Here is a 57,038-nt window from a genome sequence, read left to right as displayed (position 1 = left end):
CTCGACCACTCGGAATCCACCGCGCTGCTGGCGGTCGATGAGCCATGCCGTCTGATGCACAGGGGTCAGGTGCGCGGTGCGCTTGCGCGGTTCGTCCGCCTTGCGCCGGATGTGATGGACGGGATTCGCCGTCAGCCGGAACGCCCACTGCTGGCCCTCGGCCAAGCGGTCGAGGAGTGGACCGTAGGGACGGGTCTGCCAGCCGGGCGTCTGCGGGTCCGCAGCAGCGGCGGGCCAGCCCGCCTGCTCCACCAGGTGGGTCAGATCGGGCTTGTCCGGGCTCACCACGTAGAGCAGCACCTCCGCCCGCGCGTTCTGGTCGAGACGCCACAGCACTCGCGGCCCATCGGGCGAGGCGGTGGCTGTGTCCGTGGGCAGGAGCGCCGGGAACGATGCCATGACGGCCGCGTGAAGCACCTGGGGCGACGAGAGCAGGCGGCGGGCGCCCGGGCGTGCTGTGTTCATACGGAATCGGGTCAGGAACATCAGGCGCTCGCCTCCAGGGCATCCATCGGATCGTGCCGGGGCAGCTCGGCCCGTCGGCGCGCGGTGTCCGGGTGGGGAATGTCCACCGTCCTGCTGACCACGGTGCGCAGAGCGTGCCGGCGGTGCTCAGCCGCGAAACTGAGGGGCTGGTCGTTCTGGAAGTCCGCGTCGTGCTCGTCCTCGTCGGCCTCGCGCAGGACGGTCAGCGACACCACGGCCTCGCGCCTGTGCCGGCGGCGGTACCAGGGCGCGGCCTGCCACGGCTCGTCCGCGAGGGCTTGGTGGAGGGAATCCCCGTCGTGGAGCGCGAGCTCCACCGGCTGCGCCGGCGGGCAGGAGCGCCGGCCGAGGAACGGCGGGTAGACAGGAGCCCGTAGTGCGGCGTGCAGACCGGCCAGGACGCCGGTCTCACCTGCGAGGGCGGCGACGAAGACCGCGTCGGCCAGGTAGAAGCGTTCGGAGAGCGGCATGGAAGCGCCGGTGACACCGTGGTGGGCGGTCTGGAAGTCCCTGATGCGGGTGCCGGGTTGGTCGATGCGGACGCCGAAGCGCAAGGCCCCGAGGACTGCCAGTGCCTCGTCGTCGCTCCGTTCGATGCCCGCAGCCGCCGCGAGCAGACCGATCACGCCACTCTTGGTCGGCGCGGAATCGGTCGTACGGCGGGTGAAGCGGGCAGAGGACCCCCAGGACTGCAGGGGGCCCGCCAGCCGAAGGGTCAGCACGCTCATGCGGGCTTCTCCAGGCGCTCGGCGACTGCCTGGCCCACCGAGGTGACGAGTTCGGTGATACTGACCGACTCCGTCCCGATGCCCGCAAGCTTCTGGGTGTTCGGGCCGACGCGGAGCACCCACGTGAGGGTGGAGCCCTCGTCTCCGTATGCCCGCTCGATGTCGGGAATGTACTCCGCCAGGCGCGCGGACGCCTCGGACACATGGCCGCCGAGATTGCCGCGGACCGGCTCTTCGAATGCGGCGACAAAGCTGATGGGACGAGTGGTCCGGAGCTTGACGACGACGGCGTCGGGGAGCGTGTGGTGGCCGAACGTGTTGATCTTTCCGGTGGGCAGGGACTCGACGAAGCCCTGAACGAACGCTTCGACAGCGCGGCGCACCGGCGTGGTGCTCGACTCGTCCTCGCGCAGCCCTTCCCCGAGGTTGGCCGCCAGCTGATGGACGCCGAGGGCTGCATAGCGGTAGAGCGTCGCAGAGTTGAAGTCGACGGTGCCGATCATTCCGGCCCCCGGCTCGGAGTCCTTGTTGTGGTCGTCGACGGCCGTGAAGTAGTCGGACTCGATGTCGACGCGGTGGACGCTGATGGCGTGGGCCACCTGGACAGCCGCGTCGACGTTGAAATCGGCATCGTCCGCGACCATACGGCCGAACAGAGCGATGTCCACCGAGTGACGCGTATCGGCGATCTGCTTGGCCTTGGACTTGTTGTCCTTGTCCTTCAGGAACGCCTTGATGTCGGGCGCTCCCGCGACAGCCAGACGGGCCAGTCCGTCGAGCTGGCGTGTACTGAGGAACACCAGATACTTGGCCTGCGCCACCGGCTCCTTCTTCTCCTCCTCGCTCGCGCTCCCGTCGGCCGCTGCCTTCGTCGCCTTCTTGGGCTTGGGTACCTCGATCTTGAGCCCTGTGGCGACGATGACTTCGGCCGCCAGATCCAGCGCGTCAGCCTCCGTCACGGAGGAGTCGTATGTGCGGATGCGCTCGGCCACCACCTCGACGACCTTCTTGGTACGCACACCCAGTTCGCTCGGATCGAGGAGGTTCTCAGTCCTGAAATAGTCCCGGGTGGCCTTCTTCCACGACTGACTTGAGACACGGGCCCTCGGCACTCCCCCGTACACCGATGACTTCGGTGAGCCGGTGTCGTCCCGGTTCAGGTTGCTCGGCGGAACGGTCTGCAGGGCGTGCACATCGAGATAGAAGCGGTTCACGAGGCGTCCTTGTCCTTCTGGCTGGTGTCGGCGGCGCCGGTGTCAGCAGCGCATGCGTCGGGATCGCCGGTGTCAGTGGCGCCAACGTCAGTTCGGTGGTTGTGTCTGTGCTCGCGGTCCGGGTGCAGAGCGGTCGTCCGTCGCCGGGCCGGGTGCCCCCGCCTACGGCTCGGGCTCGCGGTCCGGGTGCAGAGCGGTCGTCCGTCGCCGGGCCGGGTGCCCCCGCCTACGGCTCGCCGGGGGCTCAGCCCTCGGCGTTCGGGACCTCGCCGCTCTGCTCCTTCTCGTGCCAGGCGTGGAACGACCGTCCCCATTCACGGCGCATGCCGTCGGGGCCGCCCGGCCTCTGCCATTCGTAGAGCTGTCCGGCGAGCAGTGCGTAGTCGAGCGGGAACTGCTCGCGGCGCAGCAGTAGGACGATGTCCCGCAGACGCTGCGCGAGAGTCGGCAGGTCCGGTGCCGTCCCGACTCTGACCAGCCGCTTGCGCAACGGCTCGTCGATCTCTCCCGGCTTCAGCATGTTCATCATGCGGCGTACGGCGGCGCCTACCCCGCGAGGCTTCCCGCGGCTGTTCCGCTGGTGCATCCCTGCTTCACGTCGGGACTGCTGGTGCAGCGCCCACAGGGTGAGAGCCGTGTGAAGCGCGTCTTCCGCTCGGACGAGTTCCCTCTCAGTCAGATCACGGGCGCCCTCACACGGTTCGTGCAGCGGTGAGATGTCGACGAGGCTCCAGAGGTCGGGAAGGCTTCCCGCGTCCTGGCCGGCACCCCGGCGGAGTCTGGCGAGAGCCGCCACGGCGCTCGGCTCGCCGGCCAAGTAGCCCCGTTGGAATGCGGAGATGCGTTCACCGGCGAGCCTTTCGACGCGCAGGCGGGGCGTGGGCGGAGCGGTCGTTGTCGTCATGCGTGCCCCTTCGTGGCGGTCTCGGCGGCTGCCGGAGCGCTGCCCGCGTCCGACGACTGACCGGAAAGGCGAGGGTGGCCCAGGCACTTGTCCAGGCGGTAGCGGAACCACTTGTCGGCAAGGCTGGAGTTGAGCCACTCCGTGCCGTTCTTTTCCACGACGGTCCGGCCCTGCCAGGCGATGTCCCCGGCCTGGTCGATGAGCCGGTCGCCGAGGCGGCCCACGGTCCGGCGCACTCGTTGCTGCCATTCGGCCCGCAGTTCGTACGGGTCTCCGCTGCCGTCGAGGGAGGCGAGCCAGGCCCGGTAGTGGGTGCCGAGCACGGCAAATCCGGAATCGCGAGCCACGGCCCGGGGTCCTTCGCTCTCGGTTCCGGCGGCGCGGGCGATGTTCGTGGCAAGGTCACCGAGAACGTTGACGGCCTCGTCGGCGTCGGTGACAGCGCTGATCGCCTGCTGGGCGAACTCACGCTTTCCCTGGTGGAGCAGGACCACCGACATGGACACGTGGTCGTCGATGACCTCGTCGATGACCGACTGCTGTGTCCCGTACTGGGCGCCGATGATCCGGCCCCTGACCAGGAATCCCTGCTCCAGCTCATCGTCCGTCACCAGCCGGGAAATCCATTCGAAGATTCCGGGCGGCAGATGGGGCGCGGCTTCCGCACCCTGCACCGCTTCGCTCCGGTCGGCGATGAGGGAGGCGATCCCCCTCCATGCGGCGCGGGTGGGGTCGTGCTCGCGGGGCATGTAGACGATCGGCTCGCCGTGTTTCTTCTCCTGGGCCTTGCTGCGTCGCCAGGCGGTCATCGGCTCACAGCCGTGCTTGTTGCGGGCGGTGAGGGAATCTCCGTAGCCGAGAACCACGCCGTGCACGCCGTCGCCGTCCGCGTGCAGGAGAAGACGTCGGGACTGCCAGGTGTAGAGGTCGCGTACGCCCGTGGGCCGGCGCGTCGGCCCCGCGCCCGGCCCGCACGGCTCGCGCCGCCAGGCGGGGCGGTCGTCGCCGCCCTCCCACTCGCTCAGTCCTGGAGTGTCCGACGGCGCCACCAGGTTGAGCAGCAGCGTCTCCCGCAGGGTGTGCCCCTCCGCGAAGACACCTCCGAGGTTGCCGGCCCAGCCGACCCCGAGCGGGTAGACCCGACCGCCCTTGACTCGGTCGTCGCCCTCGACGCCGGTCTTGATGCCGGAGGTGTCGTACGCGTGCGCGTGGACGACCCAGCGCGCGGCCTCCGCGTACGTGAGCCGCTCGGCGGCCGGCATCCGTGAACTGAAGAATGGAGCCCCATTGGGGACATCGGCCACGATGCGGTTGAGGGAGAAGACCTCCCCCTTCGCCGTGCACAGCCCGGCGACCTGGAAGAACGGCGTACGGTCATCGAAGAGGCCGAACCGGTCGCGGTGTTCATCGAGGTAGGCCCCCACCGGCGCGAAGCAGTCGGCATCGGCCCACAGCTCCGCCCAGTGTTCGACGTCCCGCGGTCCGTCGAGGGCGTCGTGCGCCACAGCGAGCAGGAGCCGCACCAGTGCGAACTCCTGCGTGGGTAAGTCCCCGACAATCCGCCGCAGGCTGTCTGCCTGCTCGAATACCTGCCGCACGGACAGCTCGTCCTGACCGCCGTCCTGTCGCAGCACCGGGATCCAGGGCTGCGTGGTGAGGTCGAACGACAGCGCGCGTGCTGCCTTTTCATCTGCTTCAGACACGGGTCACCTCAAGACCGTCGCTCTCGCTGTAGCTCAGAGAAAAGCCTGCCAGGTGGGTCTGACAATGCTCGTCGAGAGCGAGAATCAGCTGGCCGGAGAGCCAGGGACTCTCCTTCACCTGCCAGGCCGGAACGTAGAACTCCTCCAGTTCGGCGATGGCACGGTCCATGACGTCGGCGTACGAGAACTGGATCGGCAGCCGAAGCCCACAACTCGCCGCCGCCCGCGCAGTCCGCCGGGGCGGCGGCTGATCCCTGGGAAGGTCCAGCCCAGCAAGCGGGTTGCCACGACGGTCGGGCGCCAGCCACGGAACCGTCGTCAGCGAACCATCCGCACGCTGCTGCACCACGACGACCTCCAGGCTCTCCCTGCTGTCGCGGACCTGAGCCCGCCCGGCACGGGTGTCATCCGCGTCGCCCGCCCCGGCCGCAACCCACCCGAACAGTGGCCTGCCCGCCGCTCCCGCCTCCCCCAGCCGGAACACCGCCGCGCGCTCCGCCTGGTCGGCGCGATGCCGCTCGTACCGTTCACGGGCCTCGGCCATGGCATCCGCCCAGCCCTCCGGCCCTGCCGAACCGTCCGCGTACGCGTCCTGGACGAGTGGGCTGATGTCGTCAGGCAGCCGTACGGGACGAGTTCCGCCTTGCTCGAAGTGGGGCCGGAGCGCGGCGGCCGACCGCAGGAGCGCGTACGCGCCGTACACGGCTACCGATCCCCGCACGGGGACGGGAACTTCGTCCTCCCAGTCGACGCCGGTGACCAGGCAGCGTGCGCGGCGCAGCCGCTCGGGGCGGTCCTGCTGGGCTTCACCGCGCTCATGCCTGTGGAGGCGCCCCATGCGCTGGAGCAGGAGGTCGACCGGACAGAGATCGGTGACGAGCAGATCGAAATCGACATCGAGGGACTGCTCGGCCACCTGGCTGGCCACGACGATATGCGGACCCGCCGGACGGCCTTGTGCCTTGCCGGGAGGACCGAAGCGCTTCAGGAGATCCGCGTCCTTCGCCGCCCGGTCGACATCGATGAAGCACGAGTGCGCGACCGTCACATGCTCGTCGCCGAACTTGTCCCTGAGTGCCTTCGCGGTCTCCAGCACCCGTTTGACGGTGTTGCGTACGACGAGTGCGCAGCCGCCGCCGGCCAGCTCCTGGGCGAGCCGTCCGACGAGAAGGCCGATGCTGTCGTCGATCCGTTCGAGGACGACGTCAGTGCCACGGCCGGATGCCTCGGGCTGCCGCATGACCGGTGGTTGGCCATGGCCTGCGGCGGTCAGCAGCGGGTAGGCGGTGGACTCGCCCACCGCCTCGACGGCCGCGACAGCGTCGGCGGCTCCTGCCCCCTTTCCGGCGTAGGCCTCGACCAGCTGACGTCTTCTGCCTGCGGGCAGGGTCGCCGACAGCACCACCACAGGCACCCGGTAGGCGCCGAGCCATGCCAGCACTCGGTCGAGATAGACGCTCATGTACGTGTCGTAGGCATGCGCCTCGTCGATGACGACGACCTTGCCCGCGACGGCGAGATGGCGCATCGCCAGGTGACGGCTCTTGAGGCCGGCGAAGAGCAGTTGGTCGATGGTTCCCGCGACGAACGACGAAAGCATCGCCTTCTTGCGTCCGCGCAGCCAGGCGTGCGCGACGAGCTCGGCGGGAGCGGCGTGCGTCGTGGCGCTGGGACGCCAGTGTGGTGCGTCCGATGCGTCGACGTCGACGTCGATGGCCACGATCCGCTGGCCGCTGTCGCGCATCAGCTCGGCGAAGTCCTCGTTCAGTGCGGACTTCGAGTGGGCGAGCAGCACGGAGTGCTCAGCGCCCTGGGTGGAAGGGAGCCGCCTGATCCAGTCCAGAAGACGGGGAAACATGGCGTTGCCGGTAGCCATGGTGGGCAGCGCGAAGAACACGCCGCCGGCTCCGGAGCGGGCGGCGAAGATCTCGGCAACCGCGAGAGCGGCCTCGGTCTTTCCCTCCCCCATCGGTGCCTCGATCACCATCAGCCCCGGCTCACCCATGGAGCGAGCCAGTCCGACGGCAGCCTCCTGCACAGGCCGCGCCTTCGCCCCCTCCGGGAGGCCGAAGCGAGAGGCGATGAGCTGCTGGGCGTCCTCCGCGGGCTCGTCCGGGGACCACGGTGCGGGAAGGTCCAGCCCGCGCCAGGCGGCAGCCACGCGCTCCTCGCTGCTGCGGGAGGCGTCCTGCGGAAAGTACGGGAAGAGGTCGGCGTTGCTGGCAATCCAGTCGGCGACGATCACGAGCGAGGTGAGCAGCACCTGCACGGTCTGCGGCAGCCGTAGCGGACCCCACGCGTCCAGCCGGTCCCGTACGCCGTACTCGTCAGCACACGCATCGAGGAGTTCGTCCTGCACCCGCCGCCAGACGGACCGGCTCGGCCCCGGTGTGCGGAGCAGGTGGCCATGCTTGTACAGCGCGGCGATCTGCCTGTGCTCAGGCGGCACCCCGTGGTGCCCGCCGACGACGACCGTGAACTGGCCGGCCTGCTTCGCCTTCCAGCCGTGCCGCTCCTGCAACCATTCCCCCAGCACGACCTGACCGGCCAGCCCGTGCGGCGCGAGCCTGCGGTCCGGCCCGATGGCTTTGGCCGAGCGCATGTCCAACCCCTGGTCACGCATGCGCTCCGCGAGCGGATCGACCTGGCAGGCAAAGGCAGGCGTAGCCTTCCCGATGTCGTGCACCCCCGCCAGCCACACGGCGACCCGCCGCCCGTCCAGCTGCCCTTCGGGCAGCGCCGAGCCGATCAACTCCCGTATGTTCGCGGGTAACCACATGTCCCAGAGCAGCCCGGCGACTGCGGCACTGTCCTCCATATGGCGCCACAACGGCAGCCACCCCTCGGAGTCCCTGTCGTGCTTCGCCCACACCGAGAGCGCCGGGCCGGCGAGTCCGGCCCTGAGGCCGGAAAGGCCGTTTCGCTCAGTCGTCATGCCAGATGGATACAGGTAACTCGTGGGAGTTTGAGGTGGGTTCTCGCGAATTCACCCACGGCCCTGAGACGATGATGTACGGTTTTTCGCTTTACAGTGCCGAGAATTGTTGTCCACTTTGGAGTACTTGACCGCTATGCCGGACTCTGTGAAAGTGGCAGAAAACTACGCCGCCGCCCCATAAACCCGCAGGTCGCGCAGCCTGCTCCCCGCACCCGCGGGGATGGTCCCGTGCCGGAGCGGGGCCCAGTCCGGGCCGGTCTCTGCTCCCCGCACCCGCGGGGATGGTCCCATTCCCAGCTGGACGAAAGAGGCGCTTGGGCGCTGCTCCCCGCACCCGCGGGGATGGTCCCGACTGGGACAGCACGCGCCCCTTCACGGAGGACTGCTCCCCGCACCCGCGGGGATGGTCCCCGGTGCCCCGACTGCAGGCGCGGGTACACCTGCTGCTCCCCGCACCCGCGGGGATGGTCCCCCCCCCGATCACGTCGTAGGCGTCGCTGGGGTACTGCTCCCCGCACCCGCGGGGATGGTCCCACGCCCCCGCACCGAGGAGAAGCGCCCGTGGACTGCTCCCCGCACCCGCGGGGATGGTCCCAAGTCGTCCGCGGTTCCTACTGGTACAGCGCACTGCTCCCCGCACCCGCGGGGATGGTCCCTGGACGGCGTCCTCGCGACGCCGACCACGGAGCTGCTCCCCGCACCCGCGGGGATGGTCCCGGGTTCGTGGGAGCCCCGAACGCGCTGGTCTTCTGCTCCCCGCACCCGCGGGGATGGTCCCAAGGCGGAGGCGCGCGGAGACCAACTGGCTGCCTGCTCCCCGCACCCGCGGGGATGGTCCCTCACCGGACTCACCACGGGAGCTGACCTGCAGCTGCTCCCCGCACCCGCGGGGATGGTCCCCACCCGAGAACGGTCGGCCCGGACAGCACGGTCTGCTCCCCGCACCCGCGGGGATGGTCCCCACCCGAGAACGGTCGGCCCGGACAGCACGGTCTGCTCCCCGCACCCGCGGGGATGGTCCCCCGTAGTAGGTGGCCTGCCTGGTGATGCCGTGCTGCTCCCCGCACCCGCGGGGATGGTCCCGGCTGGACCCCGGCCGACTTGTTCGCCGCCCACTGCTCCCCGCACCCGCGGGGATGGTCCCTGGGTGCCGCGGCCGGTGAACGGGTCCCACAGCTGCTCCCCGCACCCGCGGGGATGGTCCCAACGGCCACACCGCCAGGCCGTGGGCACCGCACTGCTCCCCGCACCCGCGGGGATGGTCCCACCTGTAGCTCAGTGAAGAGTTCCCCCAAGGACTGCTCCCCGCACCCGCGGGGATGGTCCCGGGTCGCCGCTGCGGCGGGCGAACACGGGCCGCTGCTCCCCGCACCCGCGGGGATGGTCCCCAACGGAGCGGCCCGGTCTGCCCGTTGTACTCCTGCTCCCCGCACCCGCGGGGATGGCCCCTTCCGGGCCGTCGTCGCCCAAATCTTCGGCGTCTGCTCCCCGCACCCGCGGGGATGGTCCCTGGGGGCGCATGCCGCCGGTCTCGGCCATTTCCTGCTCCCCGCACCCGCGGGGATGGTCCCTCCGACACGGACATGGGTTGGGACGGGAACGGCTGCTCCCCGCACCCGCGGGGATGGTCCCATCACGTGATGTTCCTCGGGCAACATCACGTGCTGCTCCCCGCACCCGTGGGGATGGTCCCAGCGGCACCATCAGCACGCCGTACGCGACGATCTGCTCCCTGCACCCGCGGGGATGGTCCCGCGGCGGCTGGTGTCATCCACGCCGCGCAGAACTGCTCCCCGCACCCGCGGGGATGGTCCCCGGTCGGGGTCCAGGTGGTGGGCAAGCGTCGTCTGCTCCCCGCACCCGCGGGGATGGTCCCGCGGCCGAGGTCATTCTCTGCGCCCTCGTCGAACTGCTCCCCGCACCCGCGGGGATGGTCCCTGGAGATGGGGATCGGCCGGGACCCGATCCGGCTGCTCCCCGCACCCGCGGGGATGGTCCCTCCACCTGGACGGTGGCCGACCTCGTGCACCACTGCTCCCCGCACCCGCGGGGCTGGTCCCCGCTCGCCGTGGCCTGAGCGTTGCGCGAGGCGCTGCACCCCGCACCCGCAGGGGTGGTCCTCTGCCGTGGCTTCAAAACCCGGTTTTGAACCGCTTCTCCCCCGCACCTGCGGGGACATCCACAAACGATGATCCGCCAGGACCCGTGACACACCCACATCCCCACTACTGGGCCAGACATGGGTGCGCAATGAGCGGGCACACGTGCCACTTGAGTGGCGCCCGCCTCTCACCGCGCGTCCGGCATCCCGCCCGCCTCCGCCTCTGCCCACACCGTCTTTCCGGGCCCCACCCGGTCGATCACGCCCCAGCGGGCGGCGATGGTCTCCACGATGAGGAGGCCTCGGCCTCCGTCGGCGTCCGTGTCGGGCTGCATCACCACCGAAGGGGCCGGGCGGGCCTGGTGGGTGTCGGATACCTCAACCCGTACAACAGCGCCTTCATACGGGAAGATCAGCCGCAGCTCGAAGTCGCGCCCCGGTACACGCCCGTGCAGGACCGAGTTCGCCGCGAGCTCCGCGACCAGGAGGGCCACGGTGTCGGAAAGCGGGGTGCCGTACGGGATTCCCCACGTATCGAGCTTCCACACGGCCAGGCGTCGCGCCAGGGTCGCACCGCGGCGGGTGGCGGAGAACCTCTGGGCGAACACACGCACAGTGATGGACGGTTGTGCTTGTAGAGCTGTCATGCGCTCAGCGTTCCGTCTCAGTCACCGCTCCCAGTAGGCACGACACCCATACACATTCACTTGTATGGGTTGACCCTCTGGACTGGGTTGGTAACCCTCCGTGATTCTGGGTGGGTAATCGATGCGCGAAAGACAGGGCGGCGATGACGGCGGACCACGACAGCACCGCGCGCCATGGCGGATCCGAACTCTGCGACAGCCTCAAGACGTTCGGGGCGGTCATGAAAGCGCTCCGCGAAGCGGCCGGCCTCACCCAGGAAGAGTTCGCACCACAGGTGCGGTATTCGTCGGCCTACATCGCCAAGATCGAGCAGGGCAAGCGTTTCCCGCCCGAGAACCTCTCGGACCGGGCGGCGGAAGCCCTCGGGCCGGTCGCAGGCAGGGTCCTCGATGCCGCGGCGCGGAGCCTTCGGAGGAAGGCGGGTCTGGCGTCCTGGTTTCTGCAGTGGGCGGGGATCGAGGAGGAGGCGATCACGCTGTACGCATACGAATGCCGGGGCATTCCGGGGTTGTTGCAGACCGAGGGCTACATCCGGGCCGTCTTCGACCGGCGCCTCCCTCCACTCGCGGAGGAGCAGTTCGAGCAACAGGTCGCCGCACGCCTGGGACGACAAGAACTCCTGCCCGGCCGCCCCAACACCTCGTTCTCGTTCCTCATCGAACAAGCCGTCCTTGAGCGGCAATTGGGAGGAACCGAGGTCACTTCCGCGCTCATCGACAACCTGCTGACGCAGGGTGCTCGCCGGAATGTGGAGATCCTCGTCATGCCCCTGAAGCAGCCGGATCACTCAGGCATCGACGGGCAGATGTACCTCGCGGAGAGCCCGTCGAACCGCTGGTTCGGCTACGTCGAAGGCCACGACAGCAGCACCCTCCTCACCGACCCGAAAGTAGTCAGTGCCATGCTCCAGCGCTATGGCAAGATGCGCTCACAGGCGCTGAGCCACGAGGCCACCGTGGGCCTGCTGAAGCAGATGCTAGGAGCGCTATGAGTACCGAACTGGCCTGGTTCAAGAGCAGTTACAGCGGGAGCGGCGGCGACAACTGCATCGAGGTCGCCCTGCACGCGGAAGCCGTCCACGTCCGCGACTCCAAGGACACCGCCCGCCGCCCGTTCACCGTCTCAACCGCCGCCTGGTCTGACTTCACGGCGTACACCTCCTCCCCCATCCCCGCTTCCTGACCCGCCTCAATCCGGCAGCAGGTTCCCCCGTCGCGACAGCAGGAACTTCTTGAACGCCGCCACCGGTGGGGTGTCCGGGTGGCCGTCCAGCCAGGCCACGCCGATCTCCCGAGCGGCCCGCGGTGCCGTCACCGTCAGTTCCACCACCCCGGGGCGGGCCACCGCCGGGGGCGGGAGCAGCGCGACGCCCAGGCCGGCCGCGACCAGGCCGCGCAGGGTTTCGGCCTCCTCGCCCTCGAAGGCGACGCGCGGGACGAAGCCCGCCTCCGTGCAGAGGTCGTCCGTGATGCGGCGCAGACCGTAGCCGGGTTCCAGGGTGACGAAGGTTTCGTCGGCGGCCTCCGCCAGGCGGATGCGGCGGCGGGTGGCCAGGCGGTGGTCCTCGGGGACGACCAGGCGCAGCAGCTGTTCGTCCAGGCGCCGGGCGACCAGGTCGGGGGCGTCCGGGACGGGTGAGGTGAGGCAGAGGTCGAGGCCGCCGGCGCGGAGGCGTTCGATCATGGCCTCGCCGTAGTTCTGGACGAGCTGGAAGCGGACCCGGGGGTGGTCGACGCGGAAGGCGCGGATCAGGGCGGGGACGGTCTCCGAGCCCATGGTGTGCAGGAAGCCGAAGGCGACCTTGCCGGAGGTGGCGTCCGCGTCGGCGCGTACCGAGTCGGCGGCCTTCTCCACCTCCGCCAGTGCCCGTTCCGCGGAGCCGAGGAAGGTGCGGCCGGCGGGGGTGAGGGAGACGGTGCGGCCCTTGCGGGCGAACAGGGCGACGCCCAGGTCCTGTTCCAGTCTGACCATGGCGCGCGAGAGCGTGGACTGGGGGACGCCGAGCTCGTGCGCGGCTCGGGTGACGTGCTCGTGGCGGGCGACCGCCTCGAAGTAGGCGAGGCGCGGCGCGAGCACCGCGCGGATGTCTTCTTCGTAACTGCTTGGTGACAGCCGAGGCTGTGAGCTGCGTTGATGCGCCATGGGATTGATTATCGCGTGTTTGTGCATTGGACGCATGAAAGGTGACGGGCCTACGTTCGTGGCATGCCTCCTGCCAGTACCGGGGCGTCCACCCTTGCCGTGGCCGCCTCGACCCAGTCGTCCCCCGTCGCCGCAACCGTTCCCGCCGGAGCCGCCACCGCAGACCGGCTCGAGCCCGGACGTCCCGGCTATCGCCGGATGAGCTTCGCGCTCTTCGCCGCCGGTGTCGCGACCTTCGCACTCCTCTACTCCACCCAGGCCCTGCTGCCCGCCGTCTCCGCGTCCTTCGGCGCCACGGCCGGGCAGGCGAGCTGGACGGTGTCCGCCGCGACGGGTGCGCTGGCGCTGTGTGTGCTGCCGATGAGTGCGCTGTCGGAGCGGTTCGGGCGGCGGCAGATGATGACCGCCTCACTGGCGGTGGCCGTGGTCGTCGGGCTGTTCGTGCCGTTCGCGCCCTCGCTCGGCTGGCTGATCGCGCTGCGCGCCGTCCAGGGCGCCGCGCTCGCCGGTCTGCCCGCCTCCGCGATGGCGTACCTGGCGGAGGAGGTCCGGCCGAAGGCGCTCGTCGCGGCGATCGGGCTGTTCGTGGCGGGCAACAGCATCGGCGGGATGAGCGGCCGTATCCTCACCGGCTGGGTCGCCCAGGCGTGGGGCTGGCGGGCGGCGCTCGGCGCGGTCGGGCTGCTCGCCGTGGCCTGCGCGGTCGTCTTCCACTTCATGATCCCCCGGGCCCGGCACTTCACCCCCGGTTCGCTGAACCCCAAGGCCCTTGCGAAGACCGTCGGCGGTCACCTCGCCGATCCGCTGCTGCGCCGGCTGTACGCGATCGGCGCGCTGTTCATGACCGTGTTCGGCGCGGTCTACACGGTGATCGGCTACCGGCTCGTCGAGGCGCCGTTCAACCTCCCCCAGGGTGTCGTCGGTTCCATCTTCCTGGTCTATCTGGTCGGTACGGTCTCCTCCGCGGCGGCCGGGAAGCTCGTCGCCCGGCTGGGACGCCGAGGGGCGCTCTACCTCGCCGTCTCCACCACGGCCGCCGGTCTGCTGCTGTCGCTGGCCGACCAGCTGGCCGCCGTACTCCTCGGCCTGGTCCTGATCACGGCCGGCTTCTTCGCCGGGCACGCGGTCGCCTCGTCCTCCGTGAGCCGTACGGCGACCAAGGGCCGCGCCCAGGCGTCGGCGCTCTACCAGTCGGCGTACTACCTGGGCTCCAGCGTGGGCGGCACGCTCGGCGCGGTGGCTTTCCACACCGGTGGCTGGGCGGGCACGGTGGCCCTGGGGCTGCTCGCGGTGCTCGGTGTCGTCTCGATCACGCTGTACGGATCGCGCGCGGCCCGCGCCGAGCGGCTGCGGCCGAGCACGGTGGTCTCCGTACAGAGCTGAGACGTTGCCCTGCGGAACCGGCCGTACAGAGCACAGCGACGGCGCACTCCAGAACCGGCCGTACGGCACAGCCACGGCGCCCTCCGGAACCGAGCCGTACAGAACTGAGACATTCGGCGCACAACCATCCACTCCCCGACGCGCGTCTAGCAGGCGGAAGCACCGCACTGTGCGCGAAGGGGAGTTGGGGTTCACATGAGAGTCACGGGGAACATGCGGAGCGTACGGAAGCGGCGCGGGCTCGCCCTGGCCGTCGCGGGCCTGACCGCGATACCGGCGTTCGTGCTCGGCACCGGCGGCACCGCCCAGGCGGCGTCCTGCACGGCGTCCAAGGGCCCGTACCAGAAGCAGGCCGAGAAGTACCTGCACCTGAAGGTGGACGGCAAGCAGTCGGCCGCCGACTGCAAGGCGATCCGCTCGTTCCAGAGCACCTACGGGGTCACGCCCACCCTCGGTTACGCGGGGCCGGTCACCTGGCGCACCATGCAGACGCTGACCGCGCAGAAGGCTGCGGGCAAGACCCCGAACAAGGCCAAGAAGTGCCCCACCAACAAGGGGCGCATCGCATGCGTCGACCTGACCCGGCAGATCACCTGGATCCAGGACGGCAGCAAGCTGAAGTTCGGGCCGGTGCCGGTGCGGACCGGGCGGGACGGGTACGAGACCCGGACCGGGGCCAAGAAGATCTACTGGAAGCACAAGAACCACGTCTCGTCGATCTACCACGTATCGATGCCGTACTCCCAGTTCTTCGACGGCGGGCAGGCCTTCCACGCGGTGGGCGTGAAGATGTGGAACCCGCCGGGGTCGCACGGTTGCGTCAACATGCGCACCGCCGACGCGAAGTCATACTGGAATCTGTTGAAGAACGGCGACGACGTGTACGTGTACGGGCGCAAGCTCGGAACGTGACCGCTTTCTGCTCTTCCCGCCCCCGTTGTCAGTGGCCTGCGGTAGCTTCCGAAGTGCTGAAGTGAGCGGTGTCACAACGCAACAGGGGTGAGCGAAAGCGATGAGTGATCTGACGGCGACGGCGACCGATATCGACAGCCGTCTGGAGGGACACCGGGTCGAGCTGACCGGCTACTGCTACCGGATGCTCGGCTCGGCCTTCGAGGCGGAGGACGCGGTCCAGGACACGCTGGTGCGGGCCTGGCGCAGCTTCGACAAGTTCGAGGGGCGTTCCTCGCTGCGGTCCTGGCTGTACCGCATCGCGACCAACGTCTGCCTCGACATGCTGAACGCGGGCAACAAGCGGGCCAGGCCGGTCGATCTGTCCGGTCCGACCCCGCTCGCGCAGGCCGCGCTCAATCCCCTGCCGGAGAACACCTGGCTGGAGCCGATGCCGGACGGGCGGATTCTTCCGTCGGTCGCGGACCCGGCCGAGGCGGCCGTCGCGCGCGAGTCGGTGCGGCTCGCGTTCGTCGCCGCGCTCCAGCATCTGCCGCCGAAGCAGCGGGCGGTGCTGATCCTGCGCGAGGTGCTGGCGTGGAAGGCGGCCGAGGTCGCCGAGCTGCTCGACACCTCGGTCGCCTCGGTCAACAGCGCCCTTCAGCGCGCACGGGCCACGCTCACCGACCACCAGGACTCTTCCGCTCCCGGCGACGCGGCCGACCCACTCGACGAGGAGCAGCGCAAGCTGCTGGAGCGGTATGTGGCGGCGTTCGAGGGCTACGACATGAAGGCGCTCACCGCGCTCCTCCATGAGGACGCCGTGATGACCATGCCGCCGTTCGACCTCTGGCTGCAGGGGCACGACGACATCGCGGGCTTCATGACGTCCATCGGCGCGTCCTGCGAGGGCTCCCGCCTGATCGCCACCTCGGCGAACGGCACCCCGGCGTTCGCGCATTACAAGCCGAATCCGGACGGGCCCGGGTTCGTGCCGTGGGCGGTGCAGGTCATCGACATCTCGGACGGTGCGATCACCGGCATGCACTGCTTCCTGGACACCCCGCGCTGGTTCCCCCTGTTCGGGCTGCCCGATCATCTGGACGCCGATGCCGCGTGAGACCGCGGCTGGTGCGTGGGCTGGTGGCGGGGTGGGTTGTCCTCGCCGTCGCGGGGTGGGGCGTCACGCGGTGGCTCGGTGAGCCGGCGGGGACGGCGGGGCCGGGCCCCGTCGCGCCGCCGGCCTCCGGGGCGGAGCCGGGGCCGCAGCCTGAGCCTGCCTACGACTGCGACGAGACGGGGCGGGTGGCGAAGCAGCCGTCCCGGATGCCTGATCCGTCGGCCACCGGCCGGCCGTCGGACCGTTCGGCCGTGGGCGACGACGGGCAGGCGCTTCTCTCCGTGATGGCCTGCGACTACGTGAGGTTCGACGACTGATCCCCGGCCGCCGGCGCCGCATCCGGTCCGGCGGCTCAGGAAGGCGTCTCCGCCAGGTCGATCACATCGTCCAGCCCGACCAGGTCGAGCAGCAGCTGGAGTTCGGGCGGTGTCCCGCGCAGTCGCAGCCGTCTGCCGCCCGCTCTGCGCGCGACCAGGGACAGGCGGGCGATCGCCTCCACCGAGGCCAGGTCCGGGTGGAGGATTCCGCCCACGTCGCAGTCCACCACGGCGGCTTCCGACGTGGCGAGTATCGCCTCCAGGTCCGCGCAGAGGCGTGGCGTAACGGCCCGGGTGACGCGTCCGGAGAGGACGAGTGCGGCCGGCGACAGGGGATCCATACCAGGGAGACCGGCGCCGCGGCGAAAACTCATCGCGGGGTGGGGGTGTGTCCCGGCCGGCGGGGAACGTTCCCGCCCGGCCCGGACCGGAGGGGTGCCGCCGCCTGTCCCCCGCAGCACGCCCCGACCGGACCCGAGGGGCGGCGCCAACGCGGCCCTGCCGGTGGCGCCTCCCGACCCCCCGCCGCATGCTGAACGGGACCGGTGGCAGTCCACCGGTCCCGTTCAGCCGTACAAGGAAACCGCAGGTCAGGCGATACGTTCCCGCACCACCGGGGTGGCCGTGAACGGCGTGCCGGACGGGGCGATGTCGTACGAGTCCGGCAGCGCCTTCAGGGCGTACTCGAACTTCTCCGGGGTGTCCGTGTGCAGCGTCAGCAGCGGCTGGCCGGCCGTCACCTCGTCGCCCGGCTTGGCGTGCAGTTCGATGCCCGCGCCCTCCTGGACCGGGTCCTCCTTGCGGGCGCGGCCCGCGCCGAGGCGCCAGGCGGCGACGCCGATGTCGTACGCGTCGAGGCGGGTCAGTACGCCGGAGGCCGGGGCCGTCACGATGTGCTGTTCGCGGGCGACCGGGAGCGTGGCGTCCGGGTCGCCGCCCTGGGCGGAGATCATCCGGCGCCAGACGTCCATCGCGGAGCCGTCCGCGAGGGCCTTCTCCGGGTCGGCGTCCTTGAGTCCGGCGGCGTCCAGCATTTCGCGGGCGAGGGCCAGGGTGAGGTCGATGACGTCCTTCGGGCCGCCGCCGGCCAGGACCTCGACCGACTCGCGGACCTCCAGGGCGTTGCCCGCAGTCAGGCCGAGAGGGGTGGACATGTCGGTGAGGAGGGCGACCGTGCGCACGCCGCTGTCGGTGCCCAGCGCGACCATGGTGGAGGCCAGTTCGCGGGCGTCCTCGATGGTCTTCATGAAGGCGCCGGAGCCGACCTTGACGTCCAGGACGAGTGCGCCGGTGCCCTCGGCGATCTTCTTGGACATGATCGAGCTGGCGATGAGCGGGATGGCCTCGACGGTGCCGGTGACGTCGCGGAGCGCGTACAGCTTCTTGTCGGCGGGGGCGAGCCCGTCGCCCGCCGCGCAGATGACGGCGCCGGTGGTCTCCAGGACGTTCAGCATCTCGGCGTTGGAGAGGCCGGCGCGCCAGCCGGGGATGGACTCCAGCTTGTCGAGCGTGCCGCCGGTGTGGCCGAGGCCGCGGCCGCTGAGCTGCGGCACGGCGGCGCCGCAGGCGGCGACCAGCGGGGCGAGCGGCAGGGTGATCTTGTCGCCGACGCCGCCCGTGGAGTGCTTGTCGGTGGTGGGGCGGGAGAGCGCGCCGAAGTTCATCCGCTCGCCGGAGGCGATCATGGCGGCGGTCCAGCGGGCGATCTCCGTACGGTTCATGCCGTTCAGCAGGATCGCCATGGCCAGCGCGGACATCTGCTCGTCGGCGACCTCACCGCGGGTGTACGCGTCGATGACCCAGTCGATCTGCTCGGGGGTCAGCTCGCCTCGGTCCCGCTTGGTGCGGATGACGGAGATGGCGTCCATGTCCTGGATTCCTTCCGGCCGGTACGTACGTACGCATGAGCACGCATGAGTTCCGTTGACTCTACGCGCATAGAGGGTGAGAGAACCGCCGGACGGCCCGCTGCTTGCGGGCCCGTCCGGCGGGTGGGGAAGAAAAGGTGCTCAGCCGAGGTGGCTCGGTCCGAACGCCTGCGGGAGCATCTCGTCGAGCGTGCGGAAGCCGTCCGGGGTCTCCAGGACGAGTTCCGGTCCGCCGAACTCGTACAGCAGCTGCCGGCACCTGCCGCACGGCACCAGGATCTCGCCCGCCCCGTCCACGCAGGTGAAGTGGGTCAGCCGGCCGCCGCCGGTGGCGTGGAGCTGGGAGACCAGCCCGCACTCGGCGCACAGGCCGATGCCGTACGAGGCGTTCTCGACGTTGCAGCCGACGATCGTGCGGCCGTCGTCCACGAGCGCGGCGACGCCGACCGGGTAGCCGGAGTAGGGCGCGTACGCCCGGGACATGGCGTCCCGGGCCGCGCCGCGCAGGGCGTCCCAGTCGGCCCCCTTCACGGCGGCGTCGTCCGCGCCGGCGGTGGGCGTCACTTGCCCTGGCCCTTGCGGTAGCGCATGCCGTCCGCCTTCGGCATCCGCAGCCGCTGCGCGGAGAGCGAGAGGACCAGGAGCGTGACGACGTACGGGGTGGCGCTGACGAACTCGGTGGGCACGGTGTCCGTACCGAGGTACCAGACCAGCACGACGGCGGCGATGACCGCGCTGACGGCGCCCTGCACGAAGCTCTTGCGGTAGAGCTTCCAGGCGGCGATGCCGGCCAGCACGACCACGAGCAGCAGGAGCAGCGCGTGGACGGACTCGCCGCCGTTGCGGAGCTGGAGCGCGTCGGCGAAGCCGAACAGGCCCGCGCCCATGGCGAGTCCGCCGGGCCGCCAGTTACCGAAGATCATCGCGGCGAGACCGATGTATCCGCGGCCGCCGGTCTGTCCCTCGTTGTAGATGTGCGAGGTGACCAGGGAGAGGAAGGCGCCGCCGAGTCCGGCCATGCCGCCGGAGACGATCACCGCGATGTACTTGTAAGTGTAGACGTTCACGCCGAGCGATTCGGCGGCCACCGGGTTCTCGCCGCAGGAGCGCAGCCGCAGGCCGAAGGCGGTCTTCCACAGGATGAAGAACGTGACGACGAACAGGACGGCGGCCACGATCGTCAGCAGGGACACGTTGGTGACCAGACCGCCGATGACACCGGCCAGGTCGGAGATGAAGAACCAGTGGTGCTTCTCGATGGTGTGCAGCCAGTCGGAGAGGCCCGGGATCGTGACGGAGGTGATCTCGTCGGCGGGTGGGGACTGCTTCGGGGAGCCGCCCTTGGCCGCCGCTTCGCCGGAGTTGAACCAGAGCTTGGCGAAGTAGGTGGTGAAGCCGAGCGCCAGGATGTTGATGGCGATGCCGGAGATGATGTGGTCGACGCCGAAGGTGACGGTCGCGACCGCGTGCAGCAGCCCGCCGAGCATGCCGCCCATGACACCGGCGAGGACGCCGAGCCAGGGGTTGGTCTGCCAGCCGGCCCAGGCGCCGAAGAAGGTGCCCAGGATCATCATGCCTTCGAGGCCGATGTTGACCACGCCGGCGCGTTCGGCCCAGAGGCCGCCGAGACCGGCGAGGCCGATCGGGACGGCCATCGCGAGGGCCGCGCTGATCTGGCCGGCCGAGGTGACGTCCTGCGCGCCGGTGATGGCGCGCACCGCGGACAGCGCGAGCAGGACGCCCGCGATGATCAGGAGGACGACGGGGAAGGAGAGGCGGGTGCGGCCGCCCTTGCCGCCGGAGACCTTGGGGGCCGCGGGGGGCGGGGTGGAAGTCGCCGTGACGGTCACGCCGACACCTCCTGCTGGTCGTTGTTACGGGCGGCCTGTGCGGCGAGTTCCGCGCCGACCTTGCTCTGCTGGCGCTTGAGTCCGTAGCGGCGGACGACTTCGTAGGCGATGACGACGCACAGGACGATGACGCCCTGGATCACGCCGACGATCTCCTTGTCGTACCCCTCGAACTCCAGCTTTCCGGTGCCGCGTTCCAGGAAGCCCCAGAGCAGCGCGCCGAGCGCGATGCCGATGGGGTGGTTGCGGCCGAGGAGGGCGATGGCGATACCGGTGAAGCCGATGCCGACCGGGAAGTCGCCGCTGTACTCGTAGCTGTCGTTGAGCAGGGTCGGCATGCCGATGAGGCCGGCGACGGCGCCGGAGATGAGCATCGAGGTGACGACCATCTTCTTGACGTTCACCCCGCTCGCCTCGGCCGCGGAGCCGGACTGCCCGACGGTGCGCAGGTCGAAGCCGAACCGGGTGCGCGAGAGCGTGAACCAGTAGGCGATGCCCGCGACGACCGCGACCACGATGAAGCCCCAGACGGGCGTCGGGGTGGTCGGGAACTCGAAGAAGTGCGAGGACTCCGGGATCGGCTTGGTGGAGATCTTCGTACCGGCCTCGTCGAGGTGACCGAGGCGGCCCTGCTGGAGCAGATAGCCGATGATCGCGGTCGCGATGGCGTTCAGCATGATCGTCGAGACGACCTCGCTGACGCCCCGGGTGACCTTGAGGACACCGGCGATACCGGCCCACATCGCGCCGACGATCATCGCGGTGAGGATGATCAGCGGGATCTGGAGGGCGCCGGGCAGGGTCAGCGCGCCGCCGACCGCCGCCGCGAAGAAGGCTGCGAGGCGGTACTGGCCGTCGACACCGATGTTGAAGAGGTTCATCCGGAAGCCGACGGCCACCGCGAGACCCGCGAGGTAGTACGTCGTCGCCTTGTTCAGGATGTAGACCTGGCTGTCCGACTTCACCCCGTAGTCGAACATGATGCCGAAGGCGTTGAACGGCTCCTTGCCGGTGGCGGCGAGCACGAGTGCCGTCACCAGGAAGGCGACCACGATCGCGAGTACGGGGGCCGCGATCCCCAGGAGCACCCGCTCCTTGTCGATCTTCTTCATCGGTCCTCTCCCCCGTCCTGGGGGTCGGTGTCGGTGCGGTCTGCGGCCGAGTCGTCCGGTGCGAGTGACTTCCCCGGGGCCGGGGGCTCCTCTGCCTCCACTGCCGGGGGCTCCGCTGCCGGGGGCTCCGCTGCCTCCGCTGCCGGGGGCTCCTCAGGTGCTTCGAGGTGGCCGCTGGCCGCGCCGGTCATCGCCGAGCCGAGCTCCTCGGGCGTGACGGACGCCGGGTCGGCGTCCGCGACCAGCCGGCCGCGGTACATGACGCGCAGGGTGTCGGAGAGCCCGATCAGCTCGTCCAGGTCGGCGGAGATCAGCAGCACCGCCAGCCCGTCGCGGCGTGCCTCGCGGATCTGGTCCCAGATCTGGGCCTGCGCGCCGACGTCCACGCCCCGGGTGGGGTGTGCGGCGATCAGGAGCTTGGGCGAGTGGCTCATCTCGCGGCCGACGATCAGCTTCTGCTGGTTGCCGCCGGAGAGGGAGGCCGCGGTGACCTCGATGCCGGGGGTGCGCACGTCGTACTCGCGCACGATCCGCTCGGTGTCGGCGCGGGCCGCCTTGAGGTCGAGGAAGGCGCCCTTGCTGTTGGGGCGTTCGGTGACGTGGCCCAGGATCCGGTTCTCCCAGAGCGGGGCCTCCAGCAGCAGTCCGTGCCGGTGGCGGTCCTCGGGGATGACGGCCATGCCGTCCTCACGGCGCTTGCGCGTCGGCGTGCCCGAGATGTCCGTGCCGTCCAGCGCGAGGGCGCCGGCGTCCAGGGTGCGCATGCCCATGATCGCGTCGACCAGTTCGGACTGCCCGTTGCCCTCGACGCCCGCGATGCCGAGGACCTCGCCCTTGTGGATGGTGAAGGTGATGCCGTCGAGCACGGCACGCACCACCCCGTCCGGGTCGGTGGCGGTCAGCCGCAGCCCGTCGACGGTCAGCATCGGCGTGTCGGTGACGGTCGACTCGCGGGTCTCCGGCGACGGCAGCTCACTGCCGACCATCAGTTCGGCGAGCTGCTTGGTCGTGGTGTGCTTCGGGTCGGCGGTGCCCACGGTCGTACCCCGCCTGATGACGGTGATCTCGTCGGCGACCGACAGCACCTCACCCAGTTTGTGCGAGATGAAGATGACGGTGAGGCCCTCCGCCTTGAGCTCGCGCAGGTTGTCGAAGAGCGCCTCGACCTCCTGCGGTACGAGGACGGCGGTGGGCTCGTCGAGGATCAGGGTCCGGGCGCCGCGGTAGAGGACCTTGAGGATCTCCACGCGCTGGCGGTCGGCGACACCGAGGTCCTCGACCATGGCGTCGGGCCGGACGCCGAGACCGTACGCCTCGGAGATCTCCCTGATCTTCGCGCGGGCCCGGTCGCCGATGCCGTACAGCTTCTCGGAGCCGAGGACGACGTTCTCGAGGACGGTGAGGTAGTCGGCGAGCATGAAGTGCTGGTGCACCATGCCGATGCCGCGGTCGATGGCGTCGCCCGGGTTGGAGAACGTGACCTGTTCGCCGTCCACCGCGATGGTGCCCTCGTCCGGCTTCTGCATGCCGTACAGGATCTTCATCAGAGTGGACTTGCCGGCGCCGTTCTCACCGACGAGAGCGTGGACGGTGCCGCGGCGCACGGTGATGTCGATGTCGTGGTTGGCCACGACCCCGGGGAACCGCTTGGTGATGCCGCGGAGCTCCACGGCATGAGGACTGCTGGACGCGTTGATGGCGCACTCTCCTTGACAGGAGCGGAGGGCGGAGGCGGAGGGCGAAGGCGGTGGCTGGAGACGGTGGGCGGAGACGGTGGGGGTGCCGATTGCGGGGGCGGAAAAAGGTACCGCGCCCGAGCGGACGCTACGCGCGTAGCGCCACCGAATCGTTGGCCACCTGTTCACAGGTGGCGTACCGGGGCCGGTGACCCCCTGAACGGGGGTACGTGAATCGGGGCCCGGACGAACGGCCGAAGCCGCTCATCCGGGCCCCGATCAACGGGCCGGATCAGGTCGTGGTCTTGACCTTGATGGTGCCGTCGACGATCTTCTTCTTCGCCTCGTCGAGCTGGGGCTGGATGTCCTTGAGGTGGTCACCCGTGGTGGTCAGGCTGACGCCGCCCTTGGCCAGGGAGTACGTCTGCACGCCGGTCAGCGGCTTGCCGTCCTTGACGGACTTGACCAGGTCGAAGACACCGGTGTCGACGTTCTTGACGACCGAGGTCAGGATCGACGCCTTGTACTTCGACAGCGCCGGGTCCAGGGCCTGGTCGGAGTCGACGCCGATGGCCCAGGCACCCTTCTCGCCCGCGACGGCCTCGATCGCACCGGCACCCGAGCCGCCCGCGGCGGCGAAGATGACGTCGATGCCCTTGTCGAGCATGCCCTTGGCGGCGGCCTTGCCCTTGTCGGGGCTGCCGAAGCCGGACAGGTCCGAGCCGGTGGACAGGTACTGGATCTGCACCGTGGCCTTGGAATTCGTGTCCGTGACACCCTGCTGGAAACCGGCCGCGAACTTCTTGATCAGCGGAAGGTCCACACCACCGATGAAGCCGACCTTGCCGTCCTTCGACTTCAGGGCGGCCGCGACACCGGCGAGGTACGAGCCCTGCTCCTCGGTGAAGACGATCGAGGCGACGTTCTTCGCGTCGGCGACGGAGTCGACCAGGCCGAAGTTGACCTTCGGGTACTTGGGGGCGATCTTGTCGACCGCGTCCTTGTAAGCGAAGCCGACGGCGATGACGGGGTTGTAGCCGCCCTCGGCCAGCGACTGCAGACGCTGCTCACGGTCGGCGGGGGTCTCACCGGTCTTGGCGGTGAGCTCCTTCGTCTGGGCGTCGAACTCGGCCTTGGCCTTGTCCAGGCCACGGGCCGCGGAGTCGTTGAACGAGTTGTCGCCACGGCCGCCGACGTCGTAGGCCATGCCGATCTTCATCTGACCCGAGTCGGAGCTGGTGTCCTCGTCGGACGAGCTGCCGCACGCGGTGGCGGTGAGGGCGAGCGCCGCGGTAATGGCACACGCAGCAGTGATCTTGGATACCCGGCGCAAGGGAAGGCTCCTTCAAACCTGACCGAAGCGCCTCTTCCGGCGCTGGTTTCGCGGCGATCGTAACGCGCGTAGATGTCAGATAAAGCCCTGTACGGAAGCCGTTATCGGATCGTCGCGAACCTGGGGCGACCTGTCCGGTTACGGATGGCTACGGTGGAGCAACGCCGAGGCGGTGAAGAGCTCCACCCCCACCGTGATCGCTTCCTCGTCCGCGTCGAAGTTGCCCCGGTGCAGGTCCAGCCCGCGCGTGTCCCCGGGGGTACGCACTCCGAGGCGCGCCATCGCGCCCGGCACGTGCTCCAGATACCAGGAGAAGTCCTCCCCGCCCAGACTCTGTTCCGTGTCCTCGATCGCATACGATCCCCGCCGGGCCGACATCGCGCCCGCCAGCAGATCGATCGCGGCCGCGTCGTTCACCACGGGCGGGACACCCCTGATGTAGTTGATCACCGTCTTGGCGCGGTGCATTCCGGCCACCTCGTCGATCGCGGCGTGCACCAGATCGGGGGCGTCGCGCCACGCCGACAGGTCCAGGCAGCGAACCGTGCCGGACAGCTCTGCGTGTTGCGGGATGACGTTGCAGGCGTGCCCGGTCTCCAGCCGCCCCCAGGTCACCGCGAGCCCGGCCCGCGCGTCGACCCGGCGGGCCAGCAGCGCGGGAACCTCGGTGACCACCTTGGCGGCGGCGGTGACGAGGTCCGTGGTCAGGTGCGGGCGGGCGGTGTGCCCGCCGGGCCCGTCCAGGGACAGCTCCAGCCGGTCGCAGGCGGAGGTGATCGCACCGGCCCGCAGCCCGATCCGGCCCACGTCGACCTTCGGGTCGCAGTGCACCCCGATGATCCGGCCGACGCCCTCCAGCACCCCGGACTCGATCGCGTCGGGCGCCCCGCCGGGCAGCACCTCCTCGGCCGGCTGGAAGATCAGCCGCACCGGGTTGGGCAGCAGCCCCTCCCGGTCGAGCTCGGCGAGCACGAGGCCGGCACCGAGGACGATGGCGGTGTGGATGTCGTGCCCGCAGGCGTGCGCCCGGTCCGGCACGGTGGAGCGGTACGGGACGCCCGTCTTGCTGTCCGGGATCGGCAGCGCGTCGATGTCGGCCCGCAGCGCCAGCATGGGCCGCGTCCCCTCGTCCCGCGTCCCGACGTCACACATGAGCCCGGTCCCGGAGGCGAGCACCCGGGGCTCGAGGCCCGCCTGCTCCAGCCGGGCCCTGATGGCCGCGGTGGTGCGGAACTCCTGGTTGCCCAGCTCGGGGTGCATGTGCAGATCACGGCGGAAGGCGATCAGCTCGGCGCGCAGCGCTTCGGGCAGCGCGCCGGGCAGGGGCCCTTCCCCGGGCAGGTCGGCATCGGACTCACGGGACATCAACTGGTTCACCCGTTGAAGGGTAGGCCCCTTGCCCCGTCAACTGACCACAGATCAACAAAAGTTCAGCCGCATAGCTGAACAAAAGGCGGCGCTCGGGCGTGTGGCGTGAGAGAGGGGTGGGTAAACTCGCCCGCTTTCCACCCCGGTGGACACGTTCGGTGACACTCTGCGCAGAGAAGGCGCGGAGACGGTGAAGGGAAGGCGCAGAGAAAGCGCTGTACGGCCCGGGCGCACACGACCTACGCTGCGGTCCCGGTGCATGGGCCCGCGCGCGGGCCGGGCGCCGCGACGGTCTCCGCGGGGAGCCGCAGGACGAGGGGGATCTCAGACGTGGCCGGCCCAGTGGTTCAGCGTGTTCAGTCGTGCCCGGAATGCGGGGCAGAGGTCCGGACCCCCGAAGGGTTCGTGGCGTGGTGCGCGGACTGCGACTGGAACGTGGACCCGGGCGAGCCGCAGGAGCCGGCCGGGTGGCTGGAGGAACGGCGGCGGGAACTGGCCCGGCACCACGGCGAGCGGCTGCTGTCCGAGGTGAGCGACGGCGGGGCCCTGCACCCCCGGCAGGATCTGCCCGGGGTGCTCGCCTTCGCCTTCGCGCTCGCCGTGCACGCGGTCACGGCGGCCCTGGTCATCGGCGGGCTGCTCCTGGTGGTTCTCGGCTGGGGCACCGGGCTGCCCGCCCTCGGCGCCCTGTGCCTCCTCGTCGCCGTCCCCCTGCGCCCGCGCTTCGGCCGGCTCCCCGAGGACGGCCTCCTCCTCGTACGCGACGACGCGCCGGAACTGTTCGCCCTGATCGACGAGATCGCCCGGGCGGTGGGGACCACCGGGGTCCACACCGTCGCGGTCGACGGCGAGGTCAACGCGAGCGTGTCGACGTACGGAATCCGGCAGCGCCGCTTGCTGACGATCGGGCTCGGCCTCTGGGAGGTCCTCACTCCCCAGCAGCGCGTCGCGCTGCTGGGCCACGAGCTCGGTCACTACGCCAACGGGGACACCCGGCACGGGCTCGTGGTCGGCAACGCGATCCGCTCGCTGGGCTCCTGGCTGTACATGCTGGCCCGCACCGAGCAGCCCACGCTCATGGAAGCCGCCGTCAACGCCCTCTTCCTGCTGCCGCGTTGCGCGGTGCTCGGCGCCCTGATGCTCCTCGATCACCTGACCCTGCGTGCCGCCCAGCGCTCCGAATACCTGGCCGACTCCTGGGCGGCCCGGTGCGGTTCGACCGAGGCGGCCGCAGGGCTGATGGACCGGCTCCTGGTCGGGGAGTCCGCCGCCGTCACCCTGCTGAGGGAGTCCAACTCCCTTCAGGTCGGCCGCCGGAGGGGCACCGAGAGCCCGGAGGCCTGGCACGGCCTCTGGGAGCGGCTGGCCGCACACATGGACTCGGTCCCGGAGAGCGAACACGAGCGCCGACGCCGCTGCGGTGCGCTGAACGGCCACAGCGTCGACTCCACCCACCCGCCGACCCACCTGCGCCGCACCCGCCTCCTGGCCTCGGCCTCGCTGCCGGCGGCGGTCACGGTGGACGCCACCCGCCGCACCGCGTTGCAGGCGGAGCTCTCGGCGGCCCGGGACAAGGTGGCGCGCCGCGTCATGAACGGCCGGTAGCGGGGACGGTGCGATGCGCCATGCAGCGGCCGGTAGCGGCGACGGTGCGATGCGCCGCGGCCCGTGCGGGCCGCGTCAGACCCGCAGTCCCCGGCGCACCGGGAACAGTGCCGCCCCGATGCACAGGGCTCCGGCCGCCAGCAGGTCCAGGCTCATGGCCATCAGGACGATCCCGGCGGTCACCAGCAGCGGGGACCACCCCGGGACCTCGTCACGGCGGAATAGCGCGAGCAGCGAGACGAGGGCAAGCAGGCCGATCCAGAACAGGGCCGGCACCGCCGTGTAGACCACCGGCATCACACCGGGCACGTCCTGCACCTTGTCGAACAGGTCACTCATCGCCTGCTCGTCCGCCGCGAGGAACCCGGCCGCCAGGTCGGTCGACGCCTGGACCGCCACCGCGGCCGTCCCCAGCAGCCCGGCCCCGGCAGCCACCCGGACGGCGGCCCGTCTGCCGCCGCGTACCCCGGCCGGCAGCCGCAGGCCCAGGAACACCGGAACGAACGCGAGCACGCCGGCCAGGAACAGCAGGTGCGCCAGCGACCACCACAGCCCGGGGCCGTAGTCGCCCAGCGCCTGTCCGGTCAGCCGCACCACCCCGTACCCGGCCATCAGGGCCGGGCCTGCGAGGAACGCCGTCGTGGTGGAGGAAGCGGCACGGCTTTCCTGACGCTTCGTCAATTCCGTGTTCTGCATGCTTCGATGATCGAACCCGGTGTCCTTGACGGCCATCGGGGATGCCCCTGGGCCACCCCTGACGCGCCCCCCGGAACACTCGGGGGCGGCGGGGAAGCATGCCGGGGTGCGGTGGGCCTTCGCGGCCGTGGACGCGAGAGCCCGGCGGGGCTCCAGCTCGCGGGGCACCCTTAGTCCAGTGGTTAGTCCATCATCCGATACGCCCTTGCGAGGCAGCCGTGGAAGCAGTTCGTCAGTACAACGTCCATGAGGCCAAGACCCATTTCTCGCGCATCCTGGAGCAGGTGGCCACCGGCGAAGAGGTGATCATCTCCAAGGCGGGAGAGCCCGTGGCGGGGGTCGTGCCGCTCCGCGCCCGGGTCAAGCGGACCGGGCGGGGTTCGCTCCCTGAACGGATTCACATCCACGACGACTTCGACGAGCTGCCCGACGACGTGGCCGACGCCTTCGGGATGCGCTGATGAAGCTGCGTCTCGACACACACGTCGTCCTGTGGTGGCTCGACGATTCCGCCGAGCTCGCCGAGGAGATCAAGCACCTGCTGGACACGGAGCCCTCGGTCTTCGTCAGCGCGGTCACTCCCTGGGAGGTCGCGATCAAACAATCCCTCGGAAAGCTCGACGGCCCGCAGGACCTGGCGGAACGCGTACGGGACAGCCAGTTCCTCTCCCTTCCGATCACCGCGGGGCACGGCGTACGGGCGGACAGACTGCCCACGCACCACCGCGACCCCTTCGACCGGATACTGATCGCGCAGGCACAGACCGAGGGAATGACCATCCTGACCCGGGACAAGTGGATTCCCGCCTACGACGTGCAGGTCATGCCCGTCTGATCCTGACCGCCGAGGGCGCCCGGCCGGGTCATCCGGCCTCGCCCCCGCCCGGCCGGGTCATCTGTCCCCGGCCCCGCCCCCACTCACGCCTCCGTAATCACCGCCGTAGCCCGCCACGGAGCCAGCCGCTGGACGTCGCGGGCCGTCTCCGTGACGCCCGCGAGGAAGCCCTGGGCCCTCGGGGACGCCGTTTCACGCAGCCATTCCGGGGCGATGTCGCAGACCGCGACCTTCACCTCGGTGCCGGCCAGGGCCAGCGGCAGGGTGTGGACCACCGTGGAGGGGAAGCTCAGGACCGTGCGGCCGATCGGGCCGCGGCGGGCGATGAGTTCCAGGGGGAGGTCGGGGCGGACGATCTCCAGGCCGGTGGCGGCCTCCAGTGCGTGGAGCTTCTCGGTGGACTCGCGGCGGTGGGCGAAGTAGCGGGTGGCGCCGTGGGTACGGGCCAGGGCCGCGACCGCTTCCAGGTACGGGGCGCGGTCGACGACGCCCGTCTCGACCAGGGAGGTGCCGACCAGGTCGGCGCCCTTGGTGAGCAGCGGCGGGCCGAAGCGGGAGCGGGTCCAGGAGAAGGTGTTGGGGATGAGGCTGATGCCGGGCGGCGGGATCACCGGCATCGCGGTGAAGAGCTCGACCTCGCGGGCCGCGGACGGGGTGAAGCGGCGGCGGGCGGTGGCGGTGACCGGGGCCAGGGCCAGGTCGCGGGGGCCGGAGCCGCCGCGGCGGTGCCAGCGCACCAGGCGCTCGCCGCGGGTCAGCTGGGCGACGAACTCCATGGTGGCGGTGCCGTCGTCCACCACCGTGAGCCGGCGGGGGCGGACCAGGGAGAGCAGGAGCTGTACGTAGCGGGAGAACGGGTCGCCGATGACGATGTGGTCGGCGCTCCGCACCAGCCGGGTGAGGGCGCGCAGCGACTTCAGCGGGGTGCCCGAGTCGCCGCGCGCCTCCTGCCAGCGCACGGTCATGCCCTCGTCGCGGGCCAGCTCCGCCATCCGGCGCAGCTGACCGCGCGACATCGGGTCGACCGGAGGGAGGACGACGACGGTGACGTCCGGGACGACACGGCCGCCGCCTCCCTCTGTGTAGGCCCACTCCAGGACGTTCAGGAGCTGGACCGGGCTCTCGACGAAGGCGAGGTTCACCGGTCGGCCCGTCAGACCGCGACCGGCTCGGCGGCCGGGGCCGTCTCGCCGCTCTCCGCCACGACGCCCGGGACCCGGCGGAGCTTCTTCATCGGGCCGAGCTCCGACTCGTACACCTTCTTGACGCCGTCGCCGAGGGACGCCTCGATGGTGCGGATGTCACGGACGAGGCGGGTGAGGCCCTGCGGCTCGACGGACGCGGCCTGGTCGGAGCCCCACATGGCGCGGTCGAGGGTGATGTGGCGCTCGACGAACGCGGCGCCGAGTGCGACGGCGGCCAGCGTGGTCTGGAGGCCCGTCTCGTGGCCGCTGTAGCCGATCGGGACGTTGGGGTACTCCTGCTGGAGGGTGTTGATGACGCGGAGGTTCAGCTCCTCGGCCTTCGCCGGGTACGTCGAAGTGGCGTGGCAGAGAAGGATGTTGTCCGAGCCGAGGACCTCGACCGCGTGGCGGATCTGGCGCGGGGTCGACATGCCGGTGGAGAGGATCACCGTGCGGCCGGTGGCGCGCAGGGAGCGCAGCAGCTCGTCGTCGGTGAGGGAGGCGGAGGCCACCTTGTGGGCGGGGACGTCGAACTTCTCCAGGAAGGCGACGGCCTCGGTGTCCCACGGGGAGGCGAACCAGTCGATGCCGCGCTCGGCGCAGTGCTCGGAGATGGCCCGGTACTCGGTCTCGCCGAACTCCACGCGGTGGCGGTAGTCGATGTACGTCATCCGGCCCCAGGGGGTGTCGCGCTCGATGTCCCACTGGTCGCGCGGGGTGCAGATCTCCGGGGTGCGCTTCTGGAACTTGACGGCGTCGCAGCCGGCTTCGGCGGCCACGTCGATCAGCGCGATGGCGTTGTCGAGGTCGCCGTTGTGGTTGATGCCGATCTCGCCGGTGACGTACACGGGGTGACCCGGGCCCGCGGTGCGGTTGCCGAGGGTGCGCAGTCGGGAGGTGCTCATGAGGGTGTTCCTTACTTGGTGGGGGTGGAGTCGGTGGGGGTGGAGAGGTGGTCGGTGAGGGTGGGGCCCAGGAGCCAGGCCGCGATCTCGCGGATGGCGCCGAGGCCGCCGGGGGTTTTCGTCACGGCGCGCGCTGCGGCGCGTACCGAGTCGTGCGCGCTCGCGACGGCGACGGGCCAGCCGGCGAGTGCGAAGCAGGGGAGGTCGTTGACGTCGTTGCCGACGTACATGACGCGTTCGGGGGCGATGGACTGTTCGTCGCACCACTGCTTGAGCGCGAGGTCCTTGCGGTCGATGCCGTGCAGGACGGGGACGCGGAGCTTGTGGGCGCGGGCGGCGACGACCGGGTTCTGTTCCGTGGAGAGGATCAGCAGCGGCAGGCCGGCCTTGCGCAGGGCGGCGATGCCGAGTCCGTCGCCGCGGTGGACGGAGACGGTCTCGCGGCCGTCGGAGTCGATGAGGACCCGGTCGTCGGTCTGGGTGCCGTCGAAGTCCAGGACGACCGCGTCGATGTCCTCGCGGGTGGGCAGCGGCGCCGGGTCCAGGAGCGGTGCCAGCGCACGCGCGCGGGCCAGGTCGTGCGGGTCGTCGATCTCCAGCACCCGGGCGGGGTCGGTGCGCACCAGCGCGGTGTGGCCGAAGAAGCGGTGGCGGTGGGTGCGGAATCCCGCCGCGTCCATCGCGTAGGCGGCGCCCGTCTCCAGGAGGTCCTCGGGACGGTCCTGGCGGCGGGGGCGTACGGCCTTGTCGTGGTTGACGCCGTAGTTGTGGTCCTCGACCGCGCTGCCGTCGCGCCACAGGAAGCCGTGGAACGGGGCGACGGTGACGGCCGTGTCGGCGCCTTCGCGGGCGACCGCCGCCGCGACGCCGTCGATGTCCTCACGGGCGATGAAGGGGCTGGTGCACTGGACGAGCAGCACCACGTCCACGGCCTTGCCGTGCTCCGCCTCGTAGGTGTCCAGTGCGTGCAGGACGGCGGCCTCACTGGTCGCGGTGTCGCCCGCGATGGCCTCGGGGCGCTGGACGCAGTGCACCCGGGCGGCCTCGCCGAGCGCTTCGCCGGCGGCCAGGGCGGCTTCGGCGACGGCCGGGGCGTCGGTCGTCACGACGACGTCCGTCACCTCGCTCGACGCCAGGCAGGCGCTGAGCGCGCGCACGACCAGCGGTACGCCGCCGACCTGGGCGAGGTTCTTGGCCGGTACGCCCTTGGATCCGCCGCGGGCGGGGATCACGGCGAGCACGGTGGGCTGCGTCATCGCTGCTCCAGTGGGTGTGTGGGTGGTGGTCTTCACAGCTCGCCCATCCGTCGGATGACCGGGGCGACCCGCTGGACGCCGTGGCGGTACGCGCCCCGGGCCGCGTCGCGGACCGCCTCGCGCACCGCTCCCCTGACCCGGCCGGTCTCCTTGGGCGCCGCGGCACCCGGGAGCGGGTGGCCGTCGGCGGCCAGGTGGTGGCGGGCGAGGATGCCGGGGAGGTAGCCGGGGGCGGTGGCGGGTGTGTAGTAGGGCGCGAGGTCCGGCAGCCGGTCCTGCGCCAGCAGGGCGGTGACCTTGGCGCGGGCGCTGTCGTAGGCCGTGTCGTAGGTGCCGTCGGCCGCGACGCCCTGGCCGGCCAGCCAGTCGGCGTCGGGCTCCGGGTGGGCGCCGCCGTCGAGGTGGTCCCAGGAGGTGAGCAGGCCGGAGCCGATGAAGTGGTGGTTGCCGAGGGTCTCGCGCACCCCGAGGTCGGTGAGGACGGCGGTGGGGATGCGCCGGTGCAGGGACTCCAGGGCGGCGGTCGAGGAGACGGTGACCAGCAGGTCGGTGCGGTCCAGGACCTCGCCCATGTGCCCGTACACCAGACGGAAGTTGGGTGGGAGTCCGCCGGGCAGCCTCTCGGCGAGGCGCTGGTACGGGAGTTCCTCGATGTGCGTGGTGTGCTCACCGGGCTTGGAGCGCAGCTTCAGCAGCACCTCGCGCCGCGGGTGCAGCCTGGCGTGCTCGACGAGCCTGCGCAGCAGGTAGGTGCGGTCGGCGCGGGAGGCGGGCACTGAGGGCTGGGCGGCGAACACGACGGTGTCGCGGTCCTGTTCGGGGGTGTGCGGGGCGCCGCCGAGGAACGGCAGGGCGGCCTCCGTGACGGCCGAGGCGTCGGCGCCCACTCCCTCGTACACCGCGCGGAAACGCTCCGCGTCGTGGCGGGAGTTGGCGAGGACGACATCGGCGCCGTGGCGCAGCAGCAGCCCGTCGGCGAGCTTCTCGTAGACGACGCCGACGTAGCCGGTGACGACGACGGGCCTGGCGGGGAGCCGGAGTGCGGCCAGTCCGTGCAGCATCGCCTGGACGGCGCCGCCGACCAGGGCGAGGACCACGAGGTCGTAGCCCTCGTCCCGCACGGTGTGCAGGAACTCGACGGCCGTGACCTCGCGCACCCGGCCGGTGTCGATACCGACGTCGCCGACCTCGGCGAGCTGGCGGGGTGTCGGTGTGGCCCGGCCGCGCAGCAGCAGTCCGCTGATCCGCGCACGGGGCGCATGCGCACGGCCGTCGCCCGAGGTCAGCCGGTGCGCGGTGAGCGCACCCCACTTCCATCGGGTGTCGGAGTCGGCGAGCACGGCCACCCGGAGCGCCCGGGACGGTGTGTCCGCGGACTCCGGGGCTGCGGATTCCAGCTCTGCCGGCGAAGGCGAATTGCTGTTACTGGGGGGCACGTCCAAGACGGTAGGAAGGCCCGGGGGTGGACAGCCCAACGTGACAGCAACAAAGGGTTAACAGCCCGCCGACGATTGCCGAACCAGCCTCCCGGCTCATGGAAAGGGGTGGGGAAATACCCCTGGGGGCCTACTGGTTCACCATTCCGACGGGTGCCGTTCACCCACCGTCCGCACGGCCGACAGGGCGAATGCCCGGCCCGGAACTAGCGTGATGCGGGTGGTTAAGCTCTCCGTCATCGTGCCGTTCTACAACGTGCAGACATACGCGCCCGACACCCTCAGAAGTCTGCGGGCCAATGCCCGCGACGACTTCGAGTTCATCCTCGTCGACGACTGTTCGACCGACGGGACCGCGGAGCTGTTGCGCCGCGCTCAGGACGAGATTCCGGGGGTGGTCGTCCGCCGGCACCAGCAGAACGGCGGACTGGCCACCGCCCGGAACACCGGCCTGGACGCGGCCCGCGGCGAATACCTCGCCTTCCTGGACGGCGACGACTGGCTCGCCCCCGGCTTCTACGCCGACCTGCTGGCCCGCACCGAGGCGCTGGGCTGCGACTTCGTGCGCACCGACCATGTGCAGGCCGACGGCAGGACCCGTACGGTCCACCGCGTCCCGCACGGCCGCAGGGGCGAGGTCATGGCGCCGCGGGACGCGATCCTGCCCGCCGCCCGCACCACCTCGGTCGACTACGCCTACGCCTGGGCGGGCCTCTATCACCGCCGGCTCCTGGACCGCGGTCTGCTGCACTTCACGGACGGTCTGCGCACCGCGGAGGACCGGCCGTGGATCTGGCGGCTGCACCGCGAGGCGGATTCCTTTGCGGTGCTGGGACTTCTCGGCATTTTCTACCGGCGCGGCGTCGCCTCGTCACTGACCCAGATCGGTGACATCCGCCAGCTCGATTTCATTCGCTCGTTCGACCAGGTCGTACGGGAAACCGCGGCCGACCGCGATGCGCGGGAGCTCCTGCCGAAAGCGGTCCGTAACTATTGCGCGATCATTTCCCATCACATGAGTTCGATGGAAAGGTTCGAACCTTCTGTGGCCCGCGCCCTGAAATCGATGAGTGCGGGTGCGCTCAAGCGGATGCCGCAGGATGTGCTGGACGACGCGCTCGACTCGATGGACGTCAAGCGCGCGACGCTGCTGCGCCGGCTGCGCCGCCGGTCCGCCACGAAGGAGGTGGCAGCCGCGTGAGCAGCAGCCGGACCCGTACGACACAGATCTTCCTCGCCTCCACGCTCTACGGCACGGCCACGCTCGCCGCGGCCCTGGACGCGGGCGCCTTCGCGGAGGCCGACCGCCGCATCCTGCTCGTCTCGAACAACGCGGGCATCCCGGAGACGACCCCCGCCCCAGACGAGATGCCCGGGTTCGACGCGCTGCGCGGCCGGTTCGACGACGTCGTGTCGTGGAACGCGACGATCGCCCCGCACCACCCGAGCGGCTGGTCCCCGCGCCCGGACGACGTACCCCTGTGGGAGCGGCATCTGCGGCTCGCCTGGGGGCTCGGCGACGACGACATCGAGATCGCCGTGGAGTCGATACAGGTCAACCCGGCCCTGGCGCTCTGCCAGATCTTCACCGGCGTTCCGGTCGAGGTGTACGCGGACGGGCTGATGAGTTACGGCCCGACCAGGAACCGGATCGATCCGCTGATCGGCACCCGGGTGCGGCGGCTGCTGCATCTCGACCTCGTGCCGGGGCTGCGGCCGTTGCTGCTCACGGAGTTCGGGGTGGCGCCGGAGATCGTGCCGGCCGAGGCGTTCCTCAAGGTGCTCGGTGAGCTGGCCGACGCGCACGACGTGGCGGCGGGTGTGCCGTCCGTGGAGGCGCCGGCGCTGCTGCTCGGCCAGTACCTCTCCGCGCTCGGCCTGATCAGCGCGGCGGAGGAGGAGGCGCTGCATCTGCGGATGATGCGCGGCGCGGTCCGGCTCGGCCACACCCGTCTGGTGTTCAAGCCGCATCCGACGGCGCCGGCGCAGTGGTCGCGGGCGATGGAGGCGCAGGCGGCGGAGCTCGGCGCGGAACTGACCGTGCTGGACGCGGGCGTGCTGACCGCACCGGTCCTCGCCGAGGTGCTGTACCAGCGGATGCGGCCCGCCCTGGTCGTGGGCTGCTTCTCCACCGCGCTGCTCACGGCGTCCGCGTTCTACGGGCTGCCGGTGGCGCGGGTCGGCACGGAGACGCTGCTGGAGCGGCTGACCCCGTTCGAGAACAGCAACCGGGTGCCGGTCACTCTGGTGGACGCGCTGGTGCCGGACCTCGACGACCGGGACGCGGTGACGTCGGGGGGCGTGGCGGCGGTGGCGCCGGACGGGTTGAACGAGCTGGTCACGGCGGTCGGCTTCGCGATGCAGCCGAAGATCTATCCGGAGCTGCGGCCGGTCGCGGAGCGCTATCTCGCCACTCGTCTCACGGCCGGGACCTGGCGTTACTTCAAGCGCAGGCGGCTGACGTCGCTGGGGCTGCCGGGCGGGGTGCCCGAGCAGTTCGCGTTCCTGCCGCGGAGTGCCGCGGTGCGCAGGGTGGCGCGCCGGGCCAAGGCGTTGCGGCGGGTGGGCCGGCGCTGATCCGGCCCGGCGGGGCCGGTGGACGACGGGAGGGGGCGGGGCGCCGGCAGGCACCCCGCCCCCTCCCGCTGTGCCGTCAGACGCGCACGCCGGCCTGCACCAGCCGCAGGTCCGCCGCGTTCGCCTCGGTGACCTTCCACAGTTCCTGCTGGCGCCCGTGCACATCGGCGACCGCCGCCGCGTGGTCGTCCAGCAGTCCGGCCGCCCGCTCCACGAGCCGCGCCCCGAGGTGCCGGTCGTGGACGGAGATGCCCCACTCGGGCCGGTCGATGTCGGCCAGGAAGTACGCCATCTTCGGGTGCGAGATCAGGCTGATGACCGGAGTGCCGCAGCCGAACGGGATCATGCCCGCGTGCCCGCGCATCCCGATGACCAGCTTGGTCCGGGCGTACGTGTCACGGATCTCGTCGTTGCCGAAGTCGTACATCGGGATCACCGGCAGTGCGATGCCGTGCTCGCGCCGCAGGTCGAAGGCGATCCGCTCGTCGTCCAGCGAGTGGGCCACGCACTTGACCTCGGCGTGGGCGCCGAGCCCCTTCACCGCGGTCGCCATCTCGGCGAGGAAGTGCCCGTAGTCGTGGCCGAAGCGGAGCCCCGCGCGGTCGTACGCGGCATTGATCAGCACGGTGTTCTCGCGCTGCGCGGGGTCGGTCCAGCCCTCCACCAGCTGCCGGGTGACGGTCGTCGGGCAGGGCTGGAAGCGGACCTTGTCCCGCAGTGACGGGGGCAGCAGTTCGCGGACCTTCTCGATCGAGCCGTGGTTGCGCAGCCCGAAGAACGAGGACCGCTCGACCAGTTTGCGCAGCGAGGACAGGAAGCGGTCCCGGCCGTGGCCGTACGCCTGGCCGTCGAAGGCGTTGAAGCCGACCGCGTACACCATGACGGGTACGTCGATCCGCTCCAGGACGTCGTCGGGGACGTTCCACTGCCAGCCGCTGTTGCCGTTCGGGGCGGTGTCCGGGATGAAGAGACCGCCGCCGCCGATGACCAGTCCGCGCCGGGCGTTGACCCGTTCCAGTGCGGCCTCGTCGAACAGCCGGTGGGCGTGGACGGAGTGCCAGCGGGCCGGGCCGGTGTCGCGGCCGAAGGCGAGCCGGACGCTCTGCGGGAGGAGCTTGTCCCCGGCGTTGCCCTGCCGGTCCATGTAGAAGGCGACGTGCGCGAGCTGCTCGCCGGCCGGCCCCTCGGCGGGCGTCTCGGCGTCCCTGGTGCGCTTGTACATCAGCCGGTTCGCCCGGTGGGTGGGGTCGACGCCGAGCCCTTCGAGGGCGTACTGCGCGGCGGTGGCGTCGTCGCCGTGGATCCAGGCGATCTGGGCGAGGCGCGAGAAGGCGGTGGCGGCCCGGTTGGGGGCGGCGGCGGCCAGCAGGAGCTGGGTGCGGGCCTCCTGGTAGCGGGAGACGCTCATCAGCGCGTTGCCGAGCACCTCGTGCGGCCAGGCCTCGTCGACGGGGATCCGGACCCCGCCGAGCAGGTCGGCCGCCTCCTGGTACTCACCGGCGCCGATGTGTGCGGCGGCGACCCGGCGGGCGCTCTCGGGGTCGGCGGTGCGGCGGACGTGCGGGGTGCCGTAGTGCACCAGCAGGTCGTGGTGCTTGGCGCCGGGCAGGGCCAGGTACGCGGCGTGGAACTCGGCGTCGGACAGCTCGAATCCGCGCCAGCGGTCCTCGGCCAGGCTGTAGCCGGCCTCGCCGCCCTGCCAGGGCTTGTGCCGGCCGGTGAAGTGCAGGATCGCGGTGGTGTCGGGCACCGGCAGGTCGCCGGAGAGCCGCCGCTTGACGTAGTTGTAGCGGGCGTCGAGCTGCACGAAGTCACCGTCGAGGACGGCGTTCAGGATGCCCTGGTCGTGCTTGTCGAGCTCGTACGTGCCCTGGCGGCCGACCTCGTCGATCCGCGCGCAGAACGCGTCGCTCAGGTACTCGCGCTGGATGACCAGCAGTCCGCTGTTGAGCTTGTGCTGCCCGTAGAAGAACTGCGGAACGGCGGCGAGTCCGTCGCGCAGCGTCAGCAGTTCGTCCAGCTCGCCGAGGACCACCATGTCGGTGTCCAGCGTGATCACGGTGTCGTAGTCGCGCACCCGGAAGACGTCGAGGATGAAGTAGGCCTTGCGGACCAGGTAGTTGTCCTGGTCGCCCTTGGCGTACGTGTCGTAGTGCGCGGCGTCGACCCGGCGGAAGTCGATGCGCGGGTGCAGTGCCCGGATCTGCGCGACGGACGCGGGCCGCAGCCCGTCGTGCAGGACGATGAAGTCCTCGCAGACGCCCGGGTTGGACAGGGCGAGGCTGCGCAGCAGGGCGAGGAAGCCGGGCAGGTAGTTCTCGTCCACGAAGCTCGCGAAGGCGATGCGGCGTTTGCCGGTGAGCGCGTTGGCGGGGGTGGTGCCGGCGGGCGCGGTGGTGGTGGTGTGTGGTGCGGGCAGGGGCGCGGCGGCAGGGGGCGTCGTCGTCATCGCAGTCGGATCCTCATGTCGGAGACGCTCTGGGCGCGTTCCATGACCCACGCCTTCTCGCTGGTGTACTCGTGCACGGAGGTGATCGGCATCTTCATCGCGGCGGGCAGCCGGTAGGCGCCGCTCTCGTAGAAGTCGAAGCCGATCAGGTCGAGCTGCGGGCTGACGTCCAGGTGGTCCAGCAGCCACAGCATGTTGAATCCGCTGGTGGGGATGGCGGGCCAGCGGTCGGTGCCGACCCTGCCGATGTCGCGCAGCGGCCAGCGCAGGGACTCGTCGCCGAGGTAGCGCTGGGCGCCCGGCACCAGCCGGTTGCGCAGCGAGTGCTTCCAGTCGCCGGAGAGCCCGCCGAAGACCAGCCGGGTGTGGACCCGCTGGTCCCAGTTGAAGCCGTGCTTGTGGATGGTGGCGTGGATGTCGGTACGGCTGCCGGTCGCCGCCGGGTCGATCCGGTACGAGTTGAAGCGGACCACCAGGTCGTACGCGTCGATCTCGGCGCCCATCGAACCGGAGCCGACGCGCTGCGAGTTGGCGATCAGACAGATCGACTTGCCCGCGATGCGGTTGCGGAACTCGCCGAGCGTGGTCCATTCGACGTCGCCGAAGGTGGGGTCGTCGACCGGTCCGCGCATCCGGGTCCTGCGCTGTCCCGCGTAGAGCTCCATGAGGTCCGTGAGATCCGTGAGATCCGTGAGTGGGGTTGCGGGGCCGCCGCCGTCGGCACGGGGGCCCGCACCGCTGCCCGGGGCGCCGCCCGCCTCCAGTGCGAGGCCGACGTACTGGGCGAGGGCCTCCTGGATCTCCGGCACCGGGGCGCCGGCCCGGTCCTGGGCCAGCAGCGCGCCGATCAGCCGGGAACGGGCCCGGTTCCAGTCGCCGCGCGCGTACAGCTCCAGGCCCTCGGCCCAGGTGTCGGTGACGGATCCCCCGGCGAAGGCCGCGGCCTCGGGGCAGCCCCGCTCCAGCGTCATCAGCAGTTCGCTCTGGTACTCGGCGCCGGCCCGGAGTCCGGCCGTCTTCGCCTCGACACCGAAGCCGTCGTCGTCGGTGAGGGCGAGGTAGCGCTCGTACGCCTCGACGGCGTCGCGCTCCGCGCCCATCGCCTCCAGGACACGGGCCCGCAGCCGCCAGGCCGCCCGGGAGTTCTTGCGCTGGGTCAGCACGGTGTCGGTGATGAGGACGGCGAGCTTCAGCTCGTCCTCGTAACCGCAGTCCAGCGCCTTGGTGCCGGCCGCGAGCAGCGGGTCGAGCAGCCGGTCGCCGAGCACCAGGGCGGAGCCCGCGGCGCCCTTGGCCCCGCGCCGCAGCAGCGGGAGCGAGGCGGACTCGGAGGACGTCGTCCGCTCCATGGTGGCGTGGACGGCCAGCAGGTTCCGCAGGGCCTCGGCGAGCGCCGTGCGCCGCCGGTCGAGCCCGGCGACCAGCTTCCCGCTGTGCGCGGCGCAGGCGCGCAGGCAGGTCTCCAGTTCCGTCGGACGGACGGCGGCCGGGGAGGACGCGTGGCCGCCGGAGGGGAACGGAGCCTCCGCGTCACGCTGCCGTGGCCAACGGGTGCGGGCTTTCGTCATGGCGCTCCAAGCGTCTGATGCCCGTGGGGGGGAAGGGGCGTGGGAAGAGGGACGGATGTTCGTCGACCGTTCGTGGTTCCGTAGCACGCTAGGAAACCTGAACGGCCACCAGATGAACTCGCCCTGTCAGCACGGGAAACTGCGTCACGGGACTCTTCGCCCCGGCTCCCGGCGCATGGAACGGGGCCGCCCGGCGCTCCGAGCGGGCCGCCGTCCACGCCGGATGACCGGTCGGGGACGGCCATGTGAAGGCCGGCGGACCATCAGGTGAACCGCCTTTTCCCTCGCGGGATTTCACGATGTTCGATGACATATTCGACCCACCATGAGGACTCCGTCGATTCTCCGATCGCCGCGCGGCCGGGGTGCCGCGCTGGCCGCCCTGCTCGCCGTCGTGACCGTCTGCGCCGGCGACGCGGTGGCCCGCAGCTACCCCTTCGGCCCGCACACCCGCAGCGTGAACGACCTGGGCAATCAGTTCGTCCCGTTCCACGCCCGGCTCTGGGACCTGCTGCACGGGCAGGCGGACGGCGGGCTGCTGATCAACTGGCAGTCCGGCTTCGGCACCAGCTTCCTGCCGGACCTCGGTACGTATCTGACCAGCCCGTTCGCCCTGCTCGTCGGGGTGTTCCCGAGGGACCGGATCGATCTGGCCGTCTATGTGGTCACCCTGGTGAAGACGGGGGTGGCGGCGGCTGCCATGACCTGGCTGCTCACCGCGTTGCGCCGGGGCCGCGGCCGGGAGTGGCCGGCGGCCGTGCTCGGCGCCTCGTACGCCCTGTGCGGCTGGTCGGTCGCCGAGGCCGTGTACAACCCGATGTGGCTGGACGGCCTGATCGCCTTCCCGCTGCTGTGCCTGGCCGGTGAGTGGGCGCGCACCGCGCGGCGGCCGGTGCCGGCGACGCTCCTGGTGACGCTCGCCTGGGTGTCGAACTTCTACACCGCGTACATGGCCACGCTCGGAGCCGCCCTGGTGCTGGTGGTACGGCTGCTGCTGGAGGACGGGACGTCGCGGGAACGGGTCCGGGCGCTGGTGCGCGCGGTACGGACGGTGCTGCTCGGCATCGGACTGGCCGCTCCGGTCCTCCTGCCGGTCTTCCTCGGCACCCGGCACGCCTACCCGGGCTGGACCCGGGAGTTCGCCCCGGCCGCCTGGCCGGATGTGGCCGCCCGGCTGCTCCCGGCCACGTACGGATTCTTCAGCCCGGCGGTCTTCCTCGGCACCGGCTCCCTGCTGCTGGCCTGCGCGCTCGCCTTTCACCGCGGCGTGCCGCGCGCCGAGCGGTGGGTGTGGCCGGGGCTGGCGGCGGTGGTCACGCTGTCGTTGCAGTGGGGGCCCACGCATCTGCTCTGGCACGCCTTCGCGACTCCGAACGGATCCCCGTTCCGGCAGACGTTCGTGCTCTCCGGGATCGTGGTGATCGCAGCCTGGACCTCGGTGGCCCATGGCTGGCCGGACCGGCGGGCGCTGCTGGGCGGGGGCGGGGTGCTGGTGCTGATCGCCGCGGGCGCCGCGTCCAGCGATCTGGTCACCCGGTGGACGTATCCGCTGTTCGCCGCCGGCCTGGTGGCGGCGGTCTGCGCTCTCGCGCTGGCACGCAGCGGCCGGTTCGCCGTGCTCGCGGTGCTGCTGCTGGTGGGGGCGCAGGCCGGGCAGGCCGCCGCGACCACCGCGTACGCGGACCGCCAGCGGCTGAACCGGCTCGACGACTACGCCCCCTGGGGCGAGCGCCAGAGCCGCCAGGCCGCCGCGGTCGCCGGCGCCGACGGCTGGCCGCGCTACCGCACCGACCCGGGCCTGGAGCAGTCCACCGCCAATGACCCGATGGTGGTCGGCGGGCAGGGCGCGGCGTACTACAGCAGCCATACGCCCGACGTGACCACCCGCACCTTCCTCGCCCTGGGCGGCGGCTGGACCTCGCGCGGCCGCGCCTTGCAGAGCCTGGACAACCCGGTGACCGACGCGGTGTTCTCGGTCGGCGCCCGGGTCCATGTGCCGCGTGATCCGCATCAGGTCTGGAACCGCCCGGACGGCCGGCCGGTGACCGTGACCCGGCAGGACGTGCCGCCGCTGGTGACGGTGCGGCCGTCCGGCTCCGGTGCGTCCGGGTGGGGGCGCTCGCCGTTCCGCAACCAGGAGAAGCTGCTGGGCGCCTCGGTGTACACGCTGCCGGCGACCGCGCTGCGGTCCGCGGACGGCTCGGCGGCCACCGACAGGAACACGGGCACCTACGCGGTGGAGCCCGGCACGTACACCCTGAGTGCGAGCTGCCCCGCGGGCAGCCGGGTGTTCCTGTGGGCGCCCGACCTGTTCGGCACCGCCCGACTTGGTGCGACCGGCGAACCGAACGACGTCCGGGGCGATATGCCCGCGCGCCGGGCCGGGATCCTGCCACTGGGCGCGGGCACGGGCCGGATCGACGTGACGCTGCGGGCGGAGCGGGCGGGGACCGTTCCGCACGAGGCCGTCGGCTGCCTTGATCCGGGGCGCCTGGCCTCGGCGGTGGAGCTGCTGAAGCACACGGGCGCGACCCGGGTCAGCGTCTCCGGCGGCGGCGTGCACGCCGAACTCCCGCCGGGGACCCGGGGGGTGGCCGTGCTGGCCGCGCCCCGGATCGCGGGCTGGAGCTGCGACGGGCGTCCGGCCGGCTCGTATCTCGGCCTGGTCGCGGTGCCGGTCGACGGCGGCCGGACGGCGGTGGACTGCACTTTCCGGCCGCCGGGACTGCGGGCCGGGACGGTTGCCGGGGCGGCCGCGCTGGCGGCCCTGCTCGCCGTGGCGTTCACTCCGGCGGTCCTGGCGCGTGTACGGCGGCGGCGCGCGCGTACGTAGTTTCATGTTCCGGGTGGCGGCCCCGACGGACGCCGAGCCGTACGGGGAGCCGTGGATGATGCCGCGGTGGCGCACCCAGGAGATCCTGCTGGCCCGGCTGCGCGAGCTGTGCGGCGACGTGGTGCGCGACCGCGCTCACCGGCCTCGCCCGGGACGCCGACGGGGTCACCGCACAGCTGCCCACCGGCCCGGCTCCGCGCCTCGTACCTGGTCGCGGCGGACGGCGTGCGCTCCGCCGTGCGGCGGGCGCTGGGCATCGGGATGACCGGGGAGACGGTGGACCCGGCGCCGATGCCGGTGGCCGACGTACGGGTCGCCGAGGACAGTTGAGCCGGTCGAGCGCCCGCGGGGGACCGCTGTCAGCGCGTCGCGCCGGCGCCCTGGAGTCCGGCGACCGGGCCCCCGACGGACCCTCGGAGTGGCGCCACTGGGCCTTGACCTCAAGCGCGGTTGAGTTCCTACGTTCGCCTCATGGACTTCTCACATGACGACGCAGGGCTCGCCAGGCAGCCGATCGGTTACTGGAGCTGGGCCGCGCACACCGCGACCGTGACCCATATCCGTGCCGCCCTGGCCGAGCACGGACTCACCCAGCCCCGGTGGTGGGTGCTGAACCGGCTCGCCGACGCGGACGCGACGGGACGCCCGCGCGCGGAGGTGGTCGCCCTGCTCCGCGGTTACCTCGACGTCGGTGACGACCTGGAGCCCGAGATCGACACGCTGCTCGACCAGGTCCTGATCACCCAGGACGCCGGCGCCCGGCTGCGGCTGACCCCGGCGGGCCACGCACTGAGCACCCGGGCGTACGCAAGCGTCACCCGGGCGAGCGCGGAGATCCACGCCGGCATCCCGCCCGAGGAGTACGTGCGTGCCCTCAAGGTGCTCCAGCGCATGATCCACAACGTCGGCGGCAAGGCCTGGCACGAGTGACGCGGTGCCGGCGGCGCCCGGTCAGACGCTGCTGAATCAGACGCTGCTGAGCGAGAGCTTCGCGGCGAAGCCGAGGAACAGCACGCCCGCCGCCGAAGTGGCTCCGGCCGAGAGCCGCTTGCGGCGGCGGAACGCGGCGGACAGCCGGGTGCCGCCGAAGATCAGCATCGACAGGTACAGGAAGCTGGCGATCTGGAGCAGGGTGCCCAGCAGCAGGAAGGAGAGCGCCGGGTAGGCGTACCCCGGATCGACGAACTGCACGAAGAAGGAGATCAGGAACAGAATGGCCTTCGGGTTGAACAGGCTGACCACCAGCGCCCGCCGGTAGGGCCGCTCCATGGTGCCCGGAGTCCCGGCCCCGTCCGCCGCCTCGCCCGTGAGCTCGGCCACCCGGCGGTGCCGCTCGCGCCACATCGACACCGCGGCCCGCAGCATCCCGATGGCCAGCCAGGTCAGATAGCCCGCGCCGGCGAACTTCACGACGGCGAAGAGCACCGGCGTCGTCTGCAGCAGGGACGAGGCCCCGAGCGCGGACAGCGTCATCAGCACGGTGTCCCCGGTCCACACCCCGGCCGCGGCCACATAGCCGGTCCGCACCCCGCGCCGGGCGGCGACGGACAGCACGTACAGCGAATTCGGCCCAGGCAGCAGAACGATCAGCACCAGGCCGGCGAGATAGGTCGGAAGGTCAGTGACACCCAGCATGATGCGGAGTGTCGCACGCCGGTTCGACACCCTGGACGCGGGGTTCCCCCGGCCTGCCGTCTCACCTCACCAGATCCGCGAAGGCGATGATGTTGTCGGGCCGGTGGCCGCCCTTCAGGTCTCCGCCGCAGGTGATCAGCCGGAGCTCGGGGCCGGCCGTGTCGCCGTAGACCTCGTCGGTCGGGAAGGCGCCCTTGTCGACCTGCTGGAGCCTGCGCACGGCGAACACCGCGTCGGATCCGTCGGCCCGCGTGACGGTGATCCGGTCGCCGACCCGGATCTTCGCCACGTTCTTCAGTACGGCCGGGCCCTCGGCGGTGTCGAAATGGCCGATGAGGACGGCGGGGCCCGTCTCCCCCGGAGTGACGCCCTTGGTGTACCAGCCGATCCGGTCCGCCTGCGCCACGGTCGGGACCTCGACGGTGCCGTCGGCCGCCAGTCCCAGGTCCAGGATCGGGCCCGTGTCGACACCGGCCGAGGGGATGCGGACCCGGACCGGCTCGGAGGCCCGCATCGGGGCGGCGGCCGCGCCGGACGGCGCCGGACCGGCCGGTGAAGTGGCGATGTGCGCCGGCGGGGTGGCGGGGGCGTCGTCACCCGAGGCGCAGCCCGTCAGTACGGCCACGGCGGTGAGGGTGACGAGCGAGGCCGCCGTCAGACGGCGTGCGAACGAGGTGTGCATACGAGACTCCCGGCAGGAAGAACCGGGAGGGGCCGCCGAACTGCGCGACGGCCCCTCCCCCGACGTGTGGCGAACGTGTCCGGCCGGCTCAGCGGCCGGCCGTTGCCGAGCGGCGGCGCAGGACGACGAAGCCGATGCCCGCCGCCCCCAGCGCCGCTGCCCCGCCGACCTCGATCAGCATCGGACCGGCACTCCGCACCGGCTCCGCACCGGCCGCGACGCTGCCCTTCGGAATGACCGAGGTCTGGGAGGACTGTGTGCCGCTGCCGTTGCCGGTGCCCGACCCCGTGTCGTACAGGAAGCTGCATCCCTTGGGGAGCTTCGGGAAGTCCGCGTAGCCCGCCGGGTGTCCGCCGCCCTCCATGTTGAACCTCAGGCGCGGGGCGCTGCTGCTCGGGTTGAGGATCTCGGCGTCGAAGCCGGCGCTCTCGGGCAGCTTCGGGTGCAGGCGGTCGAGGGTGTAGTCCAGGAACGGGCCGCCCGCCGCGTCCTGGAACCGGACGGAGGGGCCGCTCGGGCCGATGCCGAGAAAGGCGGCGGTGCCCCCTCCGATGCTCACCTTGATCTCGGCCACGCACTTGGTGGGTGTCACGGGCCCCTGCCCGCCACCGCCGTGGTCGTTCGCCGAGGTGACGCGGCCGTCGGCGTGCAGCGAGACGGAGATCTCGCCGAAGACCTTGGTGTCCTTGGCCTTGTGCCCCTCGCCCGCGGTCAGAGTGCCGAGCGCGCGGTCGCCCTTGAGGACGGTGGCGGTGTACCAGACGAGCTCGTCGCCGTCCTTGACGCCGTGCTGGTAGACCTTGGCGGTCAGCCCGCCCGTGAGCTTGTCCGTGCGGATCAGGGTGCCCTCGTCCGCCGGCTTCGTCGGCGCCGGTGTGGTCGGTGCCGGTGTGGTCGGTGCCGGGCTGGTGGGTGCCGGGCTGGTGGGTGCCGGCGTGGTCGGGGTGGTGTCGGCCAAGACGGTGGCGGCCGGCACGAGGACGGCGCCTGCCAGGGCGGCCGTGGCGATGGCGGACCGCAGAGCGGTGCGGCGGACCGTGGGACGGATCGTGGGACGGAAAGACATGAACGACTCCGTGGAGAAAGGGCCTTGTGGGCCGAAAGGTGTGGGGGAGTCGCATGCCGCTTCCTCTGTGGGTGGGGCCGCGAGGTGTGGCGGACACTGCACCCATGAATCTAGGTGGCCCTTACAGCGGAGCCGTCCGTTCCCTGTCACAGCCGTGTGACGGAGCCTCAGATTCGCCCCGTCGCCCCTGCCGGCGCAGGACACCACGGTCGCTCCCCACCCCTCATCCAGCGCACCGCCCGCCTCAGAACGCGTCCGTCGGCACGTACGTCCCCCACACCTCCCGGAGCGCGTCGCAGACCTCGCCCACCGTGGCGCGGGCCCGGAGCGCGTCCTTCATCGGGTGGAGCACGTTGTCCGTGCCCCCGGCCGCCTTCCGCAGGGCCGCCAGGGCGCTCTCCACCGCCGCCCCGTCCCGTTCGGCGCGGAGCCTGGCCAGCCGGGCCGCCTGCTGGGCCTCGATCGCCGGGTCGACGCGCAGTGGCTCGTACGGCTCCTCCTCGTCGAGCCGGAAGCGGTTGACACCCACGACGACGCGCTCGGCGCTGTCCGTCTCCAGGGCGATGCGGTAGGCGCTGCGCTCGATCTCGTTCTTCTGGAAGCCGCGCTCGATCGCGTGGACGGCGCCGCCCATGTCCTCGACCTTGCGCATCAGCTCCAGGGCCGCGGCCTCGACCTCGTCGGTCATCGTCTCGACCACGTAACTGCCCGCGAACGGGTCGACCGTGGCCGTCACGTCCGTCTCGTGGGCCAGGACCTGCTGGGTGCGCAGCGCGAGCCGGGCGGACTTGTCGGTGGGGAGCGCGATCGCCTCGTCGAAGGAGTTGGTGTGCAGGGACTGGGTGCCGCCCAGGACCGCGGCCAGGCCCTGCACGGCGACGCGCACCAGATTGACCTCGGGCTGCTGGGCGGTGAGCTGGACGCCCGCGGTCTGGGTGTGGAAGCGCAGCATCAGTGACTTGGGGTTCTCGGCGCCGAACTCCTCCTTCATCACCTTCGCCCAGATCCGCCGGGCGGCGCGGAACTTGGCGACCTCCTCCAGGATCGTCGTACGGGCGACGAAGAAGAAGGAGAGCCGCGGGGCGAAGTCGTCGACGTCCATGCCGGCGGCGACGGCGGTACGGACGTACTCGATGCCGTCCGCGAGGGTGAAGGCGATCTCCTGCGCGGGCGAGGCCCCGGCCTCCGCCATGTGGTAGCCGGAGATCGAGATGGTGTTCCACTTCGGGATCCCGGTGCGGCAGTACTTGAAGATGTCGGCGGTCAGCCGCAGCGAGGGCCCCGGCGGGAAGATGTACGTGCCGCGCGCGATGTACTCCTTGAGCACGTCGTTCTGGATGGTGCCCGTGAGCTGCTGCGCCGGTACGCCCTGCTCCTCGCCCACCAGCTGGTACATCAGCAGCAGGAGTGCGGCGGGGGCGTTGATCGTCATGGACGTGGAGACCTTGTCCAGCGGGATCCCGTCGAACAGCACCCGCATGTCGTCGACCGAGTCGATCGCCACGCCGACCTTGCCCACCTCGCCGGACGCGATCGCCGCGTCGGAGTCGTGACCCATCTGGGTGGGCAGGTCGAAGGCGACGGACAGGCCCGTGGTGCCGTTGGCGATGAGCTGCTTGTACCGGGCGTTGGACTCGGTGGCCGTGCCGAAGCCCGCGTACTGGCGCATCGTCCAGGGACGGCCGGTGTACATCGACGGGTAGACGCCACGGGTGAAGGGGTAGGCGCCCGGCTCCCCCAGTTTCTGCGCGGGGTCCCATCCGTCGAGCGCGTCCGGTCCGTAGACCGGCTCGATGGGCAGTCCCGACTCCGACTCGCGCGTCATCCGCTGTGCCTCCCACTGGAGTTACTAGCTGGTAACAAATGGCTGTCGTGACGGACTGTAGCGGCGGGCCCGTGAGCTGTGGAGAGGGCCGGGCCGGGACCTTGCTCACAGCCCGGAAACCGGTGATCCTCGGGTACTCGATACCGATTTCCCCATCTTGCGCAGGATTCGGCAACCGGGCGGAGCGGGAATCCGTCCCATGAGATACCGGAGACCCAGGGGGCCGAGATGATACGCACCAGCAGGACCGGGCGCGGACACGCGCGCAGAGGCGGCCGGGGGGCCGCCTCGACCACCACCACCGCCGCCGTCGCCGTACTGGCACTGGCCGCCGTGACCGCAGGATGCAAGGCGCCGCCCGCCGGCAGTGCCTCGGCGGCCCCGTCGTCACCGCCGGCGAGCAGCTCGCCCTCCGACGACGCCAAGCCCGGTGCGGGCGAGCCGGGAAAGGCGAGCCCGTCCACGACCGCGGAGCCGAGCTCCCCGCCCGCGTCCGCGCCGGCGCCCCGCCCGCAGGCCAAGGTGCTGATGGCGAGCGGCGCGCAGGGCAAGCAGGTGCGGGAGCTCCAGGCCCGGCTGCGTCAGACCGGCCACTTCGACCGCAGCCCCACGGGCTACTACGGCTCCGTCACCGTCTCCGCCGTGCAGTCGTTCCAGGGCAAGCGCGGGCTGCCGCGTACGGGGAGGACGGACACGGTGACCTGGCAGAAGCTGCTCGGCATGACGCACGAGCCGACGGCCGCGGAGCTGAACCCGCCGACCACCCGCCCGGCCGCGAAGCCGGACAAGCGCTGCATGACGGGCCGGGTGATCTGCATCAGCAAGAACAGCCGGACGCTGGCCTGGATGATCGACGGCAAGGTCGTCTCGTCGATGGACGTACGGTTCGGCTCCCAGTACACGCCCACGCGCGAGGGCACCTTCTCCGTCTACTGGAAGTCCCGGCACCATGTGTCGTCGATCTACCACACGGCCATGCCGTACGCGATGTTCTTCAGCGGCGGTCAGGCGGTGCACTACTCCTCGGACTTCGCGGCCCGCGGCTACAACGGGGCCTCGCACGGCTGTGTCAACGTCCGGGACGAGGGGAAGATCGCCTCGCTGTTCGCCCAGGTCCACAACGGCGACAAGGTCGTCATCTACTGGTGAGGCGCCACGACGGCGGTGGGAATGAGGGGCGCGGGCGGGACCGGGGGAACGTGTCCCGCCCGCGCCATTGCGCCAAGCCGTAGGTACGGGGGGAACCCCGGCTCCGGGCGCTGCCGATGACCAGTCGGCTCATTCTGTACTGCGCCCGCGTGCCGAAAAACGTCACACCTCGTGGCGGAGGGCAGGGTTCGGTCCGGGTTCGGTCCGGGTTCGGTCCGTCAGCGGGCTGCTGCGAAGGCGGCCGGCGCCGACTGCGACGCCTCCGGTTCCGCCGTCCCGGGGTCGGGGGCCACGGCGGCGGAGGAGGGCTCGGGGGCGGGAGTGAACCCGATCGAGGGGAGCGTGCCCGAGCCGTTGCCGTTGCCCGGCCCGGCGTCGCTGTCGCCGCCGCGGTCGTCGCCGTCCTTGGCGAGTATCCGGTCGCAGAACCGGTCCAGGTTGCGGGCGCCCTTGGCCAGCGCCTCGAGACGGCGTTTGCGGTCGGCGTCGAGCTTGCCGTCGCGGTAGTCGCGGCAGGCCTTCAGTGTCTTGGCGTACCAGGCGGCGGACGTGTCGTCGTCATCGGTGGTGTCGGGCTTCCCGTTGCCGCCCTCGGCTCCGGTTCCGCCGGTGCCGTCCGGCGGGCTGTCCGTCGTTCCGCCCTCCGGGTGGTCGCCGGCGTCGGCCCGGTCGTCGCCGGTGCCGTCCTGGCCGGTGGGGCCGGGGCGGTCGGTGCCCTGCCCGGCGGTCCGGCCGGGGACGGGGGTCTCCGGTGACGCGGTGCCGGGGCCGGACGAGGCGGGCGGCGGTGCGGTCGTCTCGTCGTCGGGGGCGAGACCGGAGCCCAGTTCCTCGGGGGACGCGGCCGCCGATACCGACGTGGCCGGTGTGGGGGTGTGCCGGCCGAAGGGGCCGGGCAGTACCCCGGTCCCGGCGGCCACGGCCACCCCGCCGATCGCGCAGCACGCGAGGGAGGCGACCAGGCCGAAGCGGATGGGCCGGCTCCAGCGGATCGGCCGGGCGCCGCGGGAACCCGCGGACCGGGCCGGCGCGCCGGGGGCGGCCCTGCCTATGTGTACGGGTGCGAGCATGCCGGACTCGGCGCGGCCGTCCGCCGGGCCGGCGGTACGGGTGGACGCCGCCCGGCCGGCCCGGGCGGGCCCGGCGGCGGTGCGGGCCGCGGGTCGGGCAACGGCGCGGAAAGCGGCCAGCGCGGCGGCCTCGCCGGGCAGTTCGCCGGTGGCGGGGCGGGCGGCGCGGGCGACGGCGTCCAGGGCCGCTTCGAGCCGCTCGGCGTCCTCGCGGGTACAGCCGTCGGCAGGATCGACCGGTTCCCGGCGGAGCATTTTCTCCGCCGCTTCCTTGTCAAGCCATGCGTACTGCTCGTCGGCCATCACATGTCCTTCTGCGTCCACAGACGCGAATGCGTCACACCGGCGGGCGCCACCAGGCCGGTGCGGGAGGGGCGTTGTGCGGGTACGGCACCGAGTTCCAGCGTGCGGCCCCCACCGTTGTCCTGCGGGGACGACGCCGGGGCCGCGGAGTCGGCCGGTCCCCTGGGGGCACCGACCCCGCCGGCCGGTGCGTCAGCGCGCGGACGGGCCGCTTCCGCGACGCCGGCCGCGGGCAGTCCGCCCCCGTCGCCCGAGTGCTCCGCGCCGTCCGCGCTGTCCGCGCTGTCCGCGCCGTCCGCCCGCAGCAGTTCGGCGAGCCGCTTCAGCCCGCGGTGGGCGGCGGTACGGACCGCGCCCGGACGCTTGCCCAGCGTCTGCGCCGCGCTCTTGGCGTCGAGTCCGACCACCACACGCAGCACCACGGCCTCGGCCTGGTCCTGCGGCAGCTGGGCTATGAGCGACATGGTGCGGCCGGTGGCCAGCGCCTCGATCGCCTCGTCCGCCGTATCGGATCCGGCCGGCTTCTCGGACAGCTCCGTCTCGTCGCCGCCGATGGCGGGCCGCCGGCCCCGCATCCGCAGATGGTCCAGGGCTCGGTTACGGGCTATCCGCGCCGCCCAGCCCCGGAACCGGTCGGCGTCACCGCTGAACCGGTCGAGGTCCCTGGCTATCTGCAGCCACGACTCGGACGCCACGTCCTCGGCGTCCGGCTCCCCCACCAGTGTCCTTATGTAGCCCAGCAGCCGCGGCTGCACAGCGCGGTACACAGTACGGAAGGCGTCTTCGTCCCCGTCCTGCGCCGCGAGCACCGCGGCAGTAAGCCCCGCGTCGTCCCCCAGCACTCCCTCAACCTGCCCTGCTGTCCTGAATCGCAGCTGGTCACCACTGCCGCGCCACCCTGCGCGACTCAGCACGCTACGTCCTTCGCGGGCACCGCGTCCATGACTTGTACAACCCGCAACCTTCCTCGGACACAGTGCGGTGTGACAGAAAACGCAGTCACGGCGCTGAGATGAGTACGGGGTCGTCCTGCGGCCCCGCGGAAGACGACCGGGGCCTCTCCTGTGGGGGGTGGCGGCCCCGGTCGTCGTTCCATTCACCCGCTCTGACCAGGCAGTACGCCGGTCGCGGGCCCTCTGTATGACCCCCCCCTATGACCACCGCGCCGGAGAACCCATGACCGATGATGTGCCGGTGCAGCTGACGTACACAGTCACCTGGCGGGAGATATCCGACGGGCTGAAGATCCAGTTCCGGTACAGCCCGGTCGGACGCTGGTGTCATCGCGTTCTGTGGGGCCTTGCCGCCTTCCTCGGCTTCCTGATCGTGGTCAACGTGGCGGCCAGGGGCGTCGATTCCGTCGGCTCGGGCGTGTGGAACCTCTTCCTGATCTCCTGTTTCGCCCTGATGGCCCTCCGCTGGCTGATGGCCCTGGCCCTGCTGGGCTACGCCAAGCACCTGGGCGAACACCGCGTGACAGTCGACGCGTCCGGCATCAGGACCGTGACCGAGCGGCATACGCACGAAACCAGGTGGAACTTCTACGGACGCTGCGTCGAGGGCCGACGGGTCATCGCGCTGATCACCCCGGACGTATGGGGAACCGGAGTGCTGGTCCTGCCCAAGCGTGGCCTGGCCACCCCGCAGGACGCGGACCGCCTGCGGGAGCTGATCGCCAGACAACTCGCGGCCGCGTAACCGCCCTCGCCGCCCGTCCGCGAACGACCCGTAACCGTCCTCGCCCGTCCGTCCGCGAACGACCCGTAACCGCCCTCGCCCGCCCGTCCGTGAACGCCCTGGTCCCGTCTCAGCCGCGCCCCCGGGCCCGCCGCGAGACCGCCGCGCGCAGTACCCGCTGGCCCTCGGCCGAGGCGTCCATCACCTGACGCAGCCCGGCCCCCGTGGGGGCGCCGTCCCCGATCTCCGCCAGCATCTCCAGGATCCGGACCTGGCGGGCGGCCTCCCCGGACAGCAGGGGGCCCGCACCCTCCGCACCCCCGGCCCGGCAGCGCTCCACCAGCTCCGGGCCGTCGGCGCGTACGGCGTCCTGGCCGAGGTGGACGTCGAGGGCCAGCACCGAGCAGGCGTCGGCCCAGGTGCGCAGTTCCTCGCCCGCCCGGTCCGCGGGCGCCTCGCCCAGCAGCTTCCGGATCCGCCGGCCGGTCTCCCCGGTGTCCGGCAGGGCGTCCAGCGCCGCGCACGCCTCTGCCAGCCGGTCCGGCCACGCCTGCCGGTCGGCGCAGCCGGCCCACAGCGGGCGCAGCGGATCCGGATCGGCCCCCTCGGCGGGCTGTGGCAGGCACCGGTCGAGGCAGGCGGCCCCGCTGGCGGCGAGCCCCCGCGCGTCGGCGGCGGCGATCAGTTCGAGCAGGCTCATCGGCGTCTCCCGTCGGCCCTCCCCGTGCCCGGGCGCATGGGGACGCAGCGCTTGGTCTTATGGCATACAGCGCCGAATGGCCGAAAACCGTCACTGCTGTCGTCTGATTACCGCCGCTGCCGTCGCTGATGCCATCTGAATTACCGCCGCTGCCGTCGTCTGGTTGCCGTCATTGCCGCCGTCTGACTACCGCCGCCGCATTCCGGCCGGTGCCCGGCCCCGCGTGCGCGAGGGCACCCGGAGCCGGTGTCCGGTGTCCACTGTTCAGTGCGCCCGGCGCCACTCGGCCCGCTCCGCCGGGAGCGGCGCGTTGTCGGAACGGGGACCCAGCGCCGCCCGCTCCCCCTGCATCGCGGTCAGCCGGCGGACGAACAGGATCGCGAGCACCGCGGCCACGATGTCCAGCGCGTCGGAGGCGATGACCAGGGCGAGCCCGTCCATGACCTCGTCCGCCTCCTCCGCCTTGTCGTAGAGCTGCCCGGCGGACCGGGAGAGAAGCTGTGTGCAGATCAACGCCGCCCACCAGGCGTACAGCAGGCCCCTCGGGGCGGGAGCCGTCCGGCCGCCCGGGGAACTCGCGGTCCAGACGCCGCTCGCGACGCGGCACGGCAGCCAGAGGTTGCCGAACGGGACGAACCAGCCGCCGACCGCCCAGCCGGGCCGCATCGTGTGGGCGCGCGCGTCGAACACCTCAGCGTTGAGCCGCACCCGGCGGAACCAGATGAGGAAGACGATTCCGGTGGCGAGCAGGATCAGCAGCTGAAAGGCTCCGGCGGACTGGTACAGCGTGTCGGCGTGGTTGATGACCTCCTCGTCATAGGACTCGAAGTCATCGGCCATCGCCTCGCCGAACGCCTGGCGGGCGTTGAAGCCGGAGGCCACCGCCAGCACATCCGCCACGGCCGCCACACCGAGCAGCACACACACCGCCTTGGCGAGCCCGACCGGTGACCGCAGGGGCTGCAGCCCCTGCGGCATCGCCATCAGTCCGCCGGGCTGCGCGCGGCGGAATCCGGCGCACACCGTGCACCGCCCGTCGGCGGTGCCGGCCGGTCTGGTACCGCAGTTCGAGCACAGCATGAAGTGGAACCCCCCAGGATTCGGACGTCGACGCATTGGAGCGCGCGTCCCTCCCCGGACCACGCGGCTAGCGGAAGGTAGCGCTTGCGCGTTCCGCTGTCCACGGGGAAACCGCAGTTCAGCCCCGGTCGATGTCCGTCGCCAGCGCCCGGAATCCGTCCCAGCTCAGCTCCGGTTCGCCCGGGTCCCACAGTTTCTGCGCCGTCGCCCGCAGCGGCATCCGGATGCCCTGCGCCACCTGCGCCGCGGTCTGGGCGTTCGGCAGATCGCCCCAGACGGCGAACCGGCCGCCGAGGATCTGCCCGGAGTAGCGCGCCGGGACCGGGGTGGTGCCGCGCATGACGAGCGGGGTCCACTGTTCGTAGATGCGCTTGCCGGTGGGGTAGACGAAGGCGTTGGGCTGGCCGAGCACGTAGTAGAGGAACTCGTCGTTGAGGTTCAGCATCCTGAACCCCTCGCGCAGGTACTGCTCCGGCGGCCGGGCTCCGTACTCCTTGCCCGTCCAGTACTCGATCTCGATGTCCTTGTCGGCCCGGACGGTGCTGTCCCGGAAGAGTCCGTCGTTCCACGCCTTGGGCTTCATGCCGTGCGGGCGGACCACCGCAGCGCGGTCGTTGAGCCAGCCGGTGGCGAGGTCCTCGATGCCGGCCTGCGCCCCGTACTTCGCCACGGCGGCGCGCTGCAACTGGGGATACGAGGCGGCGGGGTCCCGCGCCATCAGCGCGAGGTACTCGTCGGCGCCGAGGTGCCAGTACGCGCCGCCGAACAGCTCGGTGTACTCGCCGAGGAGCTCGTCGACGAGCTTGGCCGCGCCGGGCTTGGAGATGTCGAGCGAACCGGACGAGGCCACGCCCGACACGTTGTGCAGCTGGAGGTCCGGGTGGGCGCGCAGGACCGCGCCGAGGTGGCCGGGGGAGTCGATCTCCGGGACGACCTCGATGTGCAGCCGTCCGGCCAGGGCGACGATGTGCCGCACCTCCGCCTTGGTCAGGTGCTCGGGCGAGACCACCTCGGGGTGGGTGTCGGACTCGATGCGGAAGGCCTGGTCGTCGGAGAAGTGCAGGCCGAGCTGGTTGAGCTTGAGGTCGGCCATCTCGCGCAGCCGGTCCTCGATCCAGCCGGCGGTGTAGTGCTTGCGCGCGATGTCGAGGTTGAGCCCGCGCTGCGGCCGGTCGGGCCGGTCGCGCACCTCACCCTCGGGCATGGAGCCGTCGGCGCGCACGGACTGCTTGAGGGTGCGGGTCCCGTAGAAGACGCCCGCCTCACCGGGCCCGCTGATCGTGACGCGCCCGTCGCGGGTCCGCAGCGTGTACGACTCGGGCCCGCCCGCGGCCTTCGGGGTCAGGGCCAGCTCCACATCGCCCGCACGGGCCGGCACCTCGCCCCGGTAACCGATCCTCAGCTCACCGGCGAGCAGCCGCCCCTCGTCGGCGAGACTCCCGCTGCCGTCACCGATCACCACCCCGCTGCCGCGGCCGGGCCTCCAGCCGGGGCCGCGGGCCGGGGTGTGCTCGCGTACGGCGGGAATGGTGCGGGGCGTCTTCGAGAGCGGGTAGCTCCGGGTCGGGGAGGGCGAGGGCGAGGGTGCCGCGGAGGACGGTGGACGGGACTTCTCGGCCGCGTCCCGGCGTCCGGTGTCCGAGCCCTCGGGCCAGACGACGACGGCAAGGGTCACCGCGGCCGCCGCCGTGAGGGCCGCTCCGGCCACGAGGGCACCGCGTGAGGGCGACATCAGTCAGAAACCTCCGGTTCTAGTGGGAAACAGAGCAGAAGTATGGAGATAGCCGGGCATTCTCCATGCGCATTCGTCCATCACTCATCGCAAAACTCTCCCGTCCGGGTGAAATTCGCGCATCCGTCGGACGGCCGTTGCCCGGCCTCGCTACCTTTGAGGCACATTCGTCTCTCCCTTCACCCTGCATCCGCCTGGCCTCTCCGATCCCGCTCCACTCCAGGTTCACAGATGCCGTTGATTCGAGGAGCCCACGCTGTCCAGGTCCAGCGAGTCCCACGCCGGCCTTCCGGAGCAACCGCACCCGCCCGTCCACCGGACCGCCGTGCCGGTGCAGAGCTGCGGCCCCGCGCCCGGCCGGGCCGCCCCGCGCGGCTGGGACCTGCGGCGTTTCAACGCCGCGCCCGCCGCCGATGCCGAGGCCGCGCTGCTGGAGTGCCTCGGCAGCCACCGCTGGGCGCAGCGGCTGGCCGCCCACCGCCCCTACCCGGACACCGGCGCCCTGATCGCCGCGGCCGACGAGGCGGGCTACGACCTCTCCCCCACCGACCGCGCCGAGGCGCTCTCCGCCGAGGTCTCCCCCGGGCTCCGCCCGGACGCGCCGCGCTCCGCCCATCTCGCGCTGGCCGCCGCGCACGCCGCGTACGAGAGCCGGTTCGGCCATGTGTTCGTGATCTGTCTGGACGACTTCCTGCCCGCCGAGCACCCCGACCAGGTGCTGGCCGGTATCCGGGCCCGGCTGGCGCACGATCCCGACCAGGAGCGGGTGGTGACGGCGGACGAGATGCGGCGACTCGCCCGGGGCCGCATCATCGAGCTGGTATCGAGTCAGTAACGGGTTGGCGGCGGGCCCCGATGGGCGGAATCCCCCGCAACAGGCGGGTGGACAGGCCCGTTGGCGTCTGTCCATAGCCCGTCCGTGCCTGATTCATTGCCACTTTGATCACACCAGAGGCCCCGGCGCGATCGAACCGACAATCCGTCGCTACGATG

The 57,038-nt window shown here is 71.4% G+C and carries 48 protein-coding genes, 1 pseudogene and 1 CRISPR repeat array (1 of these 50 cut by a window edge); of the genes and pseudogenes, 17 read left to right on the top strand and 32 right to left on the bottom strand.

Annotation, left to right across the window (positions count from 1 at the left end):
• The 7 genes from cas6e to OG782_RS23535 form a co-directional block, all read right to left on the bottom strand.
• Positions 1–486, bottom strand: the 5' portion of a protein-coding gene (gene cas6e / locus OG782_RS23565; protein WP_406454022.1) for a type I-E CRISPR-associated protein Cas6/Cse3/CasE. It extends 291 nt beyond the left edge of the window; 486 of the gene's 777 nt are visible here — the first part of the coding sequence; the start codon lies at positions 484–486; its stop codon lies off the left edge, out of view.
• A complete protein-coding gene (cas5e, locus tag OG782_RS23560) occupies positions 486–1,214 on the bottom strand; it encodes a type I-E CRISPR-associated protein Cas5/CasD (RefSeq protein ID WP_406454020.1) in 729 nt (242 codons plus the stop codon). Before cas5e ends, cas6e begins: the two co-directional genes overlap by 1 nt.
• Positions 1,211–2,428 carry a type I-E CRISPR-associated protein Cas7/Cse4/CasC gene (cas7e, locus tag OG782_RS23555; RefSeq protein ID WP_406454018.1) on the bottom strand — a complete coding sequence of 406 codons (1,218 nt, stop codon included), beginning with the start codon at positions 2,426–2,428 and terminating at the stop codon, positions 1,211–1,213. The genes cas5e and cas7e overlap by 4 nt, the downstream gene beginning before the upstream one ends.
• A gap of 244 nt (positions 2,429–2,672) precedes the next feature.
• The gene (casB, locus tag OG782_RS23550) at positions 2,673–3,332 is read right to left on the bottom strand and encodes a type I-E CRISPR-associated protein Cse2/CasB (protein WP_406454017.1); all 660 of its coding nucleotides are present in this window, start codon (positions 3,330–3,332) and stop codon (positions 2,673–2,675) included.
• Positions 3,329–5,035 carry a type I-E CRISPR-associated protein Cse1/CasA gene (gene casA, locus OG782_RS23545; protein ID WP_406454015.1) on the bottom strand — a complete coding sequence of 569 codons (1,707 nt, stop codon included), beginning with the start codon at positions 5,033–5,035 and terminating at the stop codon, positions 3,329–3,331. The genes casB and casA overlap by 4 nt, the downstream gene beginning before the upstream one ends.
• Complete coding sequence (gene cas3 / locus OG782_RS23540; RefSeq protein ID WP_406454013.1) at positions 5,028–7,970, bottom strand: CRISPR-associated helicase Cas3'; 2,943 nt, start codon at positions 7,968–7,970, stop codon at positions 5,028–5,030. The genes casA and cas3 overlap by 8 nt, the downstream gene beginning before the upstream one ends.
• Positions 7,971–8,172: 202 nt before the next feature.
• Positions 8,173–10,094: a CRISPR direct-repeat array (repeat unit 29 nt; unit sequence CTGCTCCCCGCACCCGCGGGGATGGTCCC).
• Between the two features lie 168 nt (positions 10,095–10,262).
• On the bottom strand, positions 10,263–10,682 hold the full coding sequence (locus OG782_RS23535) for an ATP-binding protein (RefSeq protein ID WP_406454012.1): 420 nt from the start codon (positions 10,680–10,682) through the stop codon (positions 10,263–10,265).
• Between the two features lie 182 nt (positions 10,683–10,864).
• On the opposite strand from OG782_RS23535, the gene OG782_RS23530 reads away from it, so the two are divergent.
• Both OG782_RS23530 and OG782_RS23525 read left to right on the top strand, forming a co-directional pair.
• Positions 10,865–11,713, top strand: a complete 849-nt coding sequence (locus tag OG782_RS23530) for a Scr1 family TA system antitoxin-like transcriptional regulator (protein WP_406454010.1) — start codon at positions 10,865–10,867, stop codon at positions 11,711–11,713.
• Positions 11,710–11,904 (top strand): DUF397 domain-containing protein, encoded by a 195-nt coding sequence (locus OG782_RS23525; RefSeq protein WP_406454008.1) that lies wholly within the window; start codon positions 11,710–11,712, stop codon positions 11,902–11,904. Before OG782_RS23530 ends, OG782_RS23525 begins: the two co-directional genes overlap by 4 nt.
• Positions 11,905–11,910: 6 nt before the next feature.
• Here OG782_RS23525 and OG782_RS23520 read toward each other — a convergent pair whose 3' ends face one another.
• A complete protein-coding gene (locus OG782_RS23520; RefSeq protein WP_406454006.1) occupies positions 11,911–12,864 on the bottom strand; it encodes a LysR family transcriptional regulator in 954 nt (317 codons plus the stop codon).
• A gap of 63 nt (positions 12,865–12,927) precedes the next feature.
• Here OG782_RS23520 and OG782_RS23515 point away from each other — a divergent pair, with 63 nt between their 5' ends.
• The 4 genes from OG782_RS23515 (at position 12,928) to OG782_RS23500 (ending at position 16,575) form a co-directional block, all read left to right on the top strand.
• Positions 12,928–14,247, top strand: a complete 1,320-nt coding sequence (locus OG782_RS23515; protein WP_406454004.1) for an MFS transporter — start codon at positions 12,928–12,930, stop codon at positions 14,245–14,247.
• Positions 14,248–14,442: 195 nt separating this feature from the next.
• Positions 14,443–15,159, top strand: a complete 717-nt coding sequence (locus OG782_RS23510; protein WP_406454002.1) for a L,D-transpeptidase family protein — start codon at positions 14,443–14,445, stop codon at positions 15,157–15,159.
• 100 nt (positions 15,160–15,259) lie between these two features.
• Entirely contained in the window at positions 15,260–16,258 is a 999-nt protein-coding gene (locus OG782_RS23505; protein WP_406454000.1) for a sigma-70 family RNA polymerase sigma factor, read from the top strand.
• 23 nt (positions 16,259–16,281) lie between these two features.
• A complete protein-coding gene (locus OG782_RS23500; protein ID WP_406453998.1) occupies positions 16,282–16,575 on the top strand; it encodes a hypothetical protein in 294 nt (97 codons plus the stop codon).
• Positions 16,576–16,610: 35 nt separating this feature from the next.
• Here OG782_RS23500 and OG782_RS23495 read toward each other — a convergent pair whose 3' ends face one another.
• From OG782_RS23495 to OG782_RS23460, 8 genes are all read right to left on the bottom strand, one after another.
• Positions 16,611–16,916: an STAS domain-containing protein gene (locus OG782_RS23495; protein ID WP_406453996.1), complete on the bottom strand. Its 306-nt coding sequence runs from the start codon at positions 16,914–16,916 to the stop codon at positions 16,611–16,613.
• Positions 16,917–17,165: 249 nt separating this feature from the next.
• Complete coding sequence (locus OG782_RS23490; protein WP_406453994.1) at positions 17,166–18,443, bottom strand: thymidine phosphorylase; 1,278 nt, start codon at positions 18,441–18,443, stop codon at positions 17,166–17,168.
• 141 nt (positions 18,444–18,584) lie between these two features.
• Positions 18,585–19,007, bottom strand: a complete 423-nt coding sequence (locus OG782_RS23485; protein WP_406453992.1) for a cytidine deaminase — start codon at positions 19,005–19,007, stop codon at positions 18,585–18,587.
• Positions 19,004–20,293 (bottom strand): ABC transporter permease, encoded by a 1,290-nt coding sequence (locus tag OG782_RS23480; RefSeq protein WP_406453990.1) that lies wholly within the window; start codon positions 20,291–20,293, stop codon positions 19,004–19,006. Before OG782_RS23480 ends, OG782_RS23485 begins: the two co-directional genes overlap by 4 nt.
• On the bottom strand, positions 20,290–21,405 hold the full coding sequence (locus OG782_RS23475; RefSeq protein ID WP_406453988.1) for an ABC transporter permease: 1,116 nt from the start codon (positions 21,403–21,405) through the stop codon (positions 20,290–20,292). The genes OG782_RS23480 and OG782_RS23475 overlap by 4 nt, the downstream gene beginning before the upstream one ends.
• Positions 21,402–23,075, bottom strand: a complete 1,674-nt coding sequence (locus OG782_RS23470; RefSeq protein WP_406453986.1) for an ABC transporter ATP-binding protein — start codon at positions 23,073–23,075, stop codon at positions 21,402–21,404. The genes OG782_RS23475 and OG782_RS23470 overlap by 4 nt, the downstream gene beginning before the upstream one ends.
• Before the next feature lie 298 nt (positions 23,076–23,373).
• Positions 23,374–24,414 (bottom strand): BMP family protein, encoded by a 1,041-nt coding sequence (locus OG782_RS23465; RefSeq protein ID WP_406453984.1) that lies wholly within the window; start codon positions 24,412–24,414, stop codon positions 23,374–23,376.
• A 138-nt stretch (positions 24,415–24,552) separates the two neighbouring features.
• Positions 24,553–25,779, bottom strand: a complete 1,227-nt coding sequence (locus tag OG782_RS23460) for an amidohydrolase (RefSeq protein WP_406459233.1) — start codon at positions 25,777–25,779, stop codon at positions 24,553–24,555.
• 408 nt (positions 25,780–26,187) lie between these two features.
• Between OG782_RS23460 and OG782_RS23455 the strand changes: the two genes are divergently transcribed.
• A complete protein-coding gene (locus OG782_RS23455; protein ID WP_406453982.1) occupies positions 26,188–27,387 on the top strand; it encodes a M48 family metallopeptidase in 1,200 nt (399 codons plus the stop codon).
• A 75-nt stretch (positions 27,388–27,462) separates the two neighbouring features.
• Here OG782_RS23455 and OG782_RS23450 read toward each other — a convergent pair whose 3' ends face one another.
• Positions 27,463–28,083 carry a hypothetical protein gene (locus OG782_RS23450; protein WP_406453980.1) on the bottom strand — a complete coding sequence of 207 codons (621 nt, stop codon included), beginning with the start codon at positions 28,081–28,083 and terminating at the stop codon, positions 27,463–27,465.
• Positions 28,084–28,301: 218 nt separating this feature from the next.
• Here OG782_RS23450 and OG782_RS23445 point away from each other — a divergent pair, with 218 nt between their 5' ends.
• Together OG782_RS23445 and OG782_RS23440 are read left to right on the top strand one after the other, a co-directional pair.
• Complete coding sequence (locus tag OG782_RS23445; protein ID WP_406453978.1) at positions 28,302–28,544, top strand: type II toxin-antitoxin system Phd/YefM family antitoxin; 243 nt, start codon at positions 28,302–28,304, stop codon at positions 28,542–28,544.
• The gene (locus OG782_RS23440) at positions 28,544–28,918 is read left to right on the top strand and encodes a type II toxin-antitoxin system VapC family toxin (protein ID WP_406453976.1); all 375 of its coding nucleotides are present in this window, start codon (positions 28,544–28,546) and stop codon (positions 28,916–28,918) included. The genes OG782_RS23445 and OG782_RS23440 overlap by 1 nt, the downstream gene beginning before the upstream one ends.
• A gap of 83 nt (positions 28,919–29,001) precedes the next feature.
• Here the strand turns inward: OG782_RS23440 and OG782_RS23435 are convergent, their stop codons facing one another.
• From OG782_RS23435 to OG782_RS23420, 4 genes are read right to left on the bottom strand one after another with little or no spacing between them, the layout of a single operon-like run.
• Positions 29,002–30,060, bottom strand: a complete 1,059-nt coding sequence (locus OG782_RS23435) for a hypothetical protein (RefSeq protein ID WP_406453974.1) — start codon at positions 30,058–30,060, stop codon at positions 29,002–29,004.
• 11 nt (positions 30,061–30,071) lie between these two features.
• Positions 30,072–31,007 carry an N-acetylneuraminate synthase family protein gene (locus OG782_RS23430; RefSeq protein WP_406453972.1) on the bottom strand — a complete coding sequence of 312 codons (936 nt, stop codon included), beginning with the start codon at positions 31,005–31,007 and terminating at the stop codon, positions 30,072–30,074.
• A gap of 11 nt (positions 31,008–31,018) precedes the next feature.
• Positions 31,019–32,263 (bottom strand): cytidylyltransferase domain-containing protein, encoded by a 1,245-nt coding sequence (locus tag OG782_RS23425; RefSeq protein ID WP_406453970.1) that lies wholly within the window; start codon positions 32,261–32,263, stop codon positions 31,019–31,021.
• 32 nt (positions 32,264–32,295) lie between these two features.
• Positions 32,296–33,699: a DUF6716 putative glycosyltransferase gene (locus tag OG782_RS23420; protein WP_406453968.1), complete on the bottom strand. Its 1,404-nt coding sequence runs from the start codon at positions 33,697–33,699 to the stop codon at positions 32,296–32,298.
• 220 nt (positions 33,700–33,919) lie between these two features.
• Here OG782_RS23420 and OG782_RS23415 point away from each other — a divergent pair, with 220 nt between their 5' ends.
• The gene (locus tag OG782_RS23415; RefSeq protein ID WP_406453966.1) at positions 33,920–34,900 is read left to right on the top strand and encodes a glycosyltransferase family 2 protein; all 981 of its coding nucleotides are present in this window, start codon (positions 33,920–33,922) and stop codon (positions 34,898–34,900) included.
• Positions 34,897–36,276 (top strand): polysialyltransferase family glycosyltransferase, encoded by a 1,380-nt coding sequence (locus tag OG782_RS23410; protein ID WP_406453964.1) that lies wholly within the window; start codon positions 34,897–34,899, stop codon positions 36,274–36,276. Before OG782_RS23415 ends, OG782_RS23410 begins: the two co-directional genes overlap by 4 nt.
• A gap of 76 nt (positions 36,277–36,352) precedes the next feature.
• Here the strand turns inward: OG782_RS23410 and OG782_RS23405 are convergent, their stop codons facing one another.
• On the bottom strand, positions 36,353–38,725 hold the full coding sequence (locus OG782_RS23405; RefSeq protein ID WP_406453962.1) for a glycosyltransferase: 2,373 nt from the start codon (positions 38,723–38,725) through the stop codon (positions 36,353–36,355).
• A complete protein-coding gene (locus OG782_RS23400) occupies positions 38,722–40,293 on the bottom strand; it encodes a hypothetical protein (protein WP_406453960.1) in 1,572 nt (523 codons plus the stop codon). Before OG782_RS23400 ends, OG782_RS23405 begins: the two co-directional genes overlap by 4 nt.
• Before the next feature lie 325 nt (positions 40,294–40,618).
• On the opposite strand from OG782_RS23400, the gene OG782_RS23395 reads away from it, so the two are divergent.
• The 3 genes and pseudogenes from OG782_RS23395 (at position 40,619) to OG782_RS23385 (ending at position 44,056) form a co-directional block, all read left to right on the top strand.
• Entirely contained in the window at positions 40,619–43,126 is a 2,508-nt protein-coding gene (locus OG782_RS23395) for a YfhO family protein (RefSeq protein ID WP_406453958.1), read from the top strand.
• Between the two features lie 4 nt (positions 43,127–43,130).
• Positions 43,131–43,441 (top strand): annotated as a pseudogene (locus OG782_RS23390) (FAD-dependent monooxygenase); the annotation flags it as partial.
• 156 nt (positions 43,442–43,597) lie between these two features.
• Positions 43,598–44,056, top strand: coding sequence for a MarR family transcriptional regulator (locus OG782_RS23385; RefSeq protein ID WP_406453956.1), 459 nt, complete (start codon positions 43,598–43,600; stop codon positions 44,054–44,056).
• Between the two features lie 36 nt (positions 44,057–44,092).
• On the opposite strand, the gene leuE is transcribed toward OG782_RS23385, so the two are convergent.
• The 4 genes from leuE to OG782_RS23365 all read right to left on the bottom strand — a co-directional run bounded on the left by leuE (position 44,093) and on the right by OG782_RS23365 (position 48,334).
• Positions 44,093–44,761: a leucine efflux protein LeuE gene (gene leuE / locus OG782_RS23380; RefSeq protein WP_406453954.1), complete on the bottom strand. Its 669-nt coding sequence runs from the start codon at positions 44,759–44,761 to the stop codon at positions 44,093–44,095.
• 61 nt (positions 44,762–44,822) lie between these two features.
• Complete coding sequence (locus OG782_RS23375) at positions 44,823–45,443, bottom strand: class F sortase (protein ID WP_406453952.1); 621 nt, start codon at positions 45,441–45,443, stop codon at positions 44,823–44,825.
• Between the two features lie 88 nt (positions 45,444–45,531).
• The gene (locus tag OG782_RS23370; protein WP_406453950.1) at positions 45,532–46,509 is read right to left on the bottom strand and encodes a hypothetical protein; all 978 of its coding nucleotides are present in this window, start codon (positions 46,507–46,509) and stop codon (positions 45,532–45,534) included.
• A 244-nt stretch (positions 46,510–46,753) separates the two neighbouring features.
• Positions 46,754–48,334 (bottom strand): methylmalonyl-CoA mutase, encoded by a 1,581-nt coding sequence (locus OG782_RS23365; protein ID WP_406453948.1) that lies wholly within the window; start codon positions 48,332–48,334, stop codon positions 46,754–46,756.
• A gap of 228 nt (positions 48,335–48,562) precedes the next feature.
• Between OG782_RS23365 and OG782_RS23360 the strand changes: the two genes are divergently transcribed.
• Positions 48,563–49,483 carry a L,D-transpeptidase family protein gene (locus OG782_RS23360; protein ID WP_406453946.1) on the top strand — a complete coding sequence of 307 codons (921 nt, stop codon included), beginning with the start codon at positions 48,563–48,565 and terminating at the stop codon, positions 49,481–49,483.
• A gap of 218 nt (positions 49,484–49,701) precedes the next feature.
• Here the strand turns inward: OG782_RS23360 and OG782_RS23355 are convergent, their stop codons facing one another.
• Both OG782_RS23355 and OG782_RS23350 read right to left on the bottom strand, forming a co-directional pair.
• Positions 49,702–50,856 (bottom strand): hypothetical protein, encoded by a 1,155-nt coding sequence (locus OG782_RS23355; RefSeq protein ID WP_406453944.1) that lies wholly within the window; start codon positions 50,854–50,856, stop codon positions 49,702–49,704.
• Positions 50,856–51,698 carry an RNA polymerase sigma factor gene (locus tag OG782_RS23350; protein WP_406453942.1) on the bottom strand — a complete coding sequence of 281 codons (843 nt, stop codon included), beginning with the start codon at positions 51,696–51,698 and terminating at the stop codon, positions 50,856–50,858. The genes OG782_RS23355 and OG782_RS23350 overlap by 1 nt, the downstream gene beginning before the upstream one ends.
• Positions 51,699–52,032: 334 nt before the next feature.
• Here OG782_RS23350 and OG782_RS23345 point away from each other — a divergent pair, with 334 nt between their 5' ends.
• Positions 52,033–52,554, top strand: coding sequence for a YcxB family protein (locus tag OG782_RS23345; protein WP_406453940.1), 522 nt, complete (start codon positions 52,033–52,035; stop codon positions 52,552–52,554).
• A gap of 109 nt (positions 52,555–52,663) precedes the next feature.
• Here the strand turns inward: OG782_RS23345 and OG782_RS23340 are convergent, their stop codons facing one another.
• From OG782_RS23340 to OG782_RS23330, 3 genes are all read right to left on the bottom strand, one after another.
• A complete protein-coding gene (locus tag OG782_RS23340) occupies positions 52,664–53,233 on the bottom strand; it encodes a hypothetical protein (RefSeq protein ID WP_406453938.1) in 570 nt (189 codons plus the stop codon).
• A gap of 264 nt (positions 53,234–53,497) precedes the next feature.
• Entirely contained in the window at positions 53,498–54,313 is an 816-nt protein-coding gene (locus OG782_RS23335) for a DUF4328 domain-containing protein (RefSeq protein WP_406453936.1), read from the bottom strand.
• Between the two features lie 118 nt (positions 54,314–54,431).
• Entirely contained in the window at positions 54,432–56,045 is a 1,614-nt protein-coding gene (locus OG782_RS23330) for a beta-N-acetylhexosaminidase (protein ID WP_406453934.1), read from the bottom strand.
• Positions 56,046–56,370: 325 nt separating this feature from the next.
• Between OG782_RS23330 and OG782_RS23325 the strand changes: the two genes are divergently transcribed.
• Entirely contained in the window at positions 56,371–56,880 is a 510-nt protein-coding gene (locus OG782_RS23325; RefSeq protein WP_406453932.1) for a 2-oxo-4-hydroxy-4-carboxy-5-ureidoimidazoline decarboxylase, read from the top strand.
• Positions 56,881–57,038: the final 158 nt, after the last annotated feature.

Source organism: Streptomyces sp. NBC_00876 (genome assembly GCF_045207435.1).
GTDB lineage: Bacteria > Actinomycetota > Actinomycetes > Streptomycetales > Streptomycetaceae > Streptomyces.
The sequence above is the reverse complement of the archived record's forward strand: the minus strand, read 5'-3'. Positions and strand labels throughout refer to the sequence as shown.

Coding starts and splice junctions, on each gene's coding strand:
- cas5e (WP_406454020.1), bottom strand. CDS start 1,214: ATGAGCGTGCTGACCCTTCGGCTGGCGGGCCCCCTGCAGTCCTGGGGG.
- casB (WP_406454017.1), bottom strand. CDS start 3,332: ATGACGACAACGACCGCTCCGCCCACGCCCCGCCTGCGCGTCGAAAGG.
- cas3 (WP_406454013.1), bottom strand. CDS start 7,970: ATGACGACTGAGCGAAACGGCCTTTCCGGCCTCAGGGCCGGACTCGCC.
- OG782_RS23530 (WP_406454010.1), top strand. CDS start 10,865: ATGACGGCGGACCACGACAGCACCGCGCGCCATGGCGGATCCGAACTC.
- OG782_RS23525 (WP_406454008.1), top strand. CDS start 11,710: ATGAGTACCGAACTGGCCTGGTTCAAGAGCAGTTACAGCGGGAGCGGC.
- OG782_RS23520 (WP_406454006.1), bottom strand. CDS start 12,864: ATGGCGCATCAACGCAGCTCACAGCCTCGGCTGTCACCAAGCAGTTAC.
- OG782_RS23515 (WP_406454004.1), top strand. CDS start 12,928: ATGCCTCCTGCCAGTACCGGGGCGTCCACCCTTGCCGTGGCCGCCTCG.
- OG782_RS23510 (WP_406454002.1), top strand. CDS start 14,443: ATGAGAGTCACGGGGAACATGCGGAGCGTACGGAAGCGGCGCGGGCTC.
- OG782_RS23505 (WP_406454000.1), top strand. CDS start 15,260: ATGAGTGATCTGACGGCGACGGCGACCGATATCGACAGCCGTCTGGAG.
- OG782_RS23495 (WP_406453996.1), bottom strand. CDS start 16,916: ATGGATCCCCTGTCGCCGGCCGCACTCGTCCTCTCCGGACGCGTCACC.
- OG782_RS23490 (WP_406453994.1), bottom strand. CDS start 18,443: ATGGACGCCATCTCCGTCATCCGCACCAAGCGGGACCGAGGCGAGCTG.
- OG782_RS23475 (WP_406453988.1), bottom strand. CDS start 21,405: ATGAAGAAGATCGACAAGGAGCGGGTGCTCCTGGGGATCGCGGCCCCC.
- OG782_RS23460 (WP_406459233.1), bottom strand. CDS start 25,779: ATGTCCCGTGAGTCCGATGCCGACCTGCCCGGGGAAGGGCCCCTGCCC.
- OG782_RS23450 (WP_406453980.1), bottom strand. CDS start 28,083: ATGCAGAACACGGAATTGACGAAGCGTCAGGAAAGCCGTGCCGCTTCC.
- OG782_RS23440 (WP_406453976.1), top strand. CDS start 28,544: ATGAAGCTGCGTCTCGACACACACGTCGTCCTGTGGTGGCTCGACGAT.
- OG782_RS23430 (WP_406453972.1), bottom strand. CDS start 31,007: ATGAGCACCTCCCGACTGCGCACCCTCGGCAACCGCACCGCGGGCCCG.
- OG782_RS23425 (WP_406453970.1), bottom strand. CDS start 32,263: ATGACGCAGCCCACCGTGCTCGCCGTGATCCCCGCCCGCGGCGGATCC.
- OG782_RS23405 (WP_406453962.1), bottom strand. CDS start 38,725: ATGACGACGACGCCCCCTGCCGCCGCGCCCCTGCCCGCACCACACACC.
- OG782_RS23400 (WP_406453960.1), bottom strand. CDS start 40,293: ATGACGAAAGCCCGCACCCGTTGGCCACGGCAGCGTGACGCGGAGGCT.
- OG782_RS23395 (WP_406453958.1), top strand. CDS start 40,619: ATGAGGACTCCGTCGATTCTCCGATCGCCGCGCGGCCGGGGTGCCGCG.
- OG782_RS23385 (WP_406453956.1), top strand. CDS start 43,598: ATGGACTTCTCACATGACGACGCAGGGCTCGCCAGGCAGCCGATCGGT.
- leuE (WP_406453954.1), bottom strand. CDS start 44,761: ATGCTGGGTGTCACTGACCTTCCGACCTATCTCGCCGGCCTGGTGCTG.
- OG782_RS23375 (WP_406453952.1), bottom strand. CDS start 45,443: ATGCACACCTCGTTCGCACGCCGTCTGACGGCGGCCTCGCTCGTCACC.
- OG782_RS23370 (WP_406453950.1), bottom strand. CDS start 46,509: ATGTCTTTCCGTCCCACGATCCGTCCCACGGTCCGCCGCACCGCTCTG.
- OG782_RS23365 (WP_406453948.1), bottom strand. CDS start 48,334: ATGACGCGCGAGTCGGAGTCGGGACTGCCCATCGAGCCGGTCTACGGA.
- OG782_RS23360 (WP_406453946.1), top strand. CDS start 48,563: ATGATACGCACCAGCAGGACCGGGCGCGGACACGCGCGCAGAGGCGGC.
- OG782_RS23355 (WP_406453944.1), bottom strand. CDS start 50,856: ATGGCCGACGAGCAGTACGCATGGCTTGACAAGGAAGCGGCGGAGAAA.
- OG782_RS23345 (WP_406453940.1), top strand. CDS start 52,033: ATGACCGATGATGTGCCGGTGCAGCTGACGTACACAGTCACCTGGCGG.
- OG782_RS23340 (WP_406453938.1), bottom strand. CDS start 53,233: ATGAGCCTGCTCGAACTGATCGCCGCCGCCGACGCGCGGGGGCTCGCC.
- OG782_RS23335 (WP_406453936.1), bottom strand. CDS start 54,313: ATGCTGTGCTCGAACTGCGGTACCAGACCGGCCGGCACCGCCGACGGG.
- OG782_RS23330 (WP_406453934.1), bottom strand. CDS start 56,045: ATGTCGCCCTCACGCGGTGCCCTCGTGGCCGGAGCGGCCCTCACGGCG.